Source organism: Bacteroidota bacterium (assembly GCA_016183775.1).
In the GTDB taxonomy this organism is placed as follows: domain Bacteria; phylum Bacteroidota; class Bacteroidia; order JABDFU01; family JABDFU01; genus JABDFU01.
The window spans coordinates 1-41,745 of record JACPDY010000033.1 but is presented as its reverse complement, the minus strand read 5'-3'; the positions used below and the strand labels follow the sequence as shown (position 1 = coordinate 41,745).

Here is a 41,745-nt window from a genome sequence, read left to right as displayed (position 1 = left end):
TGTGTCGGTAAGTAACATAGGACTTGGGGTTGTAGAGGTTTATTTTTTTTCTCTAATTTTCACCTCAAGTCCTTATCTTTTTAATCTTAACTTTTTTATTATCAACCGTTTGTTGTCAATTTAATCCATAGCTCACGTTAAGTTTAATTTCTAAAATGATACGATATGAAAGGATTTTTAAAAATGATAGTTTTGATTTTGACTTGTGTTTTAGGCGGATGCGCATCATCTTACCGGCCGATACGTCCTTCGACATTAAATTACACTGCTCCTGTTTTTGGAAATGGAATAGGACTTTCATATAAATATGATGTACTTAAAGAAAGAAGAAATAAAAAATATGCCGCAAAGGAAGCTGATCATGGACTGAAATTAATAGCTGTCAAGCTGACAAATAATACGGATACTGTTATTAATGTTGGGCGTGATCTTATATTTACTCAGGAAAAAATCCAATGATTCTTATGGAGCCATTGGTGGTAAAGGAGCTTATTCAACAATTTGTTCCAGGGTATTTGCCATATGTTCTTCTTGTTTTTGTTAAAATGTATACAATAAATAATGATGGCGTTGTTAAAACATATCCGATTGGCTTAATACTTGGACCCGTAATTGCGGTTGGAAATATGGGTATGGCAGCTTCAGCAAATTATAGCCTATACAGTGAATTGAACGAATATAATATAATAAATAAGAATATTCAAAAGGGTGAAACTATTTATGGAATTATTGGTGTTCGGGAAATGGGATATGATCCTATTTTTATAAAAAGGAGTGTTAAATAATTCTTCGTGATTGTTTAATTCCAGCAGGTCTCAAATAGTTTTTAGGAAGAAGGGCTTAAAACACATGCTATTATTGGTATTATACCTTGTTCTTTGTGTTTTATTATTTATCAATCACCTTTGGCATCTTAAAATAATCCGAATCGTGTTTGGGGGCATTTTTGAGAGCGTCATCCTGGGTAATATCATGCTTCACTTCGTCGTCACGTAAAATATTCACTTCATCACTCATATAAATGAGAGGTTCAACATTGGTGGTATCTAACTCATTCAACTTGTCAATAAATGTTAAAATGCGGTTAAGGTCCTTTACAATAGCCTCTTTTCCTTCTTTGTCAAATTCAAGTTTGGCAAGGTCGGCGAGCTTATCTACTGTGGCGTGATCTATTTTCATGTCCTGAAATATTATTTTTTATTAGATAAATTATAGCTTTTCTTATAATTGTCAGTTGGCAAAAGGCAGTAGGCAATTGGCAAAATACTGTTGCTGGATTTTTAAATTGCCAATTGCCAACTGCATGTTTGCCAACTCTTTTTATTCCAATTGCCAACTATTTTTTTCCAAACCTGAAGCAATAGCATCACGTGTTTTGTTGAGCAAATATACTAAATCGGTATCAGTATATCCCTTAGTGCTTATTGGTTCGTGTATTATAACTTTTGCAATACCCGGCCTGCCAAACGCTTTAAAAAAGCCGCCATTTTGCAATAGTTGCCAGTTATTGGTAAAAGTAATCGGTACTATAGGCAATTGTTTATCTAAAGCGAGTTTGAAAGCCCCATTTTTAAATCCTTTCAGGTGCCCGTTTGATGATAGTGTTCCTTCCGGAAACATGAACATGCTGTGTCCTTTGTCTATTTCCTTGGCAGCCTGTAAAAAGGCCTGGTGCGAACCGATCCTGCTTTTGCGTTCAACTGCGATATCCATACCCCTTGTGAAAAATATACTGAACAACGGAGCCTTCAGCAATTCCGCTTTACCCATGAAAACAAAATAATCCGGGAGAATGATATAACTGATCACTATATCAAGATAGGAGGAATGGTTGGCGCAATAAATACAGGGTTTCGGAATGGTCTTTATTTTCGCCTTATCCTCAACAATTGAAACGAATATTCCGGGAACGATCAATATCCAACGGGCCCAAAATCGCTTAAGTGTCAATGCTATCGGGAACCAGGCTTCGCGCGATAAAAGAATATAGAACACAGGGTAAAGCACAAGAAGTCCTGTTACAAAGTTCAGGACGAACAGAAATTTCCAGAGGGAACGGGCTATGGCTTTAATAAAGTTCAAGCGGTTTCAAAAATAGGAAATATAAAGTGGCAGAGCATGTCAAAATGATTAACTATTTGTTTGGGTAAAGTGTATCTTTATGGGAGTTTTAAATATACTAAATATGGCACGTATTTTAACCGGAATACAAAGTACCAATATACCTCATTTAGGTAATATTTTGGGCGCTATACGGCCCGCAATAGAGCTTTCGAATCAACCCAACAACGAATCACTTTTTTTTATCGCAGATCTGCATACATTAACTTCCGTGAAAAATGCGGAGCAAAATCGGGTAAGTACCCGTTCTGTAGCTGCTACCTGGCTCGCTTTTGGTTTTAATACGGATAAAAATATTTTTTACCGGCAAAGTGATGTGCCCGAAGTTTGCGAGCTGACCTGGTACCTGAATTGTTTTACACCATACCCCATGCTGGCCAATGCGCACTCGTTTAAAGATAAATCGACTCGATTGGCGGATGTAAACGCGGGTTTGTTTGTTTATCCTGTTTTAATGGCGGCAGACATATTAATGTATGATGCCAATTTTGTACCGGTGGGTAAGGATCAGGTACAGCACCTCGAAATGACACGGGATATTGCAAGTGCATTTAACAATAAAATGGGTGAAACGTTTGTAATTCCCGAAGTGCGGATCGATGAGCGCGTAATGATCGTGCCTGGTATTGACGGACAAAAAATGAGTAAGTCGTACAATAATTTCATCAATATATTTTTGCCTGATAAGGAGTTGTTGAAAGTGGTGAAAAGTATTGTTACTGATGCTACACCACTTGAACAGCCAAAGAATCCGGACACCTGTCACGTTTTTGCCATATATAAACTGTTGGCTTCGGAAGCGCAGGTTGCCGAGATGCGCGGCTATTACCTGAAAGGCGGCTATGGATACGGTCATGCTAAGCAGGCGCTATATGACCTGATCATTGAACGATTTAAAAAGGAGCGTGAATTGTACGACCATTATATGAGTCATCCGGCTGAGCTGGATGCTAAGCTGAAAGCAGGTGCGGATAAGGCCCGTGTAATTGCACGCGGGGTTTTGAAAAGGGTAAGGGAAAAATTGGGATATTAATGAATGATCTCAAACAAATTATTTTATAGCTTGATCTTTTCTGTAAACAAACAAATTGTTTTCTTTTTGCTGCTTGTTTGCTGTTCAGTTTTTTCTTCTGCGCAGTATAAAAATATAAAGATCGATGAGGGCAAGGGGTTTAATAGTCCCGAAGAACCTGCAATTGCTATAAATCCCAAAAATATACTGCAAATGGTTGCAGGTTCAAATGTTCGCAATGTATACCATAGTGCTGATGGGGGATTGACATGGGGAAAGGATACAATGCGATCAAAGGAGCATGGTGTATATGGAGATCCCTGCGTTGTGGCTGATACAAATGGCAATTTTTATTTTTTTCACCTTGGTGATCCGGATCATAAAGGTTGGTCCGGGTCAAATTTCCTCGACAGGATGGTGTGCCAGCGATCGGTTAATGGAGGTAAAGCATGGTCGGAGGGATCTGCGATTGGCATAAATCACCCGCATCAACAGGACAAAGAATGGGTAGCGGTTGATAGCAAGACAAATGCACTTTATATTACCTGGACAGAATTTGATAAGTACGAAAGTAGAAGTCCGATCGACAGTTCGCGTATCTTATTCTCATCCTCTCTTGACCAGGGACAAACATGGTCGGCACCAATGCGTCTGAGCCAATATGCGGGTAACTGTGCGGATAGTGATTCTACTGTTGAAGGAGCAGTACCTGCCGTGGGTGTTAACGGAGAAATATATACAGCATGGGCATTTGATCAGAAAATATATTTTGACAAGTCTGTTGATAGAGGAAAAACCTGGTTGAACAAAGATATAGTGGTATGTGATCAGCCGGGCGGGTGGGATTTTGAGGTAAGCGGTATTTATCGCTGCAATGGCATGCCGGTTACAGTGTGTGACAATAGCAAAGGTCCGAACCGGGGAACTGTATATATTAATTTTTCTGATCAGCGAAGCGGTAAAAATAATACGGATATATGGCTCGTAAAATCAACAGATAGTGGAGCTTCGTGGAGCGAGCCAAAGCGTGTGAACACGGATACCACGAATCACCATCAGTTTATGTCGTGGATGGCAATTGATCAATCTACCGGTTATTTGTATGTAGTTTTTTATGACAGGAGGGCATACACGGATGATTCAACGGATGTTTATTTGGCTGTGTCGAGGGATGGGGGAGTTACATTCAGTAATGAGAAAATAAGTGAAAAAGCGTTTAAGCCGAACAAATATGTTTTTTTAGGAGATTATATTAATATAGCCGCGCATGAAGGAGTAATTCGCCCGGTTTGGGTAACTATAGAAGGTTTTAACACAATGATATGGACAGCGCTTATAAGTGACCCTGCCCAAAAGCAGGAGATACCGGTACACAAAAAACCAATAAGAAAAAAGAGACGTTTTAGCTTTAGATTAGGTTAACGTCTTTACCAGTTTTTATGCCTGATTCTTTCAAACTTATTGTAATATCGTCGGAACATGAAATTGCAAATGAAGCACAAGTTGTTTCACAGCTTTTTGAGTGCGGGCTTAATTACTTTCATTTACGAAAGTATAAGTGGAAGGAAGCTGAGACGGAAACTTTTCTCAATTCAATGCTTGTGAAATTTCACAGGCGAATAGTTCTTCATTCACATTTTGGTCTTCTTGAAAAGTATGACCTCAACGGTATTCATTTGAATGAAAAGAACAGATCGGAATTTGAAAAGTATAAGGATAAAAAAATCATATCAACATCTTGTCATTCTTTGGAGGATATGGAAAATATTAGATATACCTATGAATATGTTTTTTTTAGCCCGGTGTTTAATAGCATCAGTAAGCCCGGATATACAAGCAAATTTGATCTTAGATTAATTGCAGATCGGATTCAATGTTGGAAACAGGAAGGTAGGATCAAGCCGGAAGTTATTGCTCTTGGCGGAGTAGAAGCAAAAAATGTTATACAGGTAAAAGCGTTGGGTTTTTCGGGCGCTGCTTTTTCGGGCGCAATTTGGGAGAGCGAAGATCCTGTTAAAGCATTTGCAGAGATACAATCAAAAATCAACCAGCCCTCTTTTTAGGGAATATACATTCCCGAATCCTTTGCTATTCAATAGTTCTACTGCTTTCCGACTTCTTGTGCCGGACTGGCAATGGATGATAACAGGAATATTTTTTTTTATTTTATCAATATAATTCATAAGTTCATTCAGGGGTATGAGTTCTCCGCCGATGTTTTTTAAGTTGTATTCTGCCGATTCTCTTACATCTATGAGTTGAAATTCCTCCTTCAATTTTATTTTTCGTTTTAATTCTTCACCCGAAATTTCTTTGACAGGTATACCGCATAATTGTTGGTAGTCGGCAAGAGACGAAATATTTTTATTTTCCGGAACGAGATCAAATGAAAAAGTTTCAAAATTCATTGAAAGAGTGTCAAGGGTGAGGAGTTTTCCGCTCAATACTTCTCCGATCCCAGTAATAATTTTAATTACCTCGTTGGCTTGTAATGTACCAATGATGCCGGGCAATACGCCAATAACACCAATCTCAGAACAATTCGGAACTTCATTGGCCGGGGGCGGAGCCGGGTAGAGGCAGCGGTAAGTCGGGCCGCCTTTGTAATTAAAAACAGAAACCTGTCCTTCGAATTTAAAAATAGAGCCAAACACTAAGGGTTTGTTCAGCAGCACACAAGCATCGTTTACTAAATAGCGTGTAGGGAAATTATCGGAACAGTCAACGACAAGATTATAGTCCTTTATTATGGAAATTGCATTGTCAGATATGAGATATGAAATATGAGATATGAGATGCACAAATGGATTTTGGGCAGACAATTTTTCTTTCGCGACTTCGGCTTTGCATTTACCAATATCCCCGGTTGAATATAAGATCTGGCGCTGTAAATTGCTTTCATCTACTCTGTCATCATCAATAATACCAATATGGCCAACACCTGCAGCAGCAAGGTATTGCAGCACAGGACAGCCAAGTCCTCCCGCACCAATAACAAGCACTTTGGCTTGTTTTAATTTTTTCTGTCCCTCAATTCCTATTTCGGGAAGGATGATGTGGCGGTTGTAGCGGTTTAATTCTGCCGTTGAAAACATTGTGTGCTTTAAGTCTTTCGATTTTATGGATAGCTTTTAAACGCTGTTTCTGGTGATGCTTCCGTTTTCATTGAATTCGGTCGAATGTCAAGGAGTCGATAAATGTTAAAAATTTTACAATTTTTTTTTCATTTTTATAAACCTCGCTTCTAAATTATTTTTGATACTATCCTAAATTGTATTTGTTTATTCCCACCGCTAATTGCAAACTGCCTTTGCAACTATTTTATTTTGCCAACTGAGTAACCCTATCCCAATTTCCAAACCACTTCGTACCCGTGCTATTCCTTATCCAGTATTTCCTGCACTTTCTTTTGTAATAATTTTTTGTCTGGCAGATAAAGCTGATACTTTGAAACAAATATTTTATTTGAAATTCCGTGCATCGCATATTCTACCATTACAGCGTCTTGCTCAGCAGTGAGGATTATTCCTATGGGTGGATTATCTCCTGAAACATTCATTTCAGTTTCAAAATAACCGAGATACATGTTCATTTGTCCAATGTCGTTATGTTCAACATCGTTAATTTTTAGGTCAATTATTACAAAACATTTTAAAATGCGATGGTAAAAAACAAGATCAATCCTGTAATGCTTGTTGTTTAAGGTTATTCGGTATTGCCTGCCAATAAAGGCAAAACCCTTTCCTAATTCGAGCAAAAATTCCTGTAGATTATCAATAATTTTTTGCTCTAGTTCTTTTTCTGAATACCTATATTTTTCCGGAATATTAAGAAATTCCAGTACATAAGGATCTTTTATAATGTCAGCATCGTTTTCAACGATGTGCCCTTTTTTAGCTAAAGCTATAATGCCCTTTTTATCTTTACTTAAGGCCAATCTCTGAAATAGCGAACTTACTTTGTGTCTTTTCAATTCACGTATTGACCAGTTTTCTTTTATAGCTTGCTGCTCATAAAAAGTGCGTTCTAAATCCGAATCAATTTTAAGTAATTCAAAGTAATGCGACCAGCTCAATTGGTGAGACACTGTCTCACTTTTTTGATAGTGAATATAAAATAATCGCATATAGGTAAGGTTAGATCGGGAAAAGCCTTTGCCTAATTCAATAGCAAGTTCTTTTGAAAGCTTAATAAGCAATTGCTTTCCGTATTCAGCCTTTATATTTCCCTTTTGTTCGAATTCCACTATATGTTTTCCTACTTGCCAATAGGTTTGCAAGATTTCTTTGTTGATATTTTGGGCAACAGATACTCTCGCTCTTTCAACAAGAGTTCTGATTTGTTTGATTAGAGATGAAAGAGGATGGGTGTTTTTTAGGGGTTTCATATTTTAAAACAAAAGTAAAAATAGCTATTCATCGCTACCCATATTATTAATTTTCACCCGCCATGTGAATCACCCTATCCCAATCCTTCCAAACCACTTCATAACCTTGTTCACGTATCATTGTGCTTATTTCTTTTGGTGAACGTTCATCAGATACTTCAAACTGTTCGAGCGATCTGGGTTCTGCAGCATAACCTCCCGGGTTTGTTTTTGAGCCGGCACTTATGGAGGTTATTCCCAGTTTAATAATATGGTTCCTGAATTTTTCACTTTCGCGGGTCGACATGGACAATTCCACTTCTTCATTTAAAATGCGGTAAGCACAGATGAGTTGTACGAGTTCCTTATCACTCAGCTCCATTTTTGGCAACAATACACCTTTGGCCGGCCTGAGTCTTGGAAAGGAAATTGAGTATTTGCTTTGCCAGTATGTTTTTTCCAGGTAATCAAGATGAAGGGCGGTGAAAAAACTATCCACTCTCCAGTCCTCAAGGCCTAATAAAACACCTATCCCCATTTTGTGAATGCCCGATCGGCCGAGCCTGTCAGGAGTTTCAAGCCGGTAATTGAAGTTCGATTTTTTTCCTTTGGGATGATATGTTTTGTAATTTTCTTTATGATATGTTTCCTGGTACACCAGTACGGTATTTAATCCTGCTGCATTCAATTCTTTATAGTCTGCCTGATCTAAAGGCTGAACCTCAATGGATATATGTGAAAAATAAGGGCGTAAAAGCTTTATGACATTCTTCAGGTATTGAACTCCTACTGTTTCATTCGCTTCACCTGTAACAAGCAGCACATGATCATAACCCAATGCTTTTATTGCTTTGGCTTCACGTATTATTTCTTCGTTGCTTAAGGTTTTTCTTTTGATTTTATTATCAAAACTGAACCCGCAGTATGTACAAATATTCTGACATTCGTTCGATAAATAGAGCGGGATATACATCTGTATCGTCCGCCCGAAACGTTTTTGTGTGAGTTGATGGCTGAGCTGCGCCATTTGCTCCAGATAGGGGAGGGCAGCCGGAGAGATCAGTGCTTTGAAATCTTCGGGTGTGCGTTTTTCTTTTTGCAGTGCATGTAAAACATCGGCACTTGTTTTGCTGTAAATGCTTTGCTTTACTTCGTCCCAGTTATATGTATCGAATATTTCTTTAAACATGCCGCCTAAATCCCCCCAATGGGGATTTTTGATTTTATTTTGTCTAACTATGTTTACTCACGGTGCACTGCCCTTTCCTCATTTGGGGGACCGAGGGGCGTGGTGGTTTTTATTAACTCTCTAAAAACGCCGTCAACGGACTGCTCGCTTCGGCGAAATTTTTTGGTTTAGCCAGTTTAGCTTCATACGCCATACGGCCGGCTTCAATAGCCAGTTTAAAGGCTTTTGCCATTTTAACCGGGTTTTCAGAAACTGCGATCGCCGTATTTACGAGAACTGCGTCAGCTCCCATTTCCATAGCTTCCGCAGCATGAGAAGGCGCGCCTATGCCCGCATCCACAACAACCGGTACTTTGCTTTGTTCAATGATTATTTCCAGGAAATCTCTTGTGCGTAAACCTTTGTTGCTTCCTATTGGTGCGCCAAGCGGCATAACGGCACCAACACCAACTTCCTCGAGACGTTTGCACAGAACAGGATCGGCATGAATATAAGGTAATACAACAAACCCAAGTTTTACAAGTTCTTCAGCAGCCTTTAGTGTTTCGATCGGGTCGGGCATTAAGTATTTTGGATCGGGATGTATTTCCAGTTTAAGCCAATTGGTTTGTAAGGCTTCACGTGCCATTTGTGCGGCGAATACGGCTTCTTTCGCATTACGCACGCCGGAAGTGTTGGGCAATAAATTAAATTGCTTATGCGACAGATGGGTTAAAATATCATCATCGCTGTTTTGTATGTCAACGCGCTTTAATGCGACTGTGACAAGCTCGGAACCTGAAGCCAGGAGAGCTTTTTCCATTAAGGAAGAAGAGCTGAATTTACCTGTCCCGGTAAATAGCCGGGATGTAAATGGTTTATTGGCGATGGTCAGCGTGTTGGATTTCATGATGTCGATATGTTTTAATTTCCCTTAAAAATTTTGTTGTCGCAGTTTCGACATTATCAGAACCGGAAATTGCAGAGGATACAGCTACTCCAAATACTCCTGTTTTTAGAATAATATTTATATCCTCGAGTTGTATTCCGCCAACCGCGATGATCGGCAGACGTATCTTTTCAAGCGTACAGTGTTTAATAAGATTGATATATCCTTCCAGTCCAAGTATAGGACTTAATTTCGCTTTGGTCTTTGTGTAATGATAAGGACCTAAACCAATATAATCCACACCAAGTTTAGCAAGTGTTTTTATATCATCCCAGGTATTGGCTGTTCCACCGATAATGATATCAATTCCGAGGATCATCCTCGCTTTGTCGGGCGACATATCTTCTTTGCCCAGGTGCACGCCATCGGCTGCGATCTCGCTTGCCATTTGCACATTGTCATTGATGATCAGTTTCGCGTTGTGTTTCCTGCAAATTGTTTTTGTTTCTATGGCAATTGCTTTCCATTCTTCAGGCGATTTGTCTTTCACACGAAGTTGTATCCAGTCAGCCCCGCCTTTGCAGGCTTTTTCCGCGTCAATGGCATTTGTGGTTATAAAATGTAATTTACTTATGTTCTTCATAATGATGATATCCTACTAATGAATTATTACTTTTTAAATAGTCAGTGATATATTTCTTTGCGCTTTCACATGCTTTTGGCAGTTCTTGTCCGTTAGCAAGATTAGCCAGTATGGCCGAAGACAGCACGCAGCCTGTTCCGCGCTTGGAAAATCCGGAGAATTTATTGGCCTTAAAACGATGGATCACATTTTCCATATATAGTGTATCTGTAGAGGTGTCGTCAATACTATGGCCACCTTTTATCAATATATTGCAGAATTGGGATAAATATTTTCCCGCTTCATCTGCGTTTTTGTCCGGCACCAATAATTTAATTTCATCAAGATTTGGTGTGATCAGGTATAATTTGGAACAAATGATTTCCAGTTCTTTTTTGTCAATGTCCGTGTGAAATTCAAAAGCCGCGCTTGCTTTGCAGATAGGGTCCCAAATGATCTTCGCCGCCTTATTGTGTTGTAATAATTCATTAATGATCCTGTTCAATACATAAAAGTTTTCTACTAAACCTATCTTGATAAGATCAAATTGCGTTTCTTTTTGCAGCAGGTTGAGCTGGCTTAAAATCTCATTGATCTGTATCCAATTTACTTCTTTAAATTCGGCAATGTTCTGCTGTGTATTTGCAGTGCAAACCGCCATAGCATTTACGTTGTGCGCTTCTGATGTTTTAATATCAGCCAATAAACCTGCGCATCCGCTTGGGTCGAGGCCTGCTATTGTTAAAACTGTTGGTCGTATAGACATTACCGTTATAATTTTTATGCCACTAAGACACGAAAAAATACTTTGTGAAACTTAGTGTCTTTGTGCCTTTGTGGCAAAATTGTTTTTTTCTTTAGCATCATCATTATAAATATACTTCCGCCCCTTTTTCTTTAAACTCTTTTGCTTTTTCTTCCATGCCTTTTGTTAACGCTTCGTTTTCTTCCAGTTCCAGTTTGTCGGCATAATCGCGTACATCCTGTGTGATCTTCATCGAACAGAAATGAGGGCCGCACATCGAACAGAAGTGTGCTGTTTTGGCACCTTCGGCGGGCAGTGTTTCATCGTGGAATTCACGTGCTGTATCAGGGTCGAGTGATAAGTTAAATTGATCTTCCCAGCGGAACTCAAAGCGGGCTTTGCTTAAGGCATTGTCCCTGTATTGCGCCCCCGGATGCCCTTTGGCCAGGTCGGCAGCATGCGCCGCAATTTTGTACGTGATAACTCCGTCCTTCACATCTTTTTTATTGGGCAATCCCAAATGTTCTTTTGGTGTTACATAACAAAGCATGGCGGTTCCGTACCAGCCAATCATTGCGGCGCCAATTGCGGACGTAATGTGATCATAACCGGGAGCAATGTCTGTTGTAAGCGGACCAAGCGTATAGAATGGAGCTTCATCACAATGTGCCAGCTGTTTTTCCATATTTTCTTTGATCAGGTGCATGGGCACATGGCCCGGACCTTCGATCATTACCTGTACATCATGTTTCCACGCAATCTTTGTCAGTTCTCCCAATGTTTCCAGTTCGCCGAATTGGGCTGTATCGTTTGCATCGGCAATACTGCCAGGGCGTAAGCCATCACCCAGTGAAAATGAAACATCGTACGCTTTCATGATTTCGCAGATGTCTTCAAAATGGGTGTATAGGAAATTTTCTTTGTGATGGGCAAGACACCATTTGGCCATAATACTTCCGCCGCGTGATACGATCCCTGTTATACGTTTTGCTGTAAGCGGTATATAACGAAGCAATACCCCCGCATGAATGGTGAAATAATCAACGCCTTGCTCAGCTTGCTCAATTAATGTGTCGCGGAAAATTTCCCAGGTCAGATTTTCGGCTTTGCCGTTCACTTTTTCGAGCGCCTGGTAAATGGGCACTGTACCAACGGGGACCGGGCAATTACGAATGATCCATTCACGGGTTTCGTGAATATTTTTCCCGGTTGAGAGATCCATTAATGTATCTCCTCCCCAGCGACAGCTCCACACCGCTTTTTCAACCTCTTCTTCTATGCTTGATGTAACGGTAGAGTTGCCGATATTGGTATTGATCTTCACCAGAAAATTACGACCGATGATCATTGGTTCACTTTCCGGGTGGTTAATATTGGCCGGAATAATTGCTCTTCCTTTTGCCACTTCATCACGTACAAATTCAGGTGTAATGTAATTTTTAGGAGTGCTTGCACTAAAGTTCTGTCCGGGATGTTGATGTAATAAATTATTCTTGCCATTTTTCAATTCATCGTAGCGTTGATTTTCACGGATAGCAATGTATTCCATTTCGGGGGTAATAATGCCTTTTTTGGCATAGTGCATTTGTGAAACATTTTTCCCTGGTTTTGCTTTGAGTGGTTTTTTCAAATGCTCGAAGCGAAGATGATCGAGCGAAGCATCCGCTAAACGTTTACGGCAATATTCAGAAGAGAAATCATCGGTCTCTTCCACATCGCCTTGTTTTAATATCCACTCTTCGCGTAAGCGTGGTAAACCCTTTTTAAGATCAATTACCACATCGCTGTCGGTATACGGACCGCTGGTATCGTACACTGTAACGGGTGGATTTTTTTCAATTTTTTCGACCCCGTTAAAGTTGTGTACTGTGTCAGAAAGAGTGATCTCCCGCATGGCCACTTTAATGTTGTGGATCTTGCCGGACACATAAATTTTTTTAGATCCGGTTAGGGAATCACGTGTTATGGTGTTTTGATCAGGTGTTTTGTCTTTCTTCATATTTTAAATTCTTAATTTTTCATTTTTAATTCTTAATTCCTCTTACCCTCCTTGTGTGGCACGTATAATGGTTATTTTATCGTTTTCTTTTAATTCGTAATTGTTCCAATTTGNCTGTTTTTCCGATAAATTTAATCGTGAAAGTAACTTGAATAGCTTTTCCTGCGCTTCTGTTATTTCTGTTTTGTTATTTACAATGACATTCATGCCAAATTTACATTTGATCCATTTGTACGCATAAATCTTCAGGGGTTACGAAACGATTGAAGCGAAATGCTTCTCACTTTTTCCTCCGCAGGCATTACCCTGTTCAGGTTCGTAGGGTATGATCTCAGTCCCGCTAATTGGGGGCACCCCTAAAGTTTACTTGTAACGAATGTAGGATAAAAATTGTTTTTTCAGAAGAATTACTTTTAAAATATATTAACAGCTTTAGATTTGCCCTGTTGTTGCCCTATAAAGATCAGATTGCTTTTGCGCCGTTTGAACCGGAATTTATACCGTTTACTAAATTCTGCAATTTAAGCTGATTTTAATGAGTAACATTGCAGTATGAAGCAACATTTACTCCTGTTTTTTGTTCTGTTTGTTTTTGCCGTACGAATGTTTGGGGGGCAAGAGGGAGTTGAGCCCGGCAAAAAGCATGTATTTGATATTGCTGCGGGGACATCCTGGTCGGCTATCGACATTGAACAGTATTCCCAATTCAGGAGGGCCAAGCCCGGCATGCACTTCAAGGCATTTATCAATGTCAGCAATTCAATGAAGGTGTCAGGGGAGTATACATTGCATTTTACGCACAATGACAATCCTTCCTGGAAAAACATTCATTCGAATAACATTGATGTAAACGCTTATATGCTTGGTGATATTTCCAATTCACATCTGGGGTTTTTCGCGTTTACAGGCTTGTCTTTGCTTAAATGGAGGGGTGATTTTACAGGTTTGCGCGATGAAAGGCATGATGGCGTTTTGCGTTTACGTGACGAGGAATTTCAATACTATAAACTTATGGTTAACCTTGGGATCGGAATTGAACGACAATATAAACGGTTCTCCCTGTTTGCCGAAGGTAAATTCCGCTTTGCCAAAGAAGCAAAAGTTATAAATGTGGTGATCAATGATGTTTTTTATTGCTTTGGAGTTAAAGTTCCGGTTATGCTTTCCACGGGGAAGAGAAGTGATAAGACCCAACTGAATAAAGGTGGCAAGAATCGTATCTCCGGCGATCGTTACCATTGGTTTTAGGGCAATTATCCGTTTCCTAAAACTATCTTTTCCCGGTTTTTAAATACATTTAAAATACTCGAAAGGCTGGTGGCATGAATTACAGAACCAAAGCGCTTTGCAGGGGGTGGATCCGAACTGGCTTGTGCGTTTAGTGTCTTTTGAGTTACACCAGGGGCAATTAATTTCCTTTTTGCTTTCCAGGAACAATACTGATTTTTCCGATGAAACCTTTTCAGGTGGAGCAATGCCATGTTTCCGCATTTTCTCTTTTGCCGTTTCGCTTATCCAGTCTGTTGTCCATGGAGGAGAATAAACTGTTTTTACCTCTACTTCATTCAGTCCTTTTGTTTTTAATGCAGATAAAATATCTGCCTTGAATAATTGCATCGCAGGACAGCCCGAATAGCTTGGCGTAACTGATACTGTAACTTTGTCCTTGTTAATTTTAACATCCCTTACCAAACCAAGATCAGTGATGCTTATTACAGGAATATCAGGGTCGGGTATCTGGGAAAGGCAGTTCCATATTTCTTCTTTATTAATTACCATTTGGCACCGGGATATGCCCTTTGAAGATATTGTAATTCACAAAGTATATGTCCCAGATGTTCTGTATGGTTGCCGTCATATCCTCCTTTGTACATGTGTCCGTTAGCGGGAATATTAAGGTTTGCCAGTTTCAGTGTTTCTTCTACAGCGCTCTTCCATTTTGGATAAAGCTCACTCAGATCGCTTATTATATTGGCTTTAATGAGTTCTTTGTCGGTTTCATTCAGTACAAACATATCCGCAGTATACCACCACAGTTCATTTAACGCCTGCTGTGTACGAATGCGGCTTTCTTCTGTTCCGTTTCCAAGGCGAATGATCCACTCACTGCTGTGCCTTAAATGATACTTTATTTCTTTCAGTGCTCTTGCGGCAAGTTCTGATAATCTCTTGTCGCTGCTTGCAGAGAGGGTTTCGTATAAGTATTTGGCGAAAGTGGAATAGAGCAGCTGCTTCATCATGGTAAACGCGAAATCTCCGTTGGGCTGTTCCGTTATAAGTGAATTAAAATAGCCTCGTTCATTCCGCAGATATGCGATATCATCAGCTGTTCTGTTTTTCCCTTCCATTTCTGCGGCATATTCATACATGAATTCCGCTTGTCCGAAATGGTCGAGTGAAAGATTAGTCATGGCGAGGTCCTCTTCAAGTATTGGTCCGTTACTGCACCATTCTGCAAGGCGTTGTCCTAAAATTAAATTGTTGTCACCTAACCTCAGACAAAAATTATAGAGTGCTTCTTTTGTGTTCATAATTCTCTTTTTTTAAACTTGTTTACATATTTTTTACTCCTTCAGGAACTCTGTAAAAAGTGGGATGGCGATAGATTTTGTCGTCGGCCGGGTCAAAAAGTTCCGCCTCATCTTCGGGAGCGGATGCCGCAATGTTTTCGGACAATACTACCCATATACTACGTCCTTCTCCGCGCCTGGTATAAATGTCGCGGGCATTTTGCAGTGCCATATTTTTGTCGGATGCATGAACACTTCCGGCGTGTTTATGTGGATTTCCGCTCTTGCTCTGTATAAATACTTCCCACAGAGGAAGCTGATTGTCTTTTGTGCTCATTGTTTTATTTTTTTAGTGTGTAACTAATTCTTTTTTCGTCCGTGTTTCATTCTCGGCGAAGATCATGGCAGCTTCACGCACCCATCTGCCTTCGTTGTGAACTTTAATATGGTGCGCACGCCGTTGCCTGTTGCATGGACCGTTTCCGTTTATCACTTCATGAAATTCATCCCAGTTTATCGGGCCTATATCCCAATGACCTGTGCTTTTATTGAATTTCAGATCCTTATCCGGAACTGTCAGCCCGATGAAATGGGCCTGGTCAACTGTTTTATCAATGAACCGTTGCCTGAGCACATCATTGCTTTCGCGTTTTATTTTCCATCTCATAGATTGTTTGGTATGGCTGGAGTCATTATCCGGCGGCCCGAACATCATGAGTGATGGCCACCACCAACGATTCATTGCATCCTGTGCCATTTGTTTTTGTTCAGGTGTTCCATTCATCATAGTCACCATGATCTCATATCCCTGGCGCTGATGAAAAGACTCTTCCTTACAGATCCGGATCATTCCACGGGAGTAGGGGCCATATGATGTCCGCTGAAGTGATATCTGGTTAACGATAGCCGCTCCGTCAACCAGCCATCCGATAGCGCCGATATCGGCCCAGGTAAGGGCCGGGTAATTAAAAATATTAGAGTATTTGGCCTTGCCTTCATGCAGTTGATGAATCATTTCATCACGGTCAATGCCCAATGTTTCTGTAGCGCTATACAGGTACAGGCCATGTCCGCCTTCATCCTGTATTTTGGCTAACAGGATTTTCTTCGCACGAAGCGATGGCGCACGCAGCACCCAATTTCCTTCCGGCTGCATACCTATTACTTCCGAATGCGCGTGCTGCGACAATTGACGGATCATGGTTTTCCGGTATGCGTCAGGCATCCAGTCTTTAGGTTCGATCTTTTCTTCCTTATCAATTTTTGAATTGAACCGGGTTAGTTTTTCTTCTTCTGTCATAATCTTTCGTTTTTAGGAATTATTTTGCCTGAATATTGTTGCGGGTGTTCTTTCTTTTTCGTTCGTGTTTTCACCCAGTTCTTTAATTCTTCATCCGATCCAGATCGGGAAAAGATATTCTGCGCTGGTTTGGGATGCATATATTTTTTTCAGTCACTTCCGTTGGTTGCTTCGGTGATTTTTGTCATTGCTCTCTAAATATTTTTCTGCAGCGTAATTAAATAATGTGTCATTACCCCGGTGATATGTACAGTAAGATCATAATGCCTAATGGCATTTATCAGGTCAGTGTTTGTTCTGTCTTTCTCAGGCCGGTTTTTGAATTTACTCCATTTATGGTATTGTATTCTTCTGTTCTTCTGATGAATTCACCTTAATACAAATAAAAATTTATTCTACACGCGCTAAATTTAGGAGTATAAAGAAATTTCTATGATGATTTAGCTCATGATTCTGTATGATTATTATCAGTTGGTTAAAGATTACAGTGATCGGCAGGCGTTAAAGTCCCCAAACCAACCGTTTAATAAATAAGAAATGCCATTCAGACTATTTAAGCAGATCGATCATATCTTACTATTAGATTTAGGCACGGTCATTGATATCTCCTAACCAATATTGTTATTTATGAAAAATAAAGGTTCTGTACCAAAAAATGAGATGAAAACGGTTCGTGATGTACTTGCAGATGGTTCAATGCAGGGACATATTTTTTTGAAGACGCTTGGAGATGTCGGCAATATTCATCTTAAAAATGATCAGGTTAAAATGTTAAATAATGCAATAGGTAAGAAAGATTATTATGAAATTAAAAGTATTATTTTGTCGAATATGAACCGGTTTGGCGGTAAAGCAGGCCATTGAGTTATATTGCATGTTTTAATTTTTTTTATTTTGTTTTCTATAGTAGGTTTCCTTATTAATTTATATCACCCTGGATTCTTTACCATACCTGAATTACTTAAATGTTCATTAGGCTTTGGTTTGGGAACTGGATTGGTGATTGGGATACTTTTCGCCGTAGAATGGTTTTAAAAAAAGCCCCCAAATTATGAGGGCTTTTCAATTAGGCAAATTTTCTATTTTCTCTCTGGAATATGAGCTTTCGTTGTAATTCCATTAAATGTAATAAACGAGTGTGGATTGTGGTTTTGAATGACCTAACGCATTCATGCAAGTTTCTAAAGAGACTCCGTTGTCTGCACATATTGTACTCGCGAAGGTGTGCCTTCCAACACAGAAAGTTAGGTTTTTCTTAATACTGCAAACGTCTGCTATTTCTTTCAGATAGCTATTTAATTGTTGATCACTTAATGATAGAAATAATTTATCTCTACTAATTGCAACTGGATGTTCTTTGTATTTTTCTATTATTTCTAAGGCGGTTGGAAATAGCATCACATCGGATTGCATTGTTGTTTTGCTGCGTTCGCAATGGAGCCATTTTTGACCTTCTATTCGTATTTCAATATTTGAAGTTGTTAGGTTTTTAGTATCCTTATATCCCTTACCTGTATAGCAAGCAAACACAAAAAGGTCTTTCACTAATTGCAATCGAGGGATATCAAATTGTTTTTGTTCAATAGTATCCAATTCGCTCTGAGTCAATCTTTCGCGATTACTTCTGTTGAATTTTGATTTGTAACGAACAAAAGGACTCCCCAATAACCAGCCTTGTCAATGGCATAATTAATAATCCTTTTGAATCGTTGGATATGTTTCATTGTTCCGTTTTGTGTACAGTTGTATCCCCTTACCTACAAAGGGTTTTGAACAATTCGGTTACCTATTTGCTAAAATGGGTTATGGTAACGAATAGGACGCAAAAGGTATGGTAAAAGATGGTAATTATTGGTAGGCCTTAAAATGAAAAAAGCCCACAGACATTGAAGTCTGTGAACTTTTGGTAATAGATGAAAAATTAATAAGTCGGGATGGCGGGATTTGAACCAACGACCTCCAGCACCCCATGCTGGCGCGATACCAGGCTACGCTACATCCCGTTTGTACAATGTGGTAACAATTTGCATCTATTGCAAAATTTACTTTTGGTTATTAGGGTTTAAGTTTCAGGTAATGACATATGATATGAAGGGGTACAAATATATTATTTTTTGCCAAACCAAGATTCCTTAATGCAATTGTATCATTGATTTTTCAGACAATTGTTAAAAAGGAAGGTGTTCAATCGATAAAAAGATTTTCATATCTTCTGTTTAAGTCAGGTGTGATAATTATTGAAATCGAACGACGTACATTAAAAAGGGGCAATATTGAAACTTATTCGTTTTGATTCACGTATAAAATGCCTGATAGTATTTTTATAATATAGTGTAATATACAGGCGGTTAAAAATTGTTATATTATTGAATTTCAGTTTGTTAATTTTTTTATATTTGATAGCTAACATTAAGGTTCAATTAAACGCCTAATATAATTTAGTAATGAAGAGAAAACTACTTTTTTCATACTTAATATTATTCTCTTTTTTTATTATAAGTGATCTTGTAAATGCGCAAGGTGCACCTCAGGGCATCAACTATCAGGCTATTGCCCGCGACAATTCGGGAAATATACTTGCCAATAAAATAATCAATGTAAAGTTTACTATAACAGGATCAAATTTATATACCGAGGAATATTTAAATATTTCAACAAATAAATTTGGTTTGTTCAATTTGGTAATTGGAAACGGGACTCCGGTTACAGGAACTTTTTTGGCCATAAATTGGGGTGCAGCTAGTCATTTCCTTGAAGTTTTTGTAGATTATGCCGGGAGTGGATATCAGTCTACAGGCAAAGCTCAACTGATGTCTGTGCCCTATGCTTTATTTGCTGGTAATGCTCCGGCAGGAGCTACAGGCGTTACTGGGGCTACGGGTAATCCTGGAATTGTAGGACCAACAGGTGCAACCGGTGTTGCTTCGACAATTCCTGGTCCAACCGGCGCAACCGGTTCTATAGGAATTACAGGAGCTACCGGTGCAACCGGTGCTGCTTCAACAATTCCTGGTCCAACAGGAGCTGCGGGTGTTACGGGTAATCCTGGAATTATGGGACCAACAGGTCCGACTGGTGCCGCTTCGACGATCCCAGGTCCAACTGGTTCTATAGGAAATACAGGAAGCACAGGTGCTACAGGTGCCACAGGTACCGCCGGAACAAATGGAGTCACGGGCGCAACGGGTGCCACAGGTACGGCAGGAACTAATGGAGTAACTGGCGCAACAGGCGCTACAGGTACAGCCGGAACTAATGGAGTGACGGGCACAACGGGCGCCACAGGTACAGCCGGAACGAATGGAGTCACAGGAGCAACGGGTGCTACAGGTACGGCAGGAACAAATGGAGTCACAGGAGCAACGGGCGCTACAGGTACAGCCGGAACTAATGGAGCAACGGGCGCTACAGGTACGGCAGGAACAAATGGAGTAACGGGCGCAACAGGCGCTACAGGTACAGCCGGAACTAATGGAGTGACGGGTGCAACAGGCGCCACAGGTGCGGCAGGAACTAATGGAGTAACGGGCGCCACAGGTACAGCCGGAACTAATGGAGCAACGGGCGCCACAGGTACGGCAGGAACTAATGGAGTAACTGGCGCTACAGGTACAGCCGGAACTAATGGAGTGACGGGCACAACGGGCGCCACAGGTACAGCCGGAAAGCCGGAACGAATGGAGTCACAGGAGCAACGGGTGCTACAGGTACGGCAGGAACTAATGGAGTGACGGGTGCAACAGGCGCCACAGGTACGGCCGGAACTAATGGAGTGACGGGCACAACGGGCGCCACAGGTACAGCCGGAACGAATGGAGTCACAGGAGCAACGGGTGCTACAGGTACGGCAGGAACTAATGGAGTGACGGGTGCAACAGGCGCCACAGGTACGGCCGGAACAAATGGAGTTACAGGAGTAACGGGCGCTACAGGTACAGCCGGAACTAATGGAGTGACGGGTGCAACAGGCGCCACAGGTACGGCCGGAACAAATGGAGTTACAGGAGCAACGGGAGCAACAGGTACAGCAGGAACGAATGGAGTAACGGGAGCAACGGGTGCTACAGGTACGGCAGGAACTAATGGAGTGACGGGCGCAACAGGCGCCACAGGTACGGCCGGAACGAATGGAGTAACTGGTGCAACGGGTGCCACAGGTATGGCCGGAACGAATGGAGTAACGGGCGCAACAGGCGCTACAGGTACGGCAGGAACAAATGGAGTCACAGGAGCAACGGGCGCTACAGGTACAGCCGGAACGAATGGAATAACTGGCGCAACAGGCGCCACAGGTACAGCAGGAACGAATGGAGTAACGGGTGCAACAGGCGCTGCAGGTACAGCTGGAACGAATGGAGTAACTGGTGCAACCGGAGAAACCGGCGCCACGGGCATAGCTGGAACAAATGGTGTTGATGGCGCTACCGGAGCAACTGGTCCAACCGGAGCTGATGGCGCTACCGGTACATTTGGTATTGTTGGTACAACAGGACAAACTATATATCACGATGGAACAGATTGGATTGCTACTTCCAATCTGTATAATGATGGTGCAAATATTGGTATTGGTGTTGTTCCGACATCCTTGCTTCACATCAAAGGGTCGTCCGATCCTTTAGAGGTCACACTTGAAAATACCGGAGGGAATTTTAAAACAGGATACAGGGTAAAAACCGCATTAGGAGAATGGTTTATGGGTCAGGAATCTACCGGCGGAATATTCAGCATAAAGGACGTTATGAACGATACAGTAAGGATGAAAATTATTTCTACAGGATATGTTGGTATTGGAATACAAGTTCCAACATCGCTTTTACATGTTAATGGTGACCTGCGTCTGGGATTTGCTACAAACACAAATGGATCATTGATATTTAACAATAATTCAAATGGAAAAGCTGTTACGATCCAGTCGGGCGCATCATTGAATGATGTTACTTATACTTTACCAACAGATGCTCCTGCTACAAGTGGCTATGTCTTAAGCAGTACCACACTTGGTGTTATGAGTTGGGTAAATCCAGCAACTGCAGCAAAAGCATGGGCGCTCACCGGTAATTCGGGTACAAATGCCGCAACAGATTTTATTGGTACTACCGATGCCATAGATTTTATTGTGAAATCGAACAATGTTGAAGTAGCCCGCTTTATAGGTTCTTCATTACCACAGGTTAGAATTGGTACCGGACTTTCTGGTACCGGTGGATTTAGCACAGCGATTGGTTCTAATAATGTTGTTAACGGTTTCAGAGCTACTGCATTGGGGAACTATGTGCAGGCCAATCACCTTGGTTCATTAGTAATAGGCGACTGGAGTGGAAGTGCTCCTGCCCTGACTCAATCAAGTGCTGTTGATCAAATGACAATGCGCTTCAATGGTGGTTATCGGTTCTTCACAAATTCTGCATTAACAGCTTCGCAAGGTATATACTTTGTTAATGGAGGTAATGTTGGTATCGGAACTCCAACGCCTGCTGCTGCCCTTGATATTGTTCCCGGGGTCACAGTTAATGCCGGTGTTATATTGAGACCATTCTTTACTGCAGCAGGAAGTACAAGTGAATTACAATTCAATGAACTTGCCGCGAATGGAGCGAATTATGTTGGCTTTAAAGCGCCTGATGCGATAGGCTCGAATAAAATCTGGACGCTTCCGGCCAATGACGGTGCTGCTGGTGAGCTCCTTTATACAAATGGATCCGGAATACTCAGTTGGATAAATCCTGTAACTGCTGCCAATGCATGGGGTTTGACCGGGAATGCGGGTACTACTCCTGCTACAAATTTTGTTGGCACAACGGATGCTCAGGATCTTGCTTTCAGGGCAGGTGGTGCTGGTTCCAGTTTTGAAAGGATGAGAATTCTTTCAACAGGTAATGTTGGTATTGGTACAACTACGCCGTTTTCAAAACTGCATATTACTGACAATACAGTTCCAACGGCTTCTGTTGATAAAGGAGTATTCATTGATTTGGTAAATTCTGCAGGCATAGCAAACTATATGACAGGCTTAAGATTTAAATCCAATTCTTCAACTTTGGATGAGCGTTATACCGGAGCGATTTTTTACAGATGGACCGGCGGTCCTGCAAATCAGATGATTTTTGCAGTTAAAGATAATGCTGTTGCAAACGTTTCTGCCAATGATGCAATCATGGTAGTTCATAAGGTGGAGTCGGGTAATTCATTTGTAGGAATAGGTATGGGTTTAGTAATACCTACCACTAAGCTACAGGTGGCCGGCGAAATTGGCTTGGGTAATGGAGCAAAAACCGGTAATACACCTGTTGTAGTTTGGCTGCAATACATGGGAGTAGTAGGTGCAAATCAAGTTGTTATTGTTGATCCTGCTACAGATAACTCGGTAACCACAATAGCAGCAGCAGGGCGCACGGATGTTGTTGGTGTAGCAATTGATGGAGCTGTTGCGGCAGGCTCAATCGGTCGTGTGGCTGTTTCAGGGGTTGTCTCGCTGAAGGCAGATGCAGGTGGTGCTGTAAGAGGTCAGCACGCCATAACAAGCGGCTTAACTGCCGGAAGCGCTGCAAGCACAGCATTGCCCGGTACCGGAGCATCTATTGGAGTATGGCTGGAGAATGTTGCGGCAAATGGTGTAGGAAGAGTACTTCTAAAATAAGTTCAAATAATTCTGGCAAAATGATATCTAAAATAGTTGATCATGTGAGATTCCTCCTGGTAATAATAATTGTTATTTTCTCCAGTCAATTATCTGCCCAGGTTGAACTCATTTCTTCAGGAACAGGCGCTGCATATACTCTTTCCTACCCCGCGAATACAAACGGATATGTGAACGGGATGTCCATCACGTTTAAGTCTCATATAGCAAATACAGGTGCTGCAACTATTAATGTAAATAGTCATGGTCCTGTAAGTATTGTTAATACGGCTAATGTCGCTTTATCGGCTGGAGATATTAAATTGGACCAGATTGTAACAATTGTTTATGACGGCACTAATTTTCAAATGATAACTACATCAGGGAATATTCTTGCCGGCACTCCTGTTTCCGGCAGCGGGACTATTGATTTTGTGCCTAAATGGAGTGGCTCATTTTCATTATCTAATTCTTTAATATTTGATAATGGGACAAATATCGGTATCGGAACTTCATCTCCTTTACATAAGTTAGAGATTAATAGTGCGGCAAGTGTTGGTGATACAACCGGTGTTACCCATGTCTATTCTAATAATAGCAGTCAGTCGAATGCATTTGCGGCTATCGGAAATAATACAGGCACACCTTCAGCAACAACTTTATATAGCAGGGCATATCTGGCGGGTTATGGTAATATCCGGAATGCAGGTCTTGGTGATTATGGTGTATGGGGTGAGGGTGCAACATGGGGGATCGTCGCAACCAATACATCAAACACTAATTATATTGCATTAGCGGGTAATCCGAATACATTGAGAATTGTTGATGGCAACGAGGGAACTTCGAAAGTGCTTACTTCCGATGCTTCAGGTAATGCTTCCTGGCAGACTCTGCCCGGTGGAATAAATACCTGGACAAGAACGCCACCCCGTTTATACCTGAATAATATTAGTGATAGTGTTGGTATTGGTATTTCCTTTCCTATAGCTAAGTTGCATGTGAGAAAAACAGGTGGAGCAGGTGATGGAGCAGCTTTTTATCATAGTGGTTCAGGTGATGCAATAAACGGATATAATACCGGCACAGGCGGAGCAGGTTATTTTCAAATAAGCAATGTCGCTAACGCATCGGACGCTATTTATTCGACAACCAATGGCAGCGGCGCTACTATATTTGGTAATGCAACAGGCATAGGTAGAGCCGGAGAATTTCAAATTAACAATGCGGCAAACGCAAATATTGCTTTAGCCGCTTATTCAAACGGTACAGGTAGGGCAGGTTATTTTGAGGTAACAAGTGCTTCAAATCCCAGTGATGCTTTGAGTGTTTATCACAATGGATCGGGTGATGCAATTAACGGATACAATTATGGAACAGGTAGAGCAGGTTATTTTCAAATAGTTAACTCTTTTAGTGCAGGTAATTCTTTGTATGCCGTATCAAATGGAACAGGGAATGTAGCTGTTTTTGAAAGTACCCATGCTACATCTCCTACGGCTGTATTGGCTGTTAAGGGTGGGCACATATTAAGTACGGGTACTGCGCCTGCCGTTACTTTGTCCACAGCGAATGGACTTACTGGAGCGGGAATTATTGGTGCAACATCAACAGATGTTAAAGGAACTATTACTACTGCGGGTACTAATGGGGGAGCCCTCAATTCAGTAATAACGCTTACTTTCAATAAGCCATACGCAACCTCTCCTAAAGTAGTGATAACCGCTGCCAATGCCAATGCTCAGGCAACAACATATTATGTTACCTCAACCACTACAACTTTTCTTTTAAATTTTAAAGGAGGAGGCGCGGCACCAAGCTTTAATTATATAGTGATAGAATAAAAGTGAGATGCAACAATGTTTGGAAAAAGCAGAAATATCACTTTCCTTTTATTTGTTCCGGTCATGCTGGCTGCACAGGTTGACCTGAGCCATCATGTTGTAGATTCCTGGGGTTCATTTTACGACAACGGTTCAATCAGTGTTTCCTCATCGGTTGGTGAAACGGTTGTGTTCACAGGAAACGATCCTACAACTAATCTTTGGTTTACGCAGGGTTTTCAGCAACCGGATTTTACTTTTTCTGTTCTTAATCTGACAGTTGTTGCCGATCCTGTTTCCTGTATCGGTAACAGTGACGGGAAAATCTCCGCTATGGCAACTGGCGGTGGCGGATTATATACCTACAACTGGTCAGGTGGTCAGATAGGAACCCTGGTTGATAACCTGGCAGCCGGAACGTATACTGTTACTGTAACAGATGTATCCGGTAATACGGCTTCTGATGTAATAACTTTAATCGAAGAACAGGTGAAGTGTGGTTTGGTAAAAATATACAAGGGATTCACTCCCAATGCTGATGGTCATAATGATACCTGGCGCATTACAGGAATTGAGAATTTTACAAGTCACGTCTCGATCTTTAACCGCTGGGGCGATCCCGTTTGGGAAGGTTCTGATTATGATAACAATACTGTTGTGTGGAATGGTGATAATAAAAGGGGGCAGTTGCTTCCCGATGGAACATATTTTTACGTCGTGAAGTATGATAATAAAACCGAAAAAGGCTGGGTGGAATTGACGAGGTAAATTAATAATGAAAGATTAGGAATGAGTAGTTTTTTTAAACATATTACATTTAGTTTTAGAGTGAAATATTTTATCATTCTTAATTTTTTATTTTTAATTTTTCATTACGCTTCAGCGCAACAAGATCCTCAGTACAGTCAGTATATGTTCAATCAATTGGTGATTAATCCGGCATATGCAGGAAGTAAAAACGCGGTGAGCACTTCCCTGCTTCTTCGAAACCAATGGGTTGGAATTGACGGTGCCCCTAAAACACAAACGTTGAGTGTGCATGCCCCGCTTAGTAGGAAAAAGATCGGGCTTGGATTGCATGTAATGGGCGACCAGATTGGTCCGGTAAAAACTACCGGCGTGTTTGGTTCTTATTCCTATAAACTTACTTTGCCCCAAGGTAAGTTGGCAATGGGCTTACGCTTTGGGGTATATCAATATATTTATAATTGGAACCAGATCGACCATTATGACCAGGCTGATAATGTTTATACGCAGAACCGAACAAATTATATAATTCCTACGGCTGATTTTGGGATGTATTACTATAATAATGATATGTTTACTGGTTTAAGTGTTACCCATCTTTTCAATGGCAGACTTACTTCTGTTGCTGCTCAAAATGGAGATAATGCTTCCTATGTGCCTCATGTTTTCTTCACCGGGGGAAAGGCATTTGATGTTTCCGGTTCTGTTATACTTAATCCTTCAGTAGTAGTAAAGACTGCCAAAAATTCCCCATTCAGTGTTGATATTAACCTCAATGCATTGTTCGAGCAAAGGTTGTGGGTTGGTGCTTCCTACCGCTCAAGCTATGGCATAGTTTTACTTACGCAGATAATTGTTACAGACAAACTGCGTGTTGGTTATTCATTCGATTGGGGGATGAATGAATTGACAAAATTAAGTACAGGATCACATGAAATAATGCTGAGCTACGATTTCAATGCATTCGGAAGGTCGAGAATTATTTCGCCACGATATTTTTGATCTTGCTGATGATCAATTGGGCCGAATGAGATAGATCGATTGCATTTATTTGCATTGAAAAGAATATTTTGCCCTAATCTCTGTTAACTTTGCCTGCCTGAGAAGCATCATTGATCTATGACAAAACAGGTATCTGTCGCCTTTCTTTTCATTTTTAGCGTAACCTGCTGTACCGCCCAGTTAAATAAAGCCAATACCTTTTTTAATAATTATGAGTATTCTAAAGCCATCCCGCTTTACAAAAAAATTGTAAAGCGGGATAGCAATATAGAGGCTCTTCAGCGACTGGCCGATTGTTACCGTTTACTTAAAGAATATGAATCGGCCGAAAAAGTATATGAAAAAGCGATTCAGAGAAAGGGTATCAACCCATTGAATTATTTTTATTATGGTGTTGCATTGAAAAATAACAACAAACCATCAAAAGCAAAGGAACAATTTGTAATATATTCCCGCCTTGTGCCGGATGATAAAAACACTAATGTATCGATCAGGTCATGTGATGATATTAAGATATGGCTCACCCGTCCGCCGCATTTTGAAGTCAGGAATGTGAAGGAATTAAATTCAAAAGCGGCTGAGTTTTGTCCTGTTCATTATAAAAATAAAATTGTTTTTACCACCGAACGTTCAAAGGACCTCGTGAATTTCGAAACGAGCGGACTCAACCAGCAACCCTTTCTTGATGTTTATTATGTGGTTCTTACTGATGAGAATGGTAAAACAAATTATTCTAAAGCTCGGCCGTTCCCTGCTCCAGTAAATTCCGATTATCATGATGGGCCCATCTCGTTTGATAACGACGGAACACTTTACATCACGCGTGTTTATAATTATTTAAAAGGAGCGAACTTTGTCAACCGTCCTAAAATTTTGATCGCTTCCACAAGAAAGAATAATAAGGATGACCAGAATTGGGAAAAACTAAGGGAGTTTCCGTTTAATAGCGATAATTATAGTGTTGAACATCCTTTTATAAGTTCGGATGGTAATACACTTTATTTTGTTTCAGATATGCCGGGCGGGTATGGGGCAAAAGATATCTGGTTCAGCAAAAAGAACGGAGATAAGTGGGAGCAGCCTCAAAACCTCGGCGATGAAGTGAACACATCAGGCAATGAAGCGTTTCCTTATATCCGAAAAGACGGGTTGCTCTATTTTTCATCTGATGGCCAGCCTGGATTTGGCGGGTTGGATATTTTTTCAGTTTCTTTTGAAAATAATAAATGGACAAAAGTTTCAAACCTGGGACTACCCCTGAATTCCCCCACGGATGATTTTGGCATAACTTTTTCTGAGGATATGCAAAAGGGTTATTTCTCATCCGACCGCCTAGGCGGGTCCGGCGCGGATGACATCTACTCTTATGTTGTTACCAACAAATCGATCGATGTAAGCGGAAAGGTGCTTCTGAGTCAGCAACTGGATGATCCGGCCAGAAATGTAAAAGTCTTTTTAATGACCGAAGATAGTACCGTTATCAATTTCACTACATCCGATAGCCTGGGCTTTTTTAAATTCGAAAATCTTTCCGCGGATTTAAAGTACCTGGTTAAAATGGATGAGGATGATCCGATACTCAGAGCCCGGAAAAAATTATATCTGGCAGATAATGAAAACAGGATTGTACGTGTTACAGTTATAAACGAAAAGGGAAATAAATTTGTTTTCCAGAGTCTGCCCGCCGATCAAAATACGTTGCCTATCCTTGATGAAGGCGATGGAGGTTTGCCAACGTTAGCCGGTACTATTTTGTATGGTGAAAATAATAAGCCGCTTACCAGTGCTAAAATTAACCTCGTGAACGAAATGGGAGAAGTATTGAAAGCGACAATCACGAACAGTGCAGGAGCATTTGTATTTGCCGATCTTCCTGCCGGACAGAAATATTCTGTGAAACTGGATGAGAATGAAGCTCAGCTTCCTCCTAATACAAAGATAAATGTGCTGAACAAAAAGGGAGAGATCATCGCTTCTGCTGTTACCGCGGAGAAAGGATTCGATTTTCAGCTTCTTCCTGCTGACCAGGCCAGGTTAACATTGAGCGAGGAGGAAGATGTGAAATTAAAGATGAGTATGTCCGGAAAATTGCTTTCAAGTGCGGGTGACAAGAAACCATTGGTTAACGTAAAAGTGAATTTGGTGAATGAAAGAGGAGATGTGTTGCAAACAGTTACTACTGATGCCCAGGGAAATTTTACTTTCAGCAAGCTTCCGTCCGATCGAAACTACCTGGTAAAAATTGATGAGGACGACCCTAAACTCGCGGGCCTTCCCAAAATTTTACTGGCCGATGAAAAGGGCAAGGTGATAAGCGAAATGAAAAATGAAAAAAACGGTTTTCGCTATGAATACCTTTCGGCCGAAAACGCTTCATTGTCATTAATGAGTGTTGATGATTCGTATTTGAAATTCAGTATGAAGGGAAAGATCATGAATGGTGATGGTACCGGCGCTCCTGTTGCAAATGCCAAAGTGAACCTGTTAAATGATAAGGGCGAGATCGTGCAAACCGGTTATACGGATGACGCCGGGAACTTTGTGTTTACGAAGCTGCCTCCGGATGGAAATTTTTATGTGTCTATTGATGAAAAGGACACTAAGCTGGCGAACCTGAAGCGCCTCATGCTTGCCGATGGAGCTGGTAATACCGTGAAAGAAGTGAAGTTGAATTCAAAAGGAGAATTTAAATTTCAATTGCTGAGCGCCGATTCCCAGGCGCATTCATTGATGGAGGTTGAAGATACGGGTCTGAAAGGCGACCTGCTTGGCAGACTGTTGACGGCTGATGGTTCGGCCAAAGGTATGGCCAATAAAAAAGTAACGCTTGTTAATGACAAAGGGGAAGTTGTGGATTCAACTACAACCGATGCGAATGGGCAATTCACTTTTAAAGACCTTCCTTCCGATAAAAAGTATCTTGTGAAGCTGGATGAGGGGGATGCGCCTCTTGCGGGCAATCTGAAACTTGTGTTAACAGATGCGAGTGGAAATAATATGCAGGAGGTGAAGTCGAATGAAGAGGGGATTTTTCAATATGAACTTCTTTCCGGCGACAAAAAATTATTTACACTGTTTAACGAAACTGAAAATTCTTTGCGCGCCATCAGGGGTAGCTTGCTGGCAGGAGATTCCCTGAAAGCCGAAGCGTTGGCCAATTCAAAGATAGCCCTGTACACTGCTTCCGGTAAGCTTTTGCAGACTGCATTCACCGACAGGAACGGGCGTTTTTTCTTTTTGAACCTCCCTCCAGCGGGAAACTTTTTTATAAAAATGGATGAGAAGGACCCTGGATTGGTTTTGGCTTCGAAGCTTGTTTTAACGGATGAGAGAGGTGTAACGGTTCGTGAGTTTAAGAGCAAAAAGAACCGGTTCAGGTTTGAGCTTTTGCCATCTGACGTAAAAGCCTTATCGGCAGAATCGGTTGACGATTCATGGAGTAAGCTTAAGTTGATGGAGAAGAAACTTTTTGCCGATAATAAAAAAGCAGATAATATAAAAACCGAAACGCCGTCACCCAAATTGCCCTATGGTTACGGTTTGTTTGAAAATCTTTATTTTGAATCAGGCAAATATGCGCTTTCGCCAAAGGCAAAAAATGAGCTGATGAAAGTTGTGGCATATATTAAAATAACCCCGGGAACAATAATTGAATTGGATGGCTTTGCAGACAGCCGTGGGGCTAGCAGGGCAAACCTGTACCTGTCTGACCTCAGGGCCCGTGCGGCAAAGAATTATTTAGTTGCCAGAGGGATAAATGTGAACCGGCTTAAATGCGTTGCTTATGGCGAAACTCAACTCATCAACTCATGTAATGATCCCTTACCATGTACTGAGGAACAGCAGGCCCCAAACCGAAGGGTTGAAATTAAAGTAATTTATAGGAAAAAAAGGTAGTGTAAGGCTTTCCCGAATAGAAAAAACTGCTTAATTCTGCAAAAAATTGGGTTTGCTGCAGAGGCTAGTGTAAATTTTTAAAATTGCACTTCAGTAATTAAATGTTAGTTAATTATTGACAAGTTTATTGTCTTTTTTCAACTAATTTACTACATTAGTCCCGTTATATTAGTCTGAAAAATTGAGAAAAACTACTTCTACGTATATATTTTTAGTTTTATCATTTTGGGTTTCTACCAGTATACTTTTTGGTGCGAAAGAGCCTGCCGTTTTCGGAAATAAGTCTTCCCACATTGTTGTTATTCCCCCGCCCGTTACCGCCGGAACATTTCCTGATATATGCCAGAATGGGAAAGCTTTTTTATTAACGGGAGGAAGTCCGAGCGGCGGTTATTATACCGGTCAGGGAGTAATAAATGGATATTTTTATCCTTCCAGCGCCGGTGCAGGTACGCATACAATAACATATACTGTATACGTTGGAGGAGTACCGCAAACTGCAACCACTACAATTAAAGTAAATCCAAGACCTGCTTACCCATCTGTAATAACGAGCGGAACACTTCCATTTGTTGGTACTAACGGACAGTATGGGGGATCCGCTTGTCCCAATGGCGGCTATGCATACAGCACCCCCGGTTGTACTGGCAAAACAGAAAATTATATTATTCCTCCGGAAGCCGGAACTACTTATAAATGGGAGCCAAGTAGTAAGTATGGTAAAACATATAGTGGTGGAGGTTCTATTGTTGGTTCTAACACAGGTAATAGTGTTGATATTAAGTGGGACTCTTCAGGAGTCAATAAAATTTATACTTCGGGCGGCAGCAGGTATTATTATTCTTTATTTAAGGTTACTGCTACAAATTCTTTTGGCTGTACAGATTCATTCTTTCTGTTCTTTCAAATTAATATTGCTCCAAAAGCGGATTTTACTGCAACTACAGTTTGCGTCGGAAATGAAACTCAATTTACTGATAATTCTGCCGATGCTACTCAGTGGTTTTGGGATTTTGGCGATGGTACTACCTCAACCGAAAAAAATCCCAAGCATGTTTTTACAACCGGTGGTCCGCATACTGTTAAGTTAACCACTAAAAGTGGTTGCTATTGCGAAACTACCGTTACAAAAACGGTGAATGTAATATCAACCCCGGCTCCAAAAGTAACATGCCCTTCAACATTTTGTCCGGGTACCAGTTCGAGTTATTCCACTGATCCGGTTTGTGGGGGATACAATTGGGTTGTTAACGGTGGAACTATTGCATCCGGGCAGGGTACGCCTAACATTACAGTGAATTGGGGCCCTAATGGTCCTACCGGAACCGTTTCATTAACAACAAGCGGATGTAATCCCAATCAATGTTCAAGTCCTACTACAAATACGGTTCCGTTGATTCCTCCTGTGTCATCTATTGCAGGTAAAACAAAAGTCTGTCAATATGAGGCTGCAACTTATAATATGCCCTCTTTCCCGGGAAGTAATGTTTCCTGGAGCATTGTTCCCGCAACTGCAGGAACAATTAATGATGGTCAGGGAACAAATACTGTCGATATTACCTGGAATACCAGCGGCAATGCTAAAATTGTTGTAACGATTGATCATGCCATATTGGGTTGTAAGAGTTCAACTACGCTCGATGTGATCATATTGCCTTACTTTTCGGTGAGCACAACTACATACTCTCTTTGTAAGGGTGGTAGCGGTACAATTACAGCAAGCCCTTCCGGAGGCATGACATGGACAATTCCGGATAAGAAGGGAACAATAACTTCGGGACAGGGTACAGGTTCAGTTGTTATTAATTGGCCATATGCCGGAAGTCATATGGTAATTGCAAAGCCAACCACTGCTAACAAATACTGTAACGATTCTTCATACACTTATGTTTATGTTGATTCTGTTCGTCCGCCTTCTGTTGATGGCCCTTTATATATTTGTCCCGGATCAACTTATAAGTATACTTCCTTAGGCCCTACAAGTCCGTATAGTTATAACTGGACTGCCACTAATGGTACTATAACAAGTACTAGTGGAAATGATGTCTGGATAAAATGGGGCACAACCGGCCCTTATTCATTTACAGTCAAACAAAATAACGGATACGCGCCTTATTGCTCATCTGCACCATTGGTTATTCCGGTGTATGACTTAACCTCTGTTCCTCCGCCTATCAAAGGAAAAGATTCCACATGCGTTGACAATACGTACACTTACTCTGTTCCTTATTTAACGGGTGCGACTTATGCATGGTCAATTAGTCCTCCTCAGTTTGCAAGTATAATTACCGGTCAGGGAACCAGTGCAATTTCTCTTGAGTTTTCAAGTGCGGGCACAGCGGTAATTACCTGTAAGACTACTTTGTGTCCGACTCCCATGGTTTCCACTTTTACAGTAACAATTAATCCATCCCCCAAGCCTCCTATAAGTTCTGTTGGTTATATGTGTCCCACGAATGGAAGTGTGACATTATCTACCTCGCCTGGCTATTCCACATACAGTTGGTCGCCATCGGGAGGTACCGGGCAAACTGCAGTGGTCACTACGGATGGCTATTATATTGTATATGTTAAAGGGAAAAATGGTTGTGTTGGCAAAGAAAAGATTGAAGTTCCGATGCAGGAAGCTCCGATGGCTCATATTTCATCGGAAGACCCTCATAATTATGGATGCATAGTTCCGAATACAGTAAATACCACTTTAAGGGCTTTGCAAGGTGGGGGAAACGGATCTGTTACATATCAATGGTATCACAAGGGGACACCTGTCGGAACAAATTCTCCTAGTTATACCGCTCTTGATAGTGGAAAATATTGGTTGGTAGTGACTAATTCATATGGATGTATTACCACTTCTAATCCATTCTATATTAGTAGAATTTCCTGTGGCACACTTTCAGGGAGTGGTCCTCCGGGTCCTCCGGGCAATGGTTCCAGCTCATCTGGCGCTGTTGGTGCAGCGGGTGCCGGTGGCGTTGGTGCGGGCGACTTACGTCCTGTTCCTGTAGGGGGAGGTGATAAATTTGGCGGTGGTGTTTCAACCATGTCAAATATTTCTTCAGGATCGGGAGACGATAAAGTTTTAGCCACACAGATTATCTGTGTCAGAAATATTCAATTTAGTAACACCTCGCCGGATGCAACCGACAGGTGGTCGTGGGAGTTCGGGGATTTTACTTCAATCGACACAAATGAGAACCCGTTGCATTTATATGCGATGCCGGGGTATTACTATATTACATTCTGGACTCATTTTGCGTTGCCAAAAACGGGTTGGAAAGCTCAGTATATTCCTATTGAAATCCCATATAAAGCGGCTTTCAAATATAAGCCAAATTGCGGCGGAGCTATCTTTACTGATAAGTCAATGCATACGAGCGGATCACCGATTACCAACTGGAATTGGGACTTTGGAGATGGCAATACATCTACTGCTCAAAATCCGGGTCATACTTATGCCGCTCCCGGAACTTATACCGTAGTATTATCTATTAGTGGTTCTGTTTGTACGCGAACTACTTCTCAGACGGTTACAATTCCTCCTAAACCGACAGCTGAATTTACTGCACCTTCCGCTTGTATAACTTTTCCTACAAAATTCACGGATGGTTCTACCGGAACCTCATTATATGAATGGAAATGGGAGTTTGGAGATGGTTATATTTCTAATAATCAAAATCCATATCACACCTATGGTTCGCCTGGAAACTATACTGTGAAGTTGACCGTTACTGATGTTACTGGTTGTTCGAGTACGGTAACGCATACTGTAGTTGTTTCTTCTCCTTCAGGAGGAGCATCCATTACGGCTAATGGTCCAACTACGTTCTGCAGGGGTGGTACAGTACTGCTTACGGCGACTGCGGCAGCAAGCTATCAGTGGTCGAATGGTGCAACCAGTCAGTATATATTGGTTAATCAGACAGGATACTACAGCTGCACTATAACATTCGCTACCGGATGTGTTGTTAAAATACCTCAGGTTTATGTTAAAGTATTGTCTACTCCATCTGCATATATGTATTCCAACGTAAATGGCTTTATTTGTGCCGGTACAACTGCCAGCTATAGCGCATCTTATAGTAAAAATTTTTCTTACCAGTGGTACAAAAATGGTGTGGCTATAAGTGGAGCCACTACATATACATATACTACAAGTACTACGGGTATTTATAGGGTACACGTTGTTGATAAAACAACCGGGTGTTTTGTTGATCCTCCCGAGGACACTATTACTTCAATACAGCCTTCCCCTACAATGCCGACAATAACAGGCCCTGGATCTTTTTGTGACGGAACCACAATTACTCTTGTAGGCTCATCATCCGGTGGAACTCCCCCTTTAACTTATGAATGGACTAACGGATCAACACAAACTTCTATAACTGTAAATACGGGAGGTACCCAGTACCTGACTGTGCAGGATAAAAACGGATGTTATAAAACTGCAAACAAGGACATCAAGTTAAACCCGAAACCAAACTTAAATGGTTTCCCGGTTGGGTGTTATGAAATGTGCAAAAGAGATACGTTAAGAGTGCTCGGTGGGATGGCATCTTACCAATGGTACCTCAACGGAGTGGCTATTCCTGCGCCAAAAGGCACGTCTCAGAATATGATTGTTACTGATGATGGTGCATATCGCCTTGTCGCTAAAACAACAGCAGGATGTATTGATACTTCGGCAAAAGTTGATATAACCACGAAACCGTTACCGGTAGCTATTTGTGTTGCCGGCGGCGAAGTTGATTCGTTGAAAGGAACTACTGATGGTATAACTTATAACTGGACTCCGACTACCGGGTTATCTAATCCGAATATTCTGAATCCTATTGCTAAACCGGCTTCAACAACAGATTATATTTTACGCGCTAAAGGAAGTAACGGTTGTAAGAACAGCGATACAGTTAAGGTAACTGTGAGTTGTACAAATCCGAAGGTTACGGTTGCCGGAAATATTACCTGTAAGGCAGGCTGTGTTTCACTTACTGCTACCGGTGGCGGCGGCGGGATAAAACCATACTCATATAAATGGAGCAGCGGGCAAACCGGTTTAGGACCTCATAGCGTATGTCCGGCTTCAACGATCATATATACTGTTACAATAACTGATGCAGCAGGCAATACAGGAAAGGATACCGCTCTGGTAGTTGTTAAACCCGGTATAACATCAATTACTTCTGCTAAGGTTGATATAAAATGTAAAGGAGCAGCAAATGGTACGTTGAGTGTTACTCCAACCGGTGGAATTGCTCCATATACTTATTCTTGGTCAACAGGGGCATCAGCTCAGACCATTACAGGATTATCTGCCATGACCTATTCTGTTTCGATCATTGATTCTTTGGGTTGCAAACGTGATACAGTGCTTACAATAGCCGAACCTGATTCAATCAAGCCGGTAACTGCAACCACTCCTGCTGCATGCGGAGGTAATAATGGTTCCATGTCGGTAACAGTAAGCGGAGGTCAGGGGCCGTATACTTATTCATGGTCGCCATTGGGAGGAACAGGGCAAACTGCTGCAAATGTTCCAACCGGAAATTATGTTGTTACAATAACTGATGCAAATAACTGTAGCACAACAACAACTGCGATCGTAAATAGTGCCGGCGGGATGACTGGTAGTATCAATTCATTTAATGATGCGACATGTAATGGAGCCGCGAATGGCAGTGCATCTGTAACCACATCCGGGGGAACAGCGCCGTTAATATATAGTTGGAGTCCAATTGGCGGAACCGGGGATACTGCAAATAGCCTTTCTGCAGGGACGTATACTGTTACCGTTACGGATGTAAATAATTGTATTGTGGTTACTACTGTTACTATTTCAGAACCGGCTATTATTGGATTGACAACGACATCAACTGATGCCAATTGCGGGAACAGTAATGGATCCGCTACTGTTGCTGCGACAGGCGGCACGGGAGTTTATACATATTTATGGACACCGGGAGGAGCGACAGGCGCAACGGCAAGTGGGCTTTCAGCCGGAAATTACGATGTTTCAATTACTGATGCCAGCGGATGTTCCTCAACCACAGCTGTAACTATTAATAATCTCAGTGGCCCTGCAGTAACTACTCAGTCGACCGATATTTTATGTTATGGCGCGGCAGATGGAACGGCCCAGGTAAATGTTACAGGCGGTACCGGTTCATATACATACAGCTGGCAGCCATCGGGAAGCACAACAAATTCTTTAAGTGGCCTGACCGCAGGAACATATACAATAAATGTGAATGATGGGGGAGGTTGTCTGATCAGCTCGACTGTTACCATCACTGAGCCGGTGCAGATCAATGTTTCGGTTTCTACAACTGATGCCGCCTGTGGTTCAGCAAATGGAAGCGCGGTTGTTACAGCAACTGGTGGAGCCGGCACATTGAGTTATTCATGGCAGCCGTCTGGAGGAACCGCAATTACAGCTTCCAATTTAGCTGCGGCCTCTTACACTGTAATTGTTACTGATGGTAATAATTGCAGCGTCACTCAAACAGGTATTGTTAATAATATAGGTAGTCCGGTAGTAAGTATACAGTCATCTGCAGATGTTACATGCAATGGAGTTTCTGATGGAACAGCTTCTGTTACTTCCTCAGGAGGAATTACCCCGTATACGTATAGTTGGTCGCCTTTGGGTGGAACAGGAAGTACCGCGGGCAATCTTTCAGCAGGAATATATACGGTTACTGTTACCGATGCCAATAATTGCGCTTCATTTACAACGGTTACTATAACAGAACCAACTATAATTCAGTTATCAACAAGCACTGTTGATGCCAATTGCGGAGGCAGCAATGGCTCTGCCACAGTAACAGCAGCAGGAGGAACAGGTTCATATAATTATTCATGGACACCGGGTGGTGCGGCAACTTCAGCCGCAAACGGACTTTCTGCAGGCAGCTATGATGTTATGGTTACTGATGCGAATGGATGTACAAATTCAACATCTGTAACTATCAATAATCTTAGTGGTCCGACTATAATGGTTCAGTCAACAGATATTTTGTGTTATGGCGCGGCAGATGGAACAGCCCAGGTAAATGCTACAGGCGGTACCGGTTCATATACATATAGCTGGCAGCCATCGGGCAACACGACAGCTTCTGTAAGTGGCCTTCCTCCCGGAACATATACGGCCAGTGTAAATGATGCCGGAGGGTGTCTGATCACATCAACTGTAACGATCACCGAATCTCCACAGATAAATGTATCTGTGGCGGTAACTGACGCCGCCTGTGGTTCAGCAAATGGAAGCGCGGTTCTTACAGCAACCGGTGGAGCCGGCACATTGAGTTATTCATGGCAGCCGTCCGGAGGAACCGCAATTACAGCTTCTAATTTAGCTGCGGCTTCTTACACTGTAATTGTAACTGATGGCAATAATTGCAGTGTCACTCAAACGGCAATTGTTAATAATATAGGTAGTCCCGTAATAAGCGTACAGTCATCTTCAAACGTTACATGCAGTGGAGTTTCTGATGGAACAGCTTCTGTTACTTCAACGGGTGGAATAACTCCTTATGCACGGTTACTATAACAGAACCAACTATAATTCAGTTATCAACAAGCACTGTTGATGCCAATTGCGGAGGCAGCAATGGCTCTGCCACAGTAACAGCAGCAGGAGGAACAGGTTCATATAGTTATTCATGGACACCCGGTGGTGGCGCAACCTCAGCGGCAATCGGACTTTCAGCAGGTAGTTATGATGTTTTGGTGACAGATGCAAATGGATGTACAGCCTCAATATCTGTGTTAATTAATAATCTCAATGGTCCTTCTGTAACAACTCAATCCACTGATGCCAAATGTAATGGTGCGACAAATGGAACGGCACAGGTAAATGCTACAGGTGGTACAGGTTCGTATGCATACAGCTGGCAGCCATCGGGAAATACCGGTAATTCAGAAAATGGTCTTTCTGCGGGGACCTATACTGTTAATGTAAGTGATGGAGCCGGATGTCTTGTTGTGTCTACAGTGACCATTACCGAACCATCTCCAATCACTGTTTCGGTTGCAGCAACAGACGGTACATGTGGTGCTGCGAACGGCAGCGCTGTAGCAACTGTAACGGGAACATCAGGTGTTCTGACTTATAACTGGTCTCCGACAGGTGGTACGGGCGATACAGCAACTTTACTCGTAGCTGATACATATACGATTGTTGTTACGGACGCTAATGGTTGTTCACAAACAACTTCCGCAATAGTTGGCAATACTGCTCCGGTAGCTGTTACCGCAGCTTCTGCAGGTAGTGTTAGTTGTAGCGGAGGCAGTGATGGTTCTGCAGTAGCCACTACGGGCGGAGGAACTTCTCCTTTTACTTTTGCCTGGTCACCATTGGGTGGGACAGGTGCAAGTGCCTCGGTTTTAGTTGCCGGCACATATACGGTTAGTGTTACTGATTCTAAAGGCTGCACTTCAACTTCAGATGTAATTATTACTGAACCTGCCGCCATAACATTGGCGACTCCTTCACCATCGACCATATGTATAGGCCAGAGTTCGGTATTGACAGCTTCAGCGAACGGAGGTACGCCTGCTTACACTTATTCATGGATGCCTGGATCTCTGAGTGGTTCAAATGTAAGCGTGAATCCGGTAGCTACAACTATATATACGATCACTGCAAGTGACGCGAATGGCTGTACTTCATCAACACAAACAGTAACAGTAGATGTTAAACCGCCTTTGCAGCTTGATGCCGGTATTACTCAGAATATATGTGTTGGTGGTTCGGTAACTCTTAATGCCACAGCCACAGGTGGCGATGGAAACTATTCTTATAACTGGCTGCCTATGAATTCATCAGGAGCTACATTAAGTGTCATACCTACGGGTACCACCAGTTATACTGTTGTGGTTTCTGATGGTTGTGGAACGCCTTCTGCGAATGATACGGTTGAAGTTAAAGTTAATGCCTTGCCAGATCCAACTTTTGTTTCGGATACAACGTCAGGCTGCGAGCCTGTTTGTATTCAGTTCAACAATACAACCTTGGGTACATCCGCAAACTGTTCATGGGATTTTGGTGATGGCGGTTCAAGCCAGAATTGTTCTCCATATGCCTGCTACCGCAAGGCCGGTGGTTATACCGTTAAGTTAACTGTTACTGATAGCTTTGGTTGTGTAGCGTCAATAACAAAAAATAATTACATCACTGTTTACCCTTTACCTACCGCAGCATTCAAGGCAGATCCTAAGGAAACTACAATTCTGACACCCAATATCACTTTTACGGACAAGAGCTCAACCGATGTTGTAAAGTGGGACTGGAGTTTTGGGGATCTGTTCAATTCAACATCTACTGATCAGAATCCAACTTATACCTACCAGGATACCGGCAGATATGAGGTAGAACTGCTTGTTACAACTCAATATGGTTGTACGGATACAGCAACGGATATTGTTGTGATCCATGCTGATTATACATTCTATGTACCTAATGCGTTTAGTCCAAATGGTGATGGCAAGAACGAGTCATTCTTCCCTAAAGGCTTTATGATCAATCCTGACTGCTACAAAATGACTATTTTTGATCGTTGGGGTCTGGTTATTTTTTCAACAGACGATCTTAATGTTGGCTGGGATGGAAGAGCTAAGGGAGGAAAAGACATCGCCCAGCAGGATGTTTATGAATGGAAAATTGAAACCTGTGATTACATGAAGAGAAGATATCAATATATAGGTCATGTTACACTTGTAAAATAGTATTTCTGCGAATACCCTATAATTTACCGGAGTTCACCTTTTTGATTGTTGTTTTGATTTGCTTGGATGCCCTTTTTTACAAAAATCCAGTAAGGGTTGTAAAAATGGGTGCCGCCCCCCTTGCTTTTCCTATTGAAAATGACTACATTCATCTTGCATTAGTTGAGAAAAATGGACAATTGAGTATGTTGAGTTTGAAAAGTAATAGAAGAATACGTTTTGTTTTTAGTGTTAAAAAACATCAGTCTTGTGCAATAGACAATACATACAGGCATCTTCGTCATTGATTAGTCAATTCGACTTTCTGAAAAAAATAATTATCACATTCTTACTTGTTGTTATATTTTCATCTGATTCTTTTGCTCAGGGTGGAAATACATGTACTGCAGCTCAGGCTTCGCCGATCACTATCGGAACATCTTATAAGGGCCAAACAACATGCGCCAAAGGGAATGATTATGTTGGAGCGGGAGGATGTTTGACAAACTATACCGCTTTGGATTGGGTTTATTATTTTTGTCCAACACAGTCCGGTTATGTTAATTTTTCACTTGAAAATGTTTCTCCAAAAACCGGCACGAATGCTAATCCTAATATTTCAATTTTTAATGGTTGTCCCGGCTCATCAACATGCCTGGTTTCAGGAAGCGGAATAGTTAGTGGCACAACAACTCCTGCTACCCTGGTAACAATAGGAGCAAAAGTAACTGCGGGTCAGTGTTATTATTTGCTTGTGGATGGAAGCAATGCCGCTCCGAATGCCGATTGTATCAACTTTAATTTATCTTCAACCTTTACGGTAGTTACGCAAAATGCGACATGTGTCAATATGGATTTCGAACAAGGCAACCTGAATGGATGGTTTGCCAGTACAGGAACAGTTGTGACCGGGCCCGTCGGTGCTCAAACTCCGAATTATAACATGACCGGTTACACAGCAGTTACAGGAAGACATACCATTGTGGGCCCGGGGGGGACGGATCCCTGCGGCGGATTCCCTTTGGCGGGGGTTGGAAGCAAATCGCTCCGGCTTGGCAATAACATTAACGGTGCCCAGGGTGAACAGGTCAGCCAGACTTTTTTAGTTTCAAAATTTAATGCGAATTTCACGTATAGATACGCTGTTGTATTTGAAGATCCCAAGCATACCAAACCTGAGCAGCCGTTCTTTACAGCGTTGGTAAGAGACCAGAGTGGTAACATCATAC

Annotated in this window: 31 protein-coding genes, 1 tRNA gene, 1 pseudogene and 1 riboswitch; of the genes and pseudogenes, 17 read left to right on the top strand and 16 right to left on the bottom strand. The window is 41.6% G+C overall.

Going from position 1 to position 41,745, the window contains the following annotated elements; genetic code table 11:
* The first annotated feature begins 165 nt into the window (after nucleotides 1-165).
* Both HYU69_04385 and HYU69_04380 read left to right on the top strand, forming a co-directional pair.
* A complete protein-coding gene (locus HYU69_04385) occupies nucleotides 166-459 on the top strand; it encodes a hypothetical protein (protein ID MBI2269578.1) in 294 nt (97 codons plus the stop codon).
* On the top strand, nucleotides 456-785 hold the full coding sequence (locus tag HYU69_04380) for a hypothetical protein (GenBank protein ID MBI2269577.1): 330 nt from the start codon (nucleotides 456-458) through the stop codon (nucleotides 783-785). The genes HYU69_04385 and HYU69_04380 overlap by 4 nt, the downstream gene beginning before the upstream one ends.
* 103 nt (nucleotides 786-888) lie before the next feature.
* On the opposite strand, the gene gatC is transcribed toward HYU69_04380, so the two are convergent.
* The gene (gatC, locus tag HYU69_04375) at nucleotides 889-1,179 is read right to left on the bottom strand and encodes an Asp-tRNA(Asn)/Glu-tRNA(Gln) amidotransferase subunit GatC (protein ID MBI2269576.1); all 291 of its coding nucleotides are present in this window, start codon (nucleotides 1,177-1,179) and stop codon (nucleotides 889-891) included.
* Nucleotides 1,180-1,320: 141 nt separating this feature from the next.
* The gene (locus tag HYU69_04370; GenBank protein MBI2269575.1) at nucleotides 1,321-2,082 is read right to left on the bottom strand and encodes a 1-acyl-sn-glycerol-3-phosphate acyltransferase; all 762 of its coding nucleotides are present in this window, start codon (nucleotides 2,080-2,082) and stop codon (nucleotides 1,321-1,323) included.
* A 103-nt stretch (nucleotides 2,083-2,185) separates the two neighbouring features.
* Between HYU69_04370 and trpS the strand changes: the two genes are divergently transcribed.
* The 3 genes from trpS to HYU69_04355 all read left to right on the top strand — a co-directional run bounded on the left by trpS (nucleotide 2,186) and on the right by HYU69_04355 (nucleotide 5,196).
* Complete coding sequence (gene trpS / locus HYU69_04365; protein ID MBI2269574.1) at nucleotides 2,186-3,154, top strand: tryptophan--tRNA ligase; 969 nt, start codon at nucleotides 2,186-2,188, stop codon at nucleotides 3,152-3,154.
* A 66-nt stretch (nucleotides 3,155-3,220) separates the two neighbouring features.
* Nucleotides 3,221-4,555, top strand: coding sequence for an exo-alpha-sialidase (locus HYU69_04360; protein ID MBI2269573.1), 1,335 nt, complete (start codon nucleotides 3,221-3,223; stop codon nucleotides 4,553-4,555).
* 17 nt (nucleotides 4,556-4,572) lie between these two features.
* Nucleotides 4,573-5,196 (top strand): thiamine phosphate synthase, encoded by a 624-nt coding sequence (locus tag HYU69_04355; GenBank protein ID MBI2269572.1) that lies wholly within the window; start codon nucleotides 4,573-4,575, stop codon nucleotides 5,194-5,196.
* Here the strand turns inward: HYU69_04355 and moeB are convergent.
* The 8 genes from moeB to HYU69_04315 form a co-directional block, all read right to left on the bottom strand.
* On the bottom strand, nucleotides 5,170-6,228 hold the full coding sequence (gene moeB, locus HYU69_04350; GenBank protein ID MBI2269571.1) for a molybdopterin-synthase adenylyltransferase MoeB: 1,059 nt from the start codon (nucleotides 6,226-6,228) through the stop codon (nucleotides 5,170-5,172). The two genes, HYU69_04355 and moeB, sit on opposite strands and share 27 nt — an antisense overlap.
* A gap of 281 nt (nucleotides 6,229-6,509) precedes the next feature.
* Nucleotides 6,510-7,520 carry a DUF1016 domain-containing protein gene (locus tag HYU69_04345; GenBank protein ID MBI2269570.1) on the bottom strand — a complete coding sequence of 337 codons (1,011 nt, stop codon included), beginning with the start codon at nucleotides 7,518-7,520 and terminating at the stop codon, nucleotides 6,510-6,512.
* 46 nt (nucleotides 7,521-7,566) lie between these two features.
* The gene (gene thiH / locus HYU69_04340) at nucleotides 7,567-8,688 is read right to left on the bottom strand and encodes a 2-iminoacetate synthase ThiH (GenBank protein ID MBI2269569.1); all 1,122 of its coding nucleotides are present in this window, start codon (nucleotides 8,686-8,688) and stop codon (nucleotides 7,567-7,569) included.
* 112 nt (nucleotides 8,689-8,800) lie between these two features.
* Nucleotides 8,801-9,577, bottom strand: coding sequence for a thiazole synthase (locus tag HYU69_04335; protein ID MBI2269568.1), 777 nt, complete (start codon nucleotides 9,575-9,577; stop codon nucleotides 8,801-8,803).
* On the bottom strand, nucleotides 9,546-10,199 hold the full coding sequence (locus HYU69_04330; GenBank protein MBI2269567.1) for a thiamine phosphate synthase: 654 nt from the start codon (nucleotides 10,197-10,199) through the stop codon (nucleotides 9,546-9,548). Before HYU69_04330 ends, HYU69_04335 begins: the two co-directional genes overlap by 32 nt.
* The gene (locus HYU69_04325) at nucleotides 10,183-10,944 is read right to left on the bottom strand and encodes a hydroxymethylpyrimidine/phosphomethylpyrimidine kinase (protein MBI2269566.1); all 762 of its coding nucleotides are present in this window, start codon (nucleotides 10,942-10,944) and stop codon (nucleotides 10,183-10,185) included. The genes HYU69_04330 and HYU69_04325 overlap by 17 nt, the downstream gene beginning before the upstream one ends.
* A 103-nt stretch (nucleotides 10,945-11,047) precedes the next feature.
* A complete protein-coding gene (thiC, locus tag HYU69_04320) occupies nucleotides 11,048-12,922 on the bottom strand; it encodes a phosphomethylpyrimidine synthase ThiC (GenBank protein MBI2269565.1) in 1,875 nt (624 codons plus the stop codon).
* A gap of 42 nt (nucleotides 12,923-12,964) precedes the next feature.
* Entirely contained in the window at nucleotides 12,965-13,129 is a 165-nt protein-coding gene (locus tag HYU69_04315; GenBank protein MBI2269564.1) for a MoaD/ThiS family protein, read from the bottom strand.
* Between the two features lie 63 nt (nucleotides 13,130-13,192).
* A riboswitch (TPP riboswitch) is annotated at nucleotides 13,193-13,290 on the bottom strand.
* 184 nt (nucleotides 13,291-13,474) lie between these two features.
* Here HYU69_04315 and HYU69_04310 point away from each other — a divergent pair.
* Complete coding sequence (locus tag HYU69_04310; protein MBI2269563.1) at nucleotides 13,475-14,170, top strand: hypothetical protein; 696 nt, start codon at nucleotides 13,475-13,477, stop codon at nucleotides 14,168-14,170.
* A 39-nt stretch (nucleotides 14,171-14,209) separates the two neighbouring features.
* On the opposite strand, the gene paaJ is transcribed toward HYU69_04310, so the two are convergent.
* The 4 genes from paaJ to paaA are packed head-to-tail and all read right to left on the bottom strand — an operon-like array spanning nucleotide 14,210 to nucleotide 16,732.
* A complete protein-coding gene (gene paaJ, locus HYU69_04305; protein ID MBI2269562.1) occupies nucleotides 14,210-14,701 on the bottom strand; it encodes a phenylacetate-CoA oxygenase subunit PaaJ in 492 nt (163 codons plus the stop codon).
* A complete protein-coding gene (gene paaC, locus HYU69_04300; protein ID MBI2269561.1) occupies nucleotides 14,695-15,453 on the bottom strand; it encodes a phenylacetate-CoA oxygenase subunit PaaC in 759 nt (252 codons plus the stop codon). The genes paaJ and paaC overlap by 7 nt, the downstream gene beginning before the upstream one ends.
* 22 nt (nucleotides 15,454-15,475) lie before the next feature.
* On the bottom strand, nucleotides 15,476-15,769 hold the full coding sequence (gene paaB, locus HYU69_04295; GenBank protein MBI2269560.1) for a 1,2-phenylacetyl-CoA epoxidase subunit B: 294 nt from the start codon (nucleotides 15,767-15,769) through the stop codon (nucleotides 15,476-15,478).
* Between the two features lie 12 nt (nucleotides 15,770-15,781).
* Nucleotides 15,782-16,732: a 1,2-phenylacetyl-CoA epoxidase subunit A gene (gene paaA / locus HYU69_04290; protein ID MBI2269559.1), complete on the bottom strand. Its 951-nt coding sequence runs from the start codon at nucleotides 16,730-16,732 to the stop codon at nucleotides 15,782-15,784.
* A 627-nt stretch (nucleotides 16,733-17,359) separates the two neighbouring features.
* On the opposite strand from paaA, the gene HYU69_04285 reads away from it, so the two are divergent.
* Nucleotides 17,360-17,596 carry a hypothetical protein gene (locus HYU69_04285; protein MBI2269558.1) on the top strand — a complete coding sequence of 79 codons (237 nt, stop codon included), beginning with the start codon at nucleotides 17,360-17,362 and terminating at the stop codon, nucleotides 17,594-17,596.
* Between the two features lie 255 nt (nucleotides 17,597-17,851).
* Here HYU69_04285 and HYU69_04280 read toward each other — a convergent pair whose 3' ends face one another.
* A complete protein-coding gene (locus HYU69_04280) occupies nucleotides 17,852-18,325 on the bottom strand; it encodes an integrase catalytic domain-containing protein (protein MBI2269557.1) in 474 nt (157 codons plus the stop codon).
* A 336-nt stretch (nucleotides 18,326-18,661) separates the two neighbouring features.
* Nucleotides 18,662-18,735 (bottom strand) — tRNA-Pro (locus HYU69_04275).
* Between the two features lie 441 nt (nucleotides 18,736-19,176).
* Between HYU69_04275 and HYU69_04270 the strand changes: the two genes are divergently transcribed.
* The 10 genes and pseudogenes from HYU69_04270 to HYU69_04225 form a co-directional block, all read left to right on the top strand.
* Complete coding sequence (locus tag HYU69_04270; GenBank protein ID MBI2269556.1) at nucleotides 19,177-20,463, top strand: collagen-like protein; 1,287 nt, start codon at nucleotides 19,177-19,179, stop codon at nucleotides 20,461-20,463.
* Nucleotides 20,460-23,369: a collagen-like protein gene (locus HYU69_04265; protein ID MBI2269555.1), complete on the top strand. Its 2,910-nt coding sequence runs from the start codon at nucleotides 20,460-20,462 to the stop codon at nucleotides 23,367-23,369. Before HYU69_04270 ends, HYU69_04265 begins: the two co-directional genes overlap by 4 nt.
* A 20-nt stretch (nucleotides 23,370-23,389) precedes the next feature.
* Nucleotides 23,390-25,189 (top strand): hypothetical protein, encoded by a 1,800-nt coding sequence (locus tag HYU69_04260; protein MBI2269554.1) that lies wholly within the window; start codon nucleotides 23,390-23,392, stop codon nucleotides 25,187-25,189.
* 15 nt (nucleotides 25,190-25,204) lie between these two features.
* Nucleotides 25,205-25,936, top strand: a complete 732-nt coding sequence (locus HYU69_04255; GenBank protein ID MBI2269553.1) for a gliding motility-associated C-terminal domain-containing protein — start codon at nucleotides 25,205-25,207, stop codon at nucleotides 25,934-25,936.
* A 21-nt stretch (nucleotides 25,937-25,957) separates the two neighbouring features.
* The gene (locus tag HYU69_04250; protein ID MBI2269552.1) at nucleotides 25,958-26,917 is read left to right on the top strand and encodes a type IX secretion system membrane protein PorP/SprF; all 960 of its coding nucleotides are present in this window, start codon (nucleotides 25,958-25,960) and stop codon (nucleotides 26,915-26,917) included.
* Nucleotides 26,918-27,034: 117 nt separating this feature from the next.
* Nucleotides 27,035-30,814 (top strand): carboxypeptidase regulatory-like domain-containing protein, encoded by a 3,780-nt coding sequence (locus tag HYU69_04245; protein MBI2269551.1) that lies wholly within the window; start codon nucleotides 27,035-27,037, stop codon nucleotides 30,812-30,814.
* Nucleotides 30,815-30,995: 181 nt separating this feature from the next.
* On the top strand, nucleotides 30,996-38,360 hold the full coding sequence (locus HYU69_04240) for a PKD domain-containing protein (GenBank protein MBI2269550.1): 7,365 nt from the start codon (nucleotides 30,996-30,998) through the stop codon (nucleotides 38,358-38,360).
* A pseudogene (locus tag HYU69_04235) lies at nucleotides 38,357-38,488 on the top strand (SprB repeat-containing protein). The gene HYU69_04240 and the pseudogene HYU69_04235 overlap by 4 nt, the downstream one beginning before the upstream one ends.
* A gap of 48 nt (nucleotides 38,489-38,536) precedes the next feature.
* A complete protein-coding gene (locus HYU69_04230) occupies nucleotides 38,537-40,537 on the top strand; it encodes a gliding motility-associated C-terminal domain-containing protein (protein MBI2269549.1) in 2,001 nt (666 codons plus the stop codon).
* Between the two features lie 247 nt (nucleotides 40,538-40,784).
* Nucleotides 40,785-41,745: hypothetical protein (locus HYU69_04225; GenBank protein ID MBI2269548.1), on the top strand; the 961-nt coding region annotated here is incomplete at its 3' end.

Coding starts and splice junctions, on each gene's coding strand:
- HYU69_04385 (MBI2269578.1), top strand. CDS start 166: ATGAAAGGATTTTTAAAAATGATAGTTTTGATTTTGACTTGTGTTTTA.
- HYU69_04380 (MBI2269577.1), top strand. CDS start 456: ATGATTCTTATGGAGCCATTGGTGGTAAAGGAGCTTATTCAACAATTT.
- gatC (MBI2269576.1), bottom strand. CDS start 1,179: ATGAAAATAGATCACGCCACAGTAGATAAGCTCGCCGACCTTGCCAAA.
- trpS (MBI2269574.1), top strand. CDS start 2,186: ATGGCACGTATTTTAACCGGAATACAAAGTACCAATATACCTCATTTA.
- HYU69_04355 (MBI2269572.1), top strand. CDS start 4,573: ATGCCTGATTCTTTCAAACTTATTGTAATATCGTCGGAACATGAAATT.
- moeB (MBI2269571.1), bottom strand. CDS start 6,228: ATGTTTTCAACGGCAGAATTAAACCGCTACAACCGCCACATCATCCTT.
- HYU69_04345 (MBI2269570.1), bottom strand. CDS start 7,520: ATGAAACCCCTAAAAAACACCCATCCTCTTTCATCTCTAATCAAACAA.
- thiH (MBI2269569.1), bottom strand. CDS start 8,688: ATGTTTAAAGAAATATTCGATACATATAACTGGGACGAAGTAAAGCAA.
- HYU69_04335 (MBI2269568.1), bottom strand. CDS start 9,577: ATGAAATCCAACACGCTGACCATCGCCAATAAACCATTTACATCCCGG.
- HYU69_04330 (MBI2269567.1), bottom strand. CDS start 10,199: ATGAAGAACATAAGTAAATTACATTTTATAACCACAAATGCCATTGAC.
- HYU69_04325 (MBI2269566.1), bottom strand. CDS start 10,944: ATGTCTATACGACCAACAGTTTTAACAATAGCAGGCCTCGACCCAAGC.
- thiC (MBI2269565.1), bottom strand. CDS start 12,922: ATGAAGAAAGACAAAACACCTGATCAAAACACCATAACACGTGATTCC.
- HYU69_04310 (MBI2269563.1), top strand. CDS start 13,475: ATGAAGCAACATTTACTCCTGTTTTTTGTTCTGTTTGTTTTTGCCGTA.
- paaJ (MBI2269562.1), bottom strand. CDS start 14,701: ATGGTAATTAATAAAGAAGAAATATGGAACTGCCTTTCCCAGATACCC.
- paaC (MBI2269561.1), bottom strand. CDS start 15,453: ATGAACACAAAAGAAGCACTCTATAATTTTTGTCTGAGGTTAGGTGAC.
- paaB (MBI2269560.1), bottom strand. CDS start 15,769: ATGAGCACAAAAGACAATCAGCTTCCTCTGTGGGAAGTATTTATACAG.
- paaA (MBI2269559.1), bottom strand. CDS start 16,732: ATGACAGAAGAAGAAAAACTAACCCGGTTCAATTCAAAAATTGATAAG.
- HYU69_04285 (MBI2269558.1), top strand. CDS start 17,360: ATGAAAAATAAAGGTTCTGTACCAAAAAATGAGATGAAAACGGTTCGT.
- HYU69_04270 (MBI2269556.1), top strand. CDS start 19,177: ATGAAGAGAAAACTACTTTTTTCATACTTAATATTATTCTCTTTTTTT.
- HYU69_04260 (MBI2269554.1), top strand. CDS start 23,390: ATGATATCTAAAATAGTTGATCATGTGAGATTCCTCCTGGTAATAATA.
- HYU69_04255 (MBI2269553.1), top strand. CDS start 25,205: ATGTTTGGAAAAAGCAGAAATATCACTTTCCTTTTATTTGTTCCGGTC.
- HYU69_04250 (MBI2269552.1), top strand. CDS start 25,958: ATGAGTAGTTTTTTTAAACATATTACATTTAGTTTTAGAGTGAAATAT.
- HYU69_04245 (MBI2269551.1), top strand. CDS start 27,035: ATGACAAAACAGGTATCTGTCGCCTTTCTTTTCATTTTTAGCGTAACC.